The following is a 57,671-nucleotide window of genomic DNA, read 5'->3' as shown; positions in this document are numbered from 1 at the left end:
CAAACGAAGCTATTTGAAAACGATAACGAGCCTCAGGCATTCCCAAACGCTCATAGAGCCGGTGTGCCAATAATCCCATAGTGGAGCGCACATTGACCTCGACGGCAGGATGCAACAAGACCTCGCCACGCACCCCTCGATAGGTGAGCATATCCACCCCCACAGCTCCTCGATAATGGGGGGCAACTCTCCTCTGCAAAAAATCTCGATGTATCGCTATTACCTCTTCGAGTAGCCTTTCTCCCACTACAGAAACCAACTTCTGCCAAAGGATCCGAGGATGACACACTTCATTATATAGGTATCGACATTTTTCCGTAACAAAGTGTGACAAGCCAATAAAATCCACTTGCCCCTCTTCGTCTATTTGGTACTCGGCAGCCCAATCTTCCAGTTTATCAAGGAGCGGCTCTAAACTGATTACTCCATTTTTTTGTCTCTGAGCCATGAGGGAACGACGGCTCTCTTGGGACAGGGGCAAGACGTAAGGTAGCACCCCTCGCCCCGAAGAAGAAAAAGGGAGCTTTGCCAAAATAGCCCCAGGAGCCAATGCAAGACAAGCCTCTTCCAGCTCCTCGTCGGTATAACAAAATCGGGGTATAATTTTAGGGGGGACAGGCAACTCTTGTAATAGCTCCACTGACAAACTCCGATCGTATAGCTCAGAAGGGTAAGGACGAGAGTACGAGTCGGGGATATCCAACAGAGGAAAACCCGAGCGAAAATGCGAAAAGAGAGGACGAAGGGTAGGCTCCGGGCCCCAAAGGGAGAGGTGCAAAGGGTGATGAATCGTTCTCCCCAACTCCACCTCTTCTGCCCCAAAAACGTGAGCAAGGGGGAAGGGCATTTCTTTTGAAAATCGAGGGGCATTACAAGGCAACCAAACCCAATCCTGCTCGGGTTTAGGAGCAATCCATGCAGGCAGATAGGCAAGGTCGCGCCTCATCTGCCGAACGATGCGAGGGGGCGTATAGCTCACACTCCTCTGATGCGCTAGGGCAACTTCATTACCGTAATTAAAGTAAAAAAGTTGTCCACAGGGGGGATTCTTTCTATCCTCTTTCGGGGGCATTACCTCAGCCATTACCTCTCTAGTAAGATGGAATAAGCCCTCTATTTGCGCCCATAATCTGCCGGGATCTCTCCCCAAACCTCCGTCTTCCACTTGAGCAATGGCACACGTACTTCGGGGGGATTTTGGGCGAGCCAGGCTTCTGCTCGGCGTATCAGATCGAGGGCAAAGGCACTCTTCTCGCTCGGTTTGAGAGTGGTCTTGCATTTCCCAGTCCGCACCCAAGCCATAGCCGTACGGCTATCACTATAAATAGGTGTACGTACGCCTTGCTGGAGGCAAAGTGCCATGGCGTGTACGATAGCCAAAAACTCGGCAATATTATTCGTTCCGAAAAATTGTTGAGAAGCAAAGATTACTTCATGCGAATCCGCATTTACCCCTCTGTACTCACACATTCCCGGATTTCCGGATGAGGCTCCATCCACAGCAATGCTCGGGAATATGGGATAATCAGCCCCTGACCTACCGCCCTTTGCTGCCACACCCAAGGAAGAAGGTAACGGGGAGCCGGAATAGGCGCGCTGAGCCTCCAACTCCGTGGAGAAAGACTTGTACTTTGCTCCGGTGAAGCCCTCAACTTGCTCTTTACACTCTCCCCAAGAGGCGTAAACGCCAGGGATCCTCCCGACCCACACCACGTAAAACTTTTTTGCCATCCCCCCTAAAGGTGCCCAAAAATATCCCCATAGACGCTTGTATCGTGGATGTACTCGAAGTCCGCTTTGCTCTGAGCTTCACTCTCGTCCATCTCCTGCAATTGAGCCTTATAGGGCGTGGTCTCGCCTCCACGGCCGGACTTATTGAGAAGTTGTATCAGATAAGTTAGGATATTCTTTCCCACAATACCATCCTCTACATAGCCTTGTAGCAGTTGGATCGCTTGGGAGAGATTGCCCGACAGCTCCTCAATATGCCCCAGACCGCAACATGCATCTTCATTGAAAGGATCCTTATCAAGAGCTGTACGGTAGGCCGTTTGCGCCGCCGGGTAGTCCCCTTTGGCGAGGGCAATATCAGCTTCATAGAGGTGGAAACGCTCCTCTTCGGGGAAAGCACGGAAGGCTTCACGAAGAAATTCTGTCGCCTCATCCCATTGCTCAAGAGCCACTAAAGCCTTGGTTTTATAGAGCGAAGAGGTGGGTTCTTCGTCGTGTAAATCGATGGCTTTTGTCGCTTCGTCCACCGCATTTTGCCACTCCTTCTGAGCTAGATAATTGGCGGCCAAAAGACGATGCAAGAGGGCAAGGTCTTTCTCCTCCTCAGTGAGAGCAAGAGCCGTTTTGAGGTCTTCTATAGCCTTGTCGTATTGCCCCTCTTCGTACTCGGCTTTCGCTCTATAAATACGAGTCGTAAGGTGGTTGGGCTCCTCTTCTACGAGTAAATCAAGATGCTTCAGAGCCTGCCGTGTAGCCCCTATCCTCATCAAAGTCTCGGCAAGATAGTAGCGAGTTTCGAACTCGGGGCGCAGCTCTAAAGCCTTACCAAATGCCTTAATAGCAAATGGATATTCCCCTATTTTACTGGCACGAAGGGCATCAAATTTGAGTACATCTGCGTCTCGCTCTGCTTGTAGAGAGGTATTCTCTACCGAGGTTGCGGGCGATTCTTCTTTGGGAGTTGCCCCCGAAGAGGGTTTGCCAAAAAGGCTCTTGAATAGTTTCATATACTTGGAGAGATGGTACAAAAAGAGGAGAAATCAAAGCCTCTGCAAAGCTATTGCTCGGGACTTTAATTGCTCCTCTACTCTTATTTATTAGACGGATTATTCAGGCTCACGCATGTTGGTGAAGACATTTTGCACGTCTTCGTCTTCTTCGATCTTCTCGATGAGTTTGTTTACCTTCTCTGCTTCTTCCGCAGTTACATCTCGGTAATCGTTGGGGATACGAACGAAGTCTACAGAAGAGATTTCAAACCCGGCTCCTTCTAGATAACTCTGTAGTGCCGCATTTTGTGCAAACTCACCATAAACAATGAGTTCGCCATCTTCCTCCTCTATTTCGTCCTCTACGCCAAAGTCGATAAGCTCAAGGGCAAGTTCTTCTAGGTCTACACCCTCTTTTGCCACAAGGTGGAAGACGCACTTATGATCGAAGAGAAACTCTAGGCTCCCCGTTGTACCCAAGCTACCACCATGCTTATTGAAGTAGCTACGAATGTTGGCAACCGTACGAGTAGTATTATCTGTAGCCGTCTCTACAAAGATGGCAATACCGCTGGGTCCATAGCCTTCGTAGTTTACTTCTTTATAGTCCGTAAAGTCTTTGTCGGTCGCCTTTTTGATGGCACGTTCGACATTATCTTTGGGCATATTTTCCTTCTTCGCCGTCTGCATCAAAACGCGTAGGCGCGGATTGGTATCAGGGTCGGGACCGCCACTCTTCACAGCCATGGTGATCTCTTTTCCCAACTTGGTAAAAACGCGAGCCATATTGCCCCAACGCTTCATTTTGCGTGCTTTACGATATTCAAACGCTCTTCCCATATAGTATGATTCGTGCTATTATTATTTCTTTCTCTGTCTCTATCCTCTTCGTGCTCAGCGCAGCTCGGCTCCCAACTCTTTCTCAAGAAGGGTGCGGACGCGCTGCATCGTTTTTTCGATTTGCTTATCGGTGAGTGTAGCCGTGGCATCCTGCAAATAAAAACTCACGGCATAGCTTTTCTTTCCTTCGGGGAGATTCTTGCCCGTATACACATCGAAAAGCTCTACCTTCTTCAGTAGCTTCTGCTCTGCCTTACGAGCCACAGCCTCTACCTGTGCAAAGGTAACTTCTTGCCCCAATAGGAGTGCAAAGTCTCTCTTTACAATGGGGTACTTGACAATCTCTTGCGCTAGGAGAGCTTTTTCTCTCCCTGCTTCCATCAAAAACTCTCGGTCGAACTCTGCATAGTAGACCGGCATCGAGATGTCGAAACGGCGGAGTAATTCAGGCTTAATCTCTCCCATCCACACAATCGTATGCTTCTTCTTTCCCGGGATTTGGTATGCCAAGAAATCGGAGAAGATATCGTTGCTTCCCATCTCTAGGTGTAGGGAGGAGAGGGGGATATTAAGGCGACAAAGGATGTTTTCCACATCGGCTTTGAGGCGGTACACATCGATAGGTTGCTCTTTGGGTGCAAGCCAATTGGTACCACCATATGTACCCGATAGCCAAAGGCCAAACATGGCACGCTCGGAATAGTCTCGGAGTACATCACGAGAGGCCTCATCCCCGAGAGACTCTTGCGGCATAGCCTTATGACGATAGCAGTTGCCCCACTCAAAGAAGGCGCAACTCTGCTGCTTATTATTAAAGTTGCGAGCAATAGCTTCCAAACCGCCAAAGAGGAGTGTCTCACGCAATACGCCTAGTTCTTGACTAAGAGGATTAAGAAGATGCACAAGCTGCTCGGCAGGATAGGTCTCCAACCCTGCGTAATACTTCTCTGCCGTAAGGGAGTTGGAGAGGATCTCTTGGTACCCCACCCCTACAAGCTGCTCACTCAAGAGGAGCTCGGTATGGTAGTCTTTGTCCACCTTGCTTCGGGTGGAGAGATTAGCTCGAATGTAACCTTTCAATGGCACTTCGTTGTAGCCATAGATACGGAGCACCTCCTCTATCACATCCACCTCTCGACGCACATCGATGCGGTAAACCGGCAGATTGAGGAGCCATCCATCGGGCCATACCTCTTGTACCGTTATATCTAGAGATTGCAAGATGCGTAGTACCTCTTCGTCGGGGATCTCGGCTCCGATAGTTTGGGTAAGGCGTGATCTGCGTAGCGTACATACAGGATGCTCTACCGGCATTTGTCGGCAATCGATAACCTCGCCAACCACTTTCCCTCCGGCTAACTCTTGCAGAAGAGCCACAGCTCGGCGCAAAGCATACGAAGTAGCTGCAGGGTCTAACCCACGCTCGAAGCGGAACGAACTATCCGTATTGAGGGCGTGTGCACGTGCCGCCTTACGCACACTGGTACTATTGAAGTTGGCACTCTCTATAAAAACGCGCGTGGTAGTATCAGATACACCGCTCTCGGCACCGCCAAAAATCCCTGCCATGCAGAGGGGGTTGTGCCGGGCATCACAAATCATGATCTCACGGCCATTCAGTTTGCGCTCTATACCATCGAGGGTGGTAAATTGAGTACCCTCGGGGAGTTTTTCTATACGAATCTCCCCTCCTGCAACCTTATCTGCATCAAAGAAATGGAGCGGTTGCCCTACTTCGTGAAGGACAAAATTGGAAATATCCACCAAGAGACTAATCGGGCGAACACCGATAGCAGCAAGACGCTCGCGCAACCACTTAGGACTCTCGCCATTGGTCAAGCCCTCCATCGTTACACCTTGGTAGCGAGGGCACTCCTCGGGAGCTACATCCACAGAAACCATGATGGGCTTACCATCTTTCAGGTCGCTAAGCACGCGTTCTGTCTGAGGGAGTTTGGCTTCTTGGGGGCTACCATGCCGTGTAAGGTAGGCAGCAAGATCTCTCGCCACCCCAAAGTGCGAAGTGGCATCTATCCGGTTGGGCGTAATATCCACCTCAAGGCAATAATCACTCTCTAGGCCAAAATACTTAGCTGCCGGAGTACCGACAACGGCCGTTTCGGGCAATACCATAATACCGCTAGAGTCCACACCAACCCCGATTTCCACTTCGGAACAAATCATCCCAAAGCTCTCTTCGCCGCGCAGTTTCGACTTCTTGATAACGAAACTCTCCTCTCCACTATAGAGAGTGGTACCTATGGTTGCTACGATTACATGCTGCCCCGAAGCTACATTGGGAGCCCCACAGACAATCTTAAGAGGTTCTTCGCCTCCTACATCCACGGTCGTACAATGCAAATGATCGGAGTTGGGATGCATTTCGCAGGTCTCTACACGCCCTACGACAAGCCCCTCTAAGCCACCCTTAATGCTATCTACTTTTTCTACACTCCCAGTCTCTAAGCCAATGGAAGTGAGAGTATCGGCTACTTCCTCGGGCGACATAGTAGCCACCTGAGGGAGGTAATCGCAAAGCCACTTATAGGAGATATTCATATATCTATTACGTATAAATGCCACCACGCTGGATAGGCGGCAAACTATGATTCACACACTAGAGCACCACAAACCTAGAGGGGGAAAACCTACCAAGAAGAGGTGCTTTGCTCTGCAAAAGTACGGCTTTTCGCTGTAATGCTATCGCCTAAGGGCAAATACTTCTCTTGGCAGAGAAAAGAAATGCTTAGAGGGGAGCTTTGATGCCAATTGAGTACCTTTGAAAGCGATATGGCAGCAACACATTCAAACAACTCCATACTACGCGAGAGCATCCGCTTGGTAGGCTCGGGGGCCGCAGGTCAGGTGGTTGCCCTCTTGTTGCTCGCCGTAATTGGTCGCCAGTACGATCAAGAGACAATGGGCGTTTTGGGGAGTTTCCTATCTTGGGGAGGCCTTCTCGCCATTGCATCCGGAGCCCGCTACGAACAGGGCATCGTAGTAGCCAGTGCCGAAGACGAGGCTCACACGCTCTACCACCTTGCCCTGCGCATTTCTCTTATTTTCACCCTAATACTCCTCCCCATAGCCCTTGTAATTGGCTATACCAACCCCTCTCTTACTCCTCTCGGGAGCAGTATCTACGCCCTTCCTTTCTTCGTATTACTCTCCACTTGGTACAACGCATCTGCTCTGTGGGAGCTACGGCACAAGAGGTACAAGATACTCGCCAAAATGCAGTTCATTAAGGGTGTGGGGAACAATCTCCTAAAGGCAGTATTCGGATTCGTAGCAGCCACGATTGGCTCTCTTATCACGGCTCAAATGCTCTCCCTCGTCGCCACCTTCCCTCTTTTCTTCAAGTCGCTAAAAAAAGGATCTAAAGCTCCTAAAACCACCTCCCTCGGGTCGGTTGCCAAGAAATATAGAGGATTCCCACGCTATGGTATTGTGCAAGCACTCATCGATAATCTACTCGGGAGCCTCCTCGTACTGATGCTCCCTCTCCGCTACGGATTGGCAGAAGTGGGGTATCTTACTATGGCCATCATGCTGGCAAGACGCCCCCTACAACTCGTGGCAGAGAACCTATCGAATGTCTACTTCCAACGCCTTAGCGAATGCGTATCCCAACGCCTACCCATCAGGCAGCTAGCATATAAGCTGCTACGCAATACCCTAATCATAAGCATCCCTACAGTGCTACTCCTAGCCCAAGTGGCACCCTACCTGGTCAGCCTGGTTGTAGGAGACAAGTGGCTCCCCTCAGCCCATATTGTAGTATGGATGCTCCCCATGTGCATCCCCAACTTCCTCAACTCAATACTCAACACACTACCCGATATTTTTACACACCAACGGCAGAATATGTGGGCGCAAGTGATTATGCTCATACTCGACGTAGCAGTAATTGCTCTCGGATTTACGCTCTTCGACTTCGATCGCTTTGTCCCCTTCTTCTACCTCTTTATAGCTCTAGAGCAAGTGGGCTATCTGCTTTTCTTACTCCGATTTGTTTGGCATTATGAACAAACCCTTGGCAACACCACAGCAGGCAACTAGCGTAGCTCGGGGGGAGGCTTTCCGCACGACGGACAGCGCATTCCTCTCCTCCGACGGCATCCTACAGCACTTCTCTACGGCACGGAGTGAACAAGACTACCTCCAAAGAGCCGCTGAGCTCAACGGCTCGTGGTACTATATATCCAATAGCCAACCCACCCCGTCGCACGATATTTTTGCTTTTGTAGATCACCGCTCTACCCTCTCCCTTTACTATCGGATTGAGGGCTCCGCAATTCGCTTTAGCAATAATGGGTTCGACCTAATCCACGCCAACGAGACCCGAATAGAGACGCCGCCCACTACCCTTCTCTTCTTCTCGCAATGGGGGTTCACGCCCGAAGACAGCACACTGCACCCCGATATTAAAAGAATCCCCGTGGGATGCGGCATACACTTCTCCCCCTCGACCCGAGAGGTGACAACCCTACGCTACGACACTTCGCTCTACGAAGGTCCCCGACTTGAGGGAATTGGGTACGAAGAAGCCAAGCAACTCTTCCGTGAGCGACTCTCGTGTGCAATGGATCGCATGGCTCAGCGGCTAGAGAGTCATCCCGTAGTGCTCCCCTTAACGGCCGGTCGCGACTCACGGCTCATTGCCCTTGCCCTCAAAGAACGGGACATTACCTCCGTATCCACTTGCACCTATGGAGCTAGCGAAGGGATACACGAAGTACAGCGAGCCCGCACGATTGCTCAAAAACTGGGCTTTCCACACCATTTCATTTCTACCCTACCCACAGGCTACGACAAGCGAGGCTATACCCAAGATGCCGAGGCCATCAAGTATCTAAAACAGATCAGCGGACTTGGCTCGGGCTACTTCTTTGCAGAGTACACAACAGCGCAACAAATGGCGCAACGCTACCCGGGAGCCGTAGTTCTACCCGGGCATAATGGAGATATTATAGGAGGGGATAATCTGCATTTACGGTTCGTAGAAGGAGCTACACGCCTAGAGACTAATGCCTATCTAATGTGCTTTCACGAGAATGGGAATCGCCGACTTGAGCGCAACGAAGTCGCCCAATTAGCCAACCTACATCAAACGCTCCTCGCAAGTTACCCCCAAGACAAAACCGCGATCGAACTCTTTGAGACCTTCCGCAACCGAGAGCTGATGCCCAAGTACTATATCAATTCATCTCGCAGCTGGCGTTACTTTGGGCTATCTGTTTGGATGCCCTTCCTCGACAAAGATCTGTGCCAATTCATGCACAGTCTACCCGCACCCTACCGCATCGGCAAACGACTCTACGAAGAGGTATCTACGGAGCTATTCCGCGAGGCAGGCATCTCGTTTGCCAATGATTTCTCGGCATACCAACAATGGCAAAAACCGGCATTCAGAGTAAAACAACTGCTCCGTCCCTTCTTCGTTTATCAACACTCTCGTAGGCGCCGCCCCCTCTTCCCCAAGGGAGACCTCATGGGATTCCGACAGCTGATGGCGGGGGATCTTCTCAAAGAGGTGCAGCACAAAGTACCATGGCACCCCACTACCATCAATGGACTCTCCTTTGCTTGGTGGTTGCAGTACAATAATTGCCTCCCCAAAGACTGATCGCTAATTTCCCTTCCGACACAGGCTGAAAAAAGAAAATTTCTAGGGCAAAAGTGTACCCCATTTTTGCCTGAAATTCTTTTTGTTTTAGGGTAGAAAGGGAGTTGCTTTTTGGCTGCATTTCTTGAGAGGAGACACTCCGCCACTCATCCGAGTACGGCAAACTCCCCTCGCATGAAGCATCTATCACGGGGACTGTTCTCCCAGGAGATCGGAAACACCCATCAGCGAAAGAGGGCTCTCTCGCCTCAGCCAAACCCTAAAAACCAGAGAGAAGAAGAAGAATATCCCCCTATAAAATCAATCGAACCATTCTGAGCATCCCATTTTCTACGAGGAAGGAATAGGCAAAAAGCATTGTGTATACAACATTTTATTGTACCTTTGCAGGGCTCAAGGTGCAAGGGGCACCCACATCCGTCTTAGGATATTTGGCAAATGGTCCTATAGCTCAGTTGGTTAGAGCACCTGACTCATAATCAGGGAGTCCTTGGTTCAAGCCCAAGTGGGACCACAAGAGAGGAGGATAAAATCTTCCCTTTACGAGCAAGATCTCTTGCTCGTTCTCTTTTAGAGGCAGCGGCTTCTTAGAGAGAAGATACTTTACCATAAGTCTCAGGGCATTAGGGCTCCATAGCTCTACTCTAGAAACAAGACGCACGGGGCTGACTGGCTTTGACAGCGTGACGAAGGGGTAAGTAAGCATGTAGTGAGTTGTTGTTCCCTCACTTTAATATCAGACTTCAAAATTTTTAGTTGGCGAAAATAATTACGCTCTCGCTGCCTAACCGAAGAATAGTAAGTTAGCTTCATCCTTGAGCCGATAGGCTCGGACGAGACGTCACCCGAAACTCTTGCTCCGAAGTTACTCGAGTTAGGTGATGCACAAATATCGGAGCTTGGGGCTGCTAGGTCTATGGGGTAGCATTCCAATATTTCATAGGCTAAGGGATGGTTGTTGGTTGCTCTGTCCGTGCAACGATCCCCGACAATTCCAATCAGAGATAAACATGTAGAAAGCGTATTCATTCCACGTTTGGACGAGGGTTCAATCCCCTCCAGCTCCACTTTAAACACTGATTCCTTAGGGAATCCTAGGGAAAAGACATTGGTTTGTAAATTGAAAACTCCTTTATATCGTGAAGGGGTTTTTCGTATATATAGCCCCCCTCCGGTGGCATTGCTCCAAGGTCAAAGGGCTACACCAGGGAACAGAATCCATAATCTAATTATAAAAAGAAAACAATGTTAGGTGCGATCATCGGTGATATTGTTGGTTCTCGCTTCGAATTCGACAATATCTATAAGACAGACTTCGAGTTGTTTACTCCGGAATGTGCGTTCACAGACGACTCCATTTGCACGATTGCCGTTGCGGATGCTATTATCAGGGATGAGGAAATAGGGAAGGTTTTACACGAATGGTGCAGGCGTTACCCATATCCAAAGGGTGGTTACGGAGGCTCCTTTGCCCGTTGGGTATATTCAAACGGCCCCCAACCCTATGGTAGCTTTGGTAATGGTTCTGCCATGCGTGTATCACCTTGCGGATGGCTCCCAGCTAGAGAAGATGCCCTGACAAAGGCAAAAATATCTGCTGAGTGCACACACAATCACCCCGAGGGTATCAAGGGGGCTCAATGTGTGGCGGACTGCATCTACCTTGCGCGAAACCAAAAAGACAAAGCACAACTCAGAGAGATGGTGCAAGAGCAGTACCACTACGACCTCAACCTAACATGCGATGAAATCAGACAAACCAGTACATTCGACGAGACGTGCCAAGTAACGGTGCCTCAAGCCATCGTTTGCTTTCTCGAAAGCATGGACTTTGAAAGCGCTATCCGACTCGCCGTCTCAATCGGAGGAGATAGCGACACAATTGCCGCCATTACAGGGAGCATTGCAGAAGCCTATTACGGCATTCCTCAGCCCATAAAAGAGAAGGCCTGGAGCTATCTTGATGATGAGATGAAGAGGGTTATCACACAATTCCAAGAGAAGTACAAGTAAGGGGAAGAGGCTCCACAGGAAAAGAGATGCAAATCCTATGTTGTCAGCATACCAAAGTTTGTAACCCTCCACGTGACACACAAAAGGAGTTTTCGGATTCCACACAAGCAACACTTTAAGAAAGGAGGAGGAGTGATGGCATTGGATACATTCTCTCTTTTACATTCTAGTTCAGGACTTTAGTTGAAGCTAATACCCTACTCACCCCTATATTCCTAGCAATTCGAGAGTCTGAAGGTGTATTTTCCTGGCAGAAAGCATTGCCATTTTACAAGAATGTATTACCTTTGCAGACGATTCGAGGATAAGGGATTTCCTTTACTTGAATGGAGAGATGGCAGAGTGGTCGATTGCGGCGGTCTTGAAAACCGTTGAGCTGAGAGGCTCCGGGGGTTCGAATCCCTCTCTCTCCGCTTGAAGTACTCTGTAAAATGAGTAGACAAAAACTTCAAAAATCTGTAAGTGTCGTAATTTCAAGGAGTTACGACACTTTTATTTTATGCCCATTCAAGCTTTCAGAGTACGTAAAAAGGTCGTATGAACGCCCAAAATACTCTTCTGTGGCTACAATCTGGCTACATTTTTTTGAGCCTCCCAAAAATTGTAGCCAAGAGTTCGTAGAGAGTTCGTTTAGAGTACTTGTATTTTGCTGTTATTCAAACAATTATGTAGAACTTTGTGGCCGGTCTACAGAGATTGAAACAATGGACTTTTGGCTACAATCAGCCATCTGTCCGGCTACAATTTCTCTGTTATTGGCTACAATTAAAAACAAGCAAAGTATGAAGTCAATTTTCAGAACAGTCTTCTATCTTAGAAGCAACTATGTAAACAAGGAGGGAAAGACACCGGTGATGTTGAGAATCTATCTCAACAACGAACGTCTTTCACTTGGTTCCACGGGAATTGCCGTAGTGCAATCCCTCTGGGACAAAGAGAATGAGAAACTCAAAGGTCGTACAACCGACGTTCTGAGTACCAATCTCGAGTTGGACAACATTCGTAATGGCTTGCAAAACATCTATCGTAAGTTGGAAGATAGCTCCGATTTGTGCTTGGAACGCATCAAGGCAGAGTTCTTAGGTAAAAAAGAGGATATAGACACCCTGTCGCAACTTTTCGATAAGCACAATGCGGATATTGCCCAACAAGTCGGCATTTCTGTAAGTGCTGCCACACTGCAAAAATACAATGTTTGCAGGCGGCACTTCTTGGAGTTCCTGCAAAACGACTACAGAAGAGCAGACATCAAGCTGTCAGAGCTGACTTATACGGTTATCCGAGAATTTGATATTTATCTTCGCACAGCTGTTGGACAGAATGCCAATACGGCAACTAAAACGATGAAGACTTTTAAGACCATTGTCATCTTAGGGCAGAAAATGGGTGTCTTGCATCACGATCCCTTCCTTAATCACCGCTTCCACTTGGAGCCGGTAAACCGTGGTTTCCTCACGGACGAGGAAATCATGAAGATAGCCAACAAAGATTTCGGCATCCAGCGTTTGGAACTGGTAAGGGATGTTTTCATCTTCTCCTGCTTCACAGGGTTGGCATATATCGACGTATCCAATCTCACACCGGACAACATCGTTACACTTGATGACAAGCAGTGGATTATGACCAAAAGGCAGAAAACAAGCGTGGAAGCAAATGTCCTACTTCTCGATATTCCGAAGCGCATCATTGCAAAGTATAGTGGAAAGACCTATCGGGACGGCAAATTATTCCCCATACTGACCAATCAGAAAACCAACGCATATTTGAAAGAAATAGCCGACCTTTGCGGTGTCAAGAAGAACCTGACCTTCCACCTTGCCCGGCATACATTTGCCACCATGTCTTTGAGTAAGGGCGTTCCGATGGAAAGTGTATCGAAGATGTTGGGGCATACTAACATCAAGACCACACAAATATATGCCCGCATAACCAACAAGAAGATAGAGCATGATATGGAGCAACTCGCCGATAAGCTCGGCAAGTTCAATAAGGCGATGGGCATCCGATAATATAATAATGTATAACCCTAAACCAAGAAGATTATGACAACTAAGAAAGAACTATCCTACTTCCGTCTGAAGTTAGAGAACTACCTCAGTGAGCATTTCCCCGAAATGCTGAGTGACAAACCATTCATAACGGCAAGAACCGACGAAGCTCTTACCACCTACTGCGATGCAGTGGCACAAGGCTTCTCGCATCCCGAAGCTGAGAGTATGGCAAGCGAAGTGTTGTATAGAGGACTGCATTTCTCAAAGTACGATACGCTTGTGTCTGTCTTGGAGAATGAGTTTGAGAAAGAACTGCCCTCTCCACTCCCCGAAAAGCTCTCCCCGATACTTCTGAAGAACAAGTCTGTGCAAAGCGTTTTCGACAAGTATGAGCTGACGGACGACTTCGGCGCAAGTCCGGAATATGAGAAACTCTACACCGAACTGACAGGAACAATCGTTCTGCTCATTGAGGTCAATGGTCTGCCAACGATAGGCGGTGAGAACATGACTTGATGCAGCACCATCGGGAGCTTTTGTAGTGTCAAGAGCCAAGATAAACGCTCCACTCCACACGACAAGAGTTTTGCAAACACTTGTCTTTGTGTAGTCTGCGCATCTTGTTATTGCTCTTGAACTATTAAAAGCTCCGATTATGAATACAATCATCATGAATCAAGACATTCACACACCTGCCTTCATCAAGGCAGACGTATCGAACAAAACCGATAAAATCAAGCAGCAGTCGATTTCTCCCAAGCAAGTCCGCCGCTTCTCTTGGACACGCTTCATCGAACTCGCTATCCTGCTTTCCATCGTTATCGGTGTCGTTTGGCTTATCTCGAAGATAGTAACGCCACAGGTCGTTACCGCCTTGTCAGTCATTGCAGGTTTTCTGATACTACGCTTTATTGTCAGAGTCATTCTCCAAATTACCTTTACGCTGCTGAGCATTCTCTTCTGGCTGGCGATACTCTGTGCCATCCTGCTTTGCGTGCTTTGAGAAGCACGGCTTTGTAATACCTTTCATTTATCGTTCATCAGGTGGTTATCTCACATTTCGAGATAGCCACCTTTTCTATTTCCCACTATGGGCGTTGCACTTTCGCTTCCTTTCCAATGCTCCACAATATGCGAAATGAAGAAGACGGATGCTGTTCCCTTTTTATCCGCAAAGGTAGTACGGGGCTTGTGGCTTTCAAAAGGTCTGTGCCGCTTGGTTTGTCTGGAAAATCTCCACACCTACGGGTTGTATTTTCCGCCAAAACCTTGTGCAAGCCCACCCCGCTACCTCTATTTTGCTACAAAAAGGAATCAGCATACTCCGATCTTTGGACGCATAAAAAAAATGTCGCTATGGATAAGCAAAAAGTAAATACAACATCTTCGATGAACAGCAAAGGATATAGCTCCTCCTCTCATTACCGCATTAACCCTACGGCTGAAAAGAGTGAGCAAGTGTTGGCAATTAAGTTTGTACAATGGGATGTTCCCCCTTTGGAGAGCCTTTGTAATAGCAAGGTTTATCTTCTTCGTCTGAAACTCAATTGTGGCGAACAGATGAGTCGTGAAGAGAAAAATTGGCTATGTGAAGCCGTAAACTCAAACACCTACTTCCGCACAGCCGTGCCCCTGCAAGGCTGGAGGTTTGACTTCTTCGATGTACTGAAGAAATACCTTGTCAATCAGTACGGACAATGGACAGAGTATTACGCACCCGACAGAACAAGCCTAAGAGCCTACCTGTATGGACGCATCAATCAAATAGTAGAAATTCCCAAGTATTAACAACATCAAAACATATACGACAATGAAAGGAACAGAACATTTCACACGGACAATAGCCGAGTATCTCAATCAGCGTGCTATGACAGACCCTTTGTTTGCCCCTAACTTGATGAAACCGAACAAGAATATCGAGGAGTGCATCACCTACATTCTTAATGAAGTGCAGAAAAGCGGTTGCAACGGCTTTGATGATGATGAAATCTTCTCTATGGCTGTTCACTACTATGATGAAGACGATATAGAGGTGGGTAAGGCTGTTTCCTGCCAAGTAGCCGTTAATCACGTTGTGGAACTAACGGAAGAAGAAAAAGCCGAAGCAAGGCAGGAAGCCATTAAGCAATATCAGCGTGAGGAACTTGCCAAAATACAGAGTCGTAACACACGAGTGAAAAAGACCGAGAACATAGCAACCCAAGTACAACCATCACTATTCGATTTTTAAGCTTATGAAACCAAGAAACAAATTTGAAGAGGCAGTTTTGGAACAAAGCAAGCATCTTCGCCCGATAACCACAACACAAAGCAAATGGGCATTCCGTGAGTGCATAGACCACTTCGCCTACCGCTTGCCCAAGGGTCGCACCACTTGTATGGATTGCGGGCATAGTTGGATAATGGAAAAGCCTGCCGATACTTGCACTTGCCCTCACTGCAGGGCAAAGTTGCAGGTCAAGGAGACATTCCAAAGGAAATTGCAACAAAAGCGGTATTTCACCACACTTACCGCTTGTGGAGAATACCAAGTGTTGCGTATGTTCCTCCTCGTAGCTGAAATGGAGAAAGGCTGCAAGGCAGAGCACTATGCGCTTGAAATCGGTCAGTATTGGTGGAACGCACAAGGACGAAAGACAATTGTTGCCGTTCAGAGAGTATTGGGGAGATACGTTGATACATTCTCCTATTGCGCACCTATGGCAATCCGCAACGACAACGAAGCCTACCGATATGCAGCCTATTCGCAGATATATCCCAAGTTCAAGGTTACGGACACACTCCGCAGGAATGGTTTTAAGGATGATTTTCACGACATTGCTCCGACAACACTCATTCCTGCATTGCTTTCCGACAGCCGTGCCGAAACATTGATGAAGTCGGGACGTACAGACCACCTGCGCTATTTTCTTGGCAAAAGAAGAGCGTTTGACGATTATTGGCAATCCTATAAGATTGCAGTCCGCAACGGCTACGATATAACGGATATTTCCCTTTGGTGCGACTATGTGGATATGCTCCGCAGACTGGGAAAGGACATACACAGCCCGAAACATCTTTGTCCTGCCGACCTCCATGCCGAACACGACCGCAGACATAGAGAACTGCTCACGCAAAGAGAAAAGGAGGAACTTGCCAAGAAACAGCAAAAGGCAATGGAAAATGAAAAGCGTTTCAAGGAACTTAAATCCAAGTTCTTCGGCATCCGTTTCACAGACGGAACAATCCAAGTCCATGTATTGGAAAGTGTGCAGGAGCATTTGAAAGAAGCCGTATCAATGCACCATTGTCTATTTTCCAACGAATATTATCTTAAAGAGGACTCACTAATCCTATCGGCTACGATTGAGGGTAGACGGATAGAGACGATTGAAGTCTCACTGAAAACATTGGAAGTGGTGCAAAGTCGTGGCGTGTGCAACAAGAATACGGAGTATCACGAGCAGATAGTGAACCTTGTCAATGCCAACCGAAGACTCATCAGTCAGCGAATGAAGGCAACGGCATAGTATGAACCGTTAAATAATTAGAAATATGAAAACAGAGATTGAAAACATTATCTATAACTGTGCAGACGAGATACCGCACATACTCATCAGGGTTATCAACGCAATAACCCTATCCGACAACGAGGAAGAGTTAAGGACGGCAATCAGCAAAATAGCTGAAGAAACGGAACTTGACAAATTCTTTGCATACGGCTATGGCGCACATCACTTTTGGCTCACACACCGCAAATTATCCAATGGAGAGCCAAAGCAGTACAGATTATTAAAGGTCGAATTTTAAGATTGGAAATTATGAAGAAGAAACAAAGATTTTTGGTATATACGCAATATGTTTTTGACGGCGTATTCGATGTGGTTGCTGAGAGCAATGAGGAAGCACGGCAGAAAGTCCTGCAAAATTGTGGGTTGGTAATGGGTGGAAGCATTCACAGTACCTTACCCGATGATGAGATAAACTGGGCTTTCGATATACACCCCAACAAACGAATAGACAGAATAACGAAAGTGTAGAAATAGCATCTTTAATAAAATCAAGAGCCACGCAAACCGAAAATTTGCGTGGCTTCTTTTTTTCGCTTTGCTCAACAACTCGTCTTTGTCTTTGAACAAGCAGGCGACCAAAGCAAAGAAGCAAAAGAAAGTCGCAAAGAAATTACATTTCATATTTGCTAAGGAAGAAAGAACAAGGCATACTCCACATGTCTCCGTTTGACTAATCCTCTCAAGACCTTGCCCTTGTGCCGGCAGAACGAGACATACTCCCGATAGATGTTTCTGTCCCCTGCCTCTATCTTTTGCAGCAGTCGGCTTTTGGGGTGCTTGCCATAACCGAGTAATCGCCCAACGCCCACGTTGTAGGCAAGCAAGGTCAGCAGCAGGGCATCCTTGCCATAACCTTTGAAGTATTCAAAGCATTTCCAAAGGTCGGCTCGGAGCAGCGAGTCCGCCTGCCGTTCCGTCATATTGGAAGAGAAATGCTCGCCCGGCTGCAACTGATGCCCATATCCGACGTACGGATAACAGCCCTTTCCGTGCAGTCCCTCAAAATATTTTACGACAACCACCGCACGCTCAAAAGGCGGCAAGTCTGTCAACCGCACCCTGCGCCGGGCAAGGGTCGGCTGACAGAACAGGCAGAATACACAAAGTAAAATGAAAGAATTTATCGTTCGCATCAGTTATGTTCTTAGTGGCGAGAAAATGCATGCTTGTCCTTGCCTTCTTCCCGCCCGTTGTTGAAACTAAAGGTCAGCTGCTGGACCTTACCAAAACTATCCTCCACATATACGTCAATCGTCTGGTGGTCGGATGATAACGAAGTATAGTACAAGCGGAACACGTCCTTGGTGAGCGGATAGCGGTCGTTGGGCTTGAACACCGTGCCATCGTCCATCTTCAGTGTTCCTTTGCCGTCGGGCTGAAAATATCGGATGGTGTAGTGCGTGTCGGCAAAATCTCCCCCACGTTTGAGCGTGCAACGTATCTCTGCCGTCTGTCCTTTGACAATGTCCTTCTGCACGGGCATCACTTCGAGCGTGAACGGATAGGACTGCTGAACATCCAGCTCCCGAGTACAAGCAGATAGACAAAACACAGCAAGGGCAAGCACGCCCATTACCCATATTGAACTTAAAATCTTCTTTTTCATTTTTCTTCTTGCTTAAAGATTAAACCTAAGTCCTGCCGATAGTACAGGACGGAAACGATGTACGTCTGAGCCGAAGAGCAACCGCCCCTGTGCCTTGACAAGAAACAGAAGTCTGTCCGTGAGGAACACCTCCACCGAGCCATGCACGGCACCGCCATAGACGAAGCGTGAACGGTCGAGCAGCGTTGCCCTATCGGGCAGCAGCTTCTTGTCCTCGTTGATTTCTTCGTAGCCACCCAAAGCAGATATGCCGCCATAGAGAAACACGTTCTTTCCATTGTCGGAGAGAATCGGGTGCATATAGCCCAAGTGCAGGAGCGCATCTTTGAGTTTCACGCCATAATCCCTATAAGGCATATTCTGCTGTTCATACTCTGCCAAGACAAAGACATACTTCTCACGCTTCAAATAACGGATGAGCGATACGCCCACACCGAAGTTATCCTTGGCAAAGAGTTTTTCGCCTTTGATAAGGGGAACGCTGCCCACGACTTCCATTCCCCTCTGTTTGGGTATCAGACGCTGTGCGTGCGACGGCAAACTAAAAGCCATAGCCACCACAACGCAAGTCGATAAAATGAGTTTGTTCTTCATAAAGTCTACCATTTGAGTTTGAGGTTATCTATCTTCTTGGCGAGCAACAGGTCTTCCTGCCCGACATAAAAAGTCAGCGTTCTACCTCCGTTACGCTCGTAAAGCGTTACCTCCAGTTGCTTATCTTCTGAAAGCGCAAACTGCTCCAATACAAACACAGAATGTTCGCTATCCTTACCCTTTACCTGCATCACCTGATGCCAGGCACGCAAGGGCTGAAGCACCTGCTCCTGAATGGCGGTGCGCTTTGCCATCTTCTTATCCACCACCTTGAAAGTGATAAAATCCACCGAATACGGCATATTCGTGCCGTTTTCCATACGGGTGTGGAAATACAGCAAGCCGTTATGGGCATACAAGCCACGAAGGAGGAACTTCATGCCGAACTGCTGCGCCCCGATATGCTTGACGGTGCGCCTGTTGTTCTGATAGATGGTCTGCATCATCAGCTTGACCAATACGGGCGACTCGTTGCCGAGTTCCTTGAAATAGATGTCGGCACGGTTGCTCGGCAATCGTCCGTCCACAGGAGAAAGGAAGTCCTTCATCTCCACGCTGAGTTTCTCCGGCTCATCGGCATATTTTACATTAAAAGCGTAAAACGAGCCGTCCTCGCAAATAACGCTCATATTGGTTTCCGTCTCAAAGTCCTTGACGGCAGCCTTCACACGCAGCACGTTCTCCGCATCCTCCGCTTTCCCGGCAATGATGTTCTGTGAACCCAAGTCCACATAGCGAATGGGAGCAGGGAAGATGAGATGCACGGTTTTGTCGAAGGTAACGTCCAAGCCGTATGGCAGGACAACATGCCCGTTAGGGATTGCACGGCTCATCCCTTGAAAGAGTTCGCCCGAAGTAAGCGGACTATAGGGATTGAGTGCTACATTGCTGTCTGTTTCCTGAGCAAAGGCTGTCCCCATTGCTGATGCAAGGAGCATCACTGATAAAATAAGTTTCTTCATTGTTGCTATTGTTTTGATGTTATTGTTTTACCTGTCATTTTTGATTGTTTTATTTTGTCTGCACCAAGAAAAGGCGATAACCACCTTTGAGCGTTACCTTGACGGTACGCAGTTTCTTTTGGAGAAGCTGACTTGCCCCCTGCATCACCCCACGGGCAGCCTCGGAGATAATCTGGTCCTTGGCGGAGGAAGCAAAGGTGAACGATGTCCCCATCGAGCCACCGATGTTGGCACCAACCTCCTTGAGAGCATTGATGTCCTCCGAACCTGGGATATACACGCCCTCCTGCCCGTCCGTGTCGTATGCCGAGAGCTTGACGGCTATGATATGGGCGTCCACCTCAATGCTTTTGATAAGCAGATGCATACGGTTGCCTTCAATCTTGGCGACAGCTATGAGTCGGCTCTGCCGTGGAATACGCAAGCCCTGCACCTTGGCGGTTTCCAGCAGACGGAGTACCACGTTGTCACCCTCCTTGAGTGTCGTTGTCCTGTCCACCACCACTTTGAGCGTGTTGCGCATCGTGGGTGCAGCCAGACTTGTAAGTGAATGGAAACCCATGTTGCGTGCTTTCGTGCCATACTCCCTGATGAAATCCGCATCGCTCATCGGCTGACCGAGTGAAGACACCACCTGTCTGCGTTCTGCCAAGACTTCCATAACAGGTGTGTTGGTTTGTGCAACCTGCCCCTTTGTAAGTTCCGTATCTGTGCTTGAAGTAGCGTTACCCGTACTTCCCACAAAGGAACCACCCAGGGACGGCGGTGTCGATGAAGCCTTTGGCAGGTACTTCGCCGCCATCTGATAGCTCTTTTCCATCAGTGCGAGCTGCCGTTTCTCTTCATCGTCCTCCCTGCTGCTCTTGGAGGATAGTTCCTTTTTGAGATTGTCAATCTCCGAGCGTAATGCCTCACGTTCCTCTTCGTGTGGATCGGGAGCGTAAAAAGAGTTAAGCAAGCGGGTATTCTCCTCATAGCGGCGCATGGAGCTTTCTATCTTTGCTGTGGAAACGGCTGCTTCGGCACGTTTCGTTTCCGTTGGAGCCGTATTTTCAGCGAAGTAATCCGAGAGCCTGCCCATCTCCTCGCGGGTCTGCTCCTCCTCGTGCGCCTTGTCACCCAGCTCATAGGCTTTGAGCTTGTTCTCGGTGAGCTTTTCTGTCGTTGCCTGTGGGATGCTGTCGTTCAAGCCCTGCTCTGCAGCAGTCTTGTCCTTGCCTGAAGGGGCGAAGATAAACCACATCGAGAGGGCAAAGAGCAGTCCCAGCCCTCCGAAGACCAAGCCTTTCTTCATTTGTTCTTTCTGTTTATTTTCCATTGTTTTTACATACTAATTGGTGAATGTTTTCTGTGATACGATGAAGGCTGTCCGTTCGTATGGGGCTGTCCACCACCTCGCTCGTGGGGAAGAGCAGCGCTTCCTCCCTTTGGGGTAGAAAAAACTGCGCAATCATCCAAAGAGAGCAGATGAGATAGACAAGGCTCAGCCCATAGACGATAGCCTTGCGCTGCCTTACCGTGAGCCTGTCGCACCGATGGCGAAGCCACAGGTGCAGCCTTAGATAGTAGCGAGCGAGCAAATAGTTTCTTTTCCTTGCCATAGTCTTATCGTTTATAGGTCTGTATGTCCCTGTTTTCCCTGACCATGAACTGCTCCATCAGGAAGCCCTGCGGATTGTTGTCCGAGCGGACGGAGTTCTGCAGCGTGCAGGTCGTGATGAGACTGCGCTCCGTGACATTGCTCTGTCTGACGATGAACAGCCGTGAATAGGTCGTTACCCCGTAAGGGTAAGCACCAAAGTTGCAGCGTATGGAGTCCACCTCTATGCGTTGATTGACATTGCCCGATATGGCACGGTTGTAGTAGCCTTTCTCCGCCAAGTCCTTGTAATAGTTGAAAGCCGACTTGTCGCACAGGAGGAAGGCACGCTCCATGTTCTTCTCGATGGCGTCCTTGTCGGGCGCGATGGTGAAGAACAGCTCGTGAAAACGGCGCACATGCTCCCTTGCCTCCACGGGACGGTTTCGGCTTGCATCCTGACTGAGTGCAAGCATGAGCGACTTACCTTGATCCAGCACATAGATTTTCTCTCGCTGCTCCTTGGCGAAGCCGTACGAGGCATAGACGGCATAACCGCCTACCGCCACACAGACGATGGCAAAGACAAAGGCATAGAGCCGTATCTGCCTGAATGAGGTCTCGATATTTCTAAGTGATTTGAATTCCATTTCTTTTTATCATTTAAGTTATTGTTCTATCTCTAAATTCTCACGTTCTAACCTCTACTTGCCTTTAAGCAAAGCTCCCTTGATACGTCCGATGGCATTGCCCGCAACGGCACCCGCTCCGCCTGCCAAATATTTGCCGCCCGTGTATGCACCCTGTGCGCCACGTTGTGCGGTCTGATTGACGTTTCGCCCGTAAGAACCGATACCGCCTCCTGCCTCGATAATCCAGCCGGCAACCGTAGGTACGCAGAAGTAGCCCACGATGCCGATGAGGAAGAAGACGATGTAATACCAAGTTCCCGAATCGGGCAGATAGTTCGGGTCGCTGAGTGCCTCGATGTCCTTCTGTACCATCAACACCTGTATCTTGGTGAGCAGAGCGGTCAGGATACTGCTCACGGGAAGCCACAGATAGACCGAGATGTATCGGGAGAACCAAGCCGTAAGAGAACCCGAAAGTCCATCCCACACGGCAATGCCGAAGACTACCGGGCCGAGGATGGAAAGGACGATAAGAATAAAGGTACGGAGTGTGTCGATGATAAGCCCTGCAGCATGGAACAAAAGTTCCATCAGATCATGAACGAGTTTCATCACCCACTGCTTGGTTTGGTAGGCGGCACGTTCGGCATACATTCCGGCGATGGTAAGGGCGTCTTCGGGACCGATGAAGCCCATTTCCTCTATCTTCTGGTCGAACTTCTCGTTGGAGACAAGATAGGCGGTTTCGGGATTGCGCAAATAGGCTTCTTCCTGCAGTTTGTTTCTCTTGGCGGTAAGCTCCGCCAAGTTCCCCTCCTGCCTATGTACCATCATTTCCGTACCCTGCACCACAGGCGAGAGTACGGCGTTCATCGTTCCGAGCACTACCGAAGGAAAGAACATGATGCAGAAGCCCAAGATAAAGGGGCGGAGCAGAGGAAACACGTCGATTGCCTCGGCACGGGCAATGGAAGCCCATACCCGAAGGGCAATGTAGAAGAGTGCGCCCAATCCCGCTATCCCCTTGGCGATGCCCGTCATCTGCGCGCAGAGGGGCATCATCTCATCGTAGGTGGAGCGTAAGAGCTCGTGTAAACTGGCAAAATCCATAACTATTCGTGTTTAGTATTCTGTAATGAATGAAAAATGTAGGATTGCCGACCTACCAATATCTGCTTGCCGTGTTGCCGTAGAGTGCCTTGACGGAGGCAAGGTCGTTCTTTTCCCTTGCACGGACGTAGCTCACAGAGATGTTCTTCCTTGTGTAGTACGACACGAGCGAGCGGTATTCGCGCAATGTGGTGTAGATACGGTCGATGGTCTGCATGCGCTCGTGGTCATTCATCGAAAGCACGCCCGACTTGGCCACGGACTTGAGTTCCTTGAGACTCTCCCCGCTTTGTTCCAATAGTTTGGCGTAGCCCGAAGCCATCGCAGCGAGTTCGGAAGGACGGAAGTTCCTGTCCGAGAGCATCTTCTTGTAGGAGGTAACGTAAATCTCCGAGATGTCGCCCACCATGAGGATACACTCCTTGACCTTGTAGGCATCACCGATGAGGTTGTTCACTTTCTTCAGGGCATCATAATACTTCTTGGTGTCGTTGTAGAGCTTCTCCACCTCCTTGAATCCGTCCAAGGTGTTCTTTACCGTCTTCGAGGCGGTGGCAATCTCCTTGACCGTATTGGCAATGTTGCCGGCGAAGTTGGTCGGGTCGCTCACTACCCACTGTGCGTGGGCTTTGCCATTCATAAAGAGAATGGCACTCATCATCAGCATTAAAACTTTCTTTTTCATTTTACAAATTGATTTTTGCGTGGATACAATAGCATTTGACTTGCTCGGAAAATCAGTCGACTGTTTTCTTGAAATATGACGTCATATTTTTGAGAATATGATGTCATATTCTCAAGCTTATTGTATTACGCGGTTAAACTTTTATTGATTTCTTTTCTCATTGGCCAGTTGCCGGATAGCCGTCTCGATGTCGCCACCGAGCTGTGCAGCACGCTGCATAACCTCAACCTTTTCTGTTTCCTCCGTGGTGTAGGTGAGGTATTCTTCCATACTCACTTCCGTAGCATAGACGGCACTCTGCATACCGCCCAAGCCTATCCACACTTCCTTGTAGAGTCGGTTCGGGTCATTGTTCTGATTGATGGAGAGGATTTGACTCTTTTCTTTTTCGGACAAGCCGAGCATCGCCTGTATGCCGTCGAATTTGGTCATATACTTGCGTTGGTCGAGTAGTATCTTACAGTCCGAGTTGTTGATGATACTCTCCTTTACTACTGGCGAGGAGATGATGTCGTCCACCTCCTGCGTTACGACAATGGCTTCCCCGAAATACTTTCTCACGGTCTTGTACAAATATTTTATATAGTCCGCCATGTTTGCCGAAGCAATGGCTTTCCACGCTTCCTCAATGAGAATCATCTTGCGGATACCCTTTAACCGTCGCATCTTATTGATGAAGGCTTCCATGATGATAATCGTTACCACAGGGAATAGGTCTTTGTTATCCTTCACCTGGTCAATCTCGAAGACGATGAAGCGTTTGGAGAGCAGGTCGATATTCTTATCCGAGTTCAAAAGGAAGTCGTAGCGACCGCCCTTGTAATACTGCTTCAATGTCGTTAAGAGGTTGTTGATGTTGAAGTCCGAGAGCGTTACCTCGATGTCCCGCTTTCTCATATCCTCCCGATAGACATCACGCAGATACTCATAGAAGGTGTTAAAGCAAGGCGTAATACTTCTATCAGAGCGTATCAACTCTATGTAGGAATTGACGGCAGAACCGAGTTCGCCCGCTTCAGTCTTGGTGATATGCTCATCGGCACTCTTCCAAAGGGTCAGCAAGAGCGTGCAGATACTCTCCCTTTTCTCCACGTCGAAGAAGTAATCATCGGTATAAAATGGATTGAAGGAAATGGGGCTTTCATTGGTATAGGTGAAATAAACCCCGTCTTCGCCTTTGGTCTTGCGGTGAATAAGTTCGCACAACCCTTGGTACGAGTTACCCGTATCAACCAAGAGGACGTGCGCCCCTTGTTCGTAATACTGGCGTACCATGTGGTTGGTAAAGAAACTCTTGCCGCTGCCAGAAGGACCCAAGATGAATTTGTTTCTATTCGTGATAACACCCTTTTTCATCGGCAGGTCGGAGATGTCCAAGTGGATGGGTTTGCCTGAAAGACGGTCTGCCATTTTGATGCCGAAGGGAGAGAGTGAGTCCTTGTAGTTGGTCTCTGCCGTAAAGAAGCAGAGGGCAGGCTCTATGAAGGTATAGAAACTCTCCTCGGCAGGAAAATCGGCAGCATTGCCGGGAATACCCGCCCAGTAGAGCGTTGCAGCATCAATGGTGTTGTGGCGTGGTCGGCACTCCATCAAGGCAAGTGCAGAGCCGACGTCGTTCTTGACTTGCCGCAGTTCCTCCTTATCGCTGCTCCATGCCAGCACGTTGAAGTGCGCGCGGATGGAGGTCAAGCCCTGCGAGTGGGCGATGTTGAGATACTCTTGTATCCACTCCTCGTTGATTTGATTGGAGCGAGAATAACGTGCCAGCGATTGCATGTTCCGTGCTTGCTTCTCGAAGCGTTCAAGATTGGCGTCGCTGTCCTCGATGAAAATGTACTGGTTGTAGATGTGGTTGCAGGGCAGCATCAAGCCCACGGGAGCGGCAAAGGAAAGGCGGCAGTCGCTTCTGTCGGTCGATAACCGCTCATATCGGCTGTCGGTACTTACACTCGTGGGTAAGTCATCGGTGTCGCTAAGTGTATGCAGACAAAGCATATTGTCGCCTACACGCACGAGGTCGGCACCCAAGCGAATGTCCTCCAAAGAGGCGTATCCTTCTTCCGAGAGGGAGAAATAACGGTCCAAGAGACCACCTTTTTCCTTTGTACCGACCAATTCCTCTTCTGTCATGCGGATAATCCTTATCTGTTCGGTATCGTTGATGATACGCTCGAACTGGTCCACGGCTTCCATGAACTTCATCACCTCGTCCTTGTTGGTGATTCCCTTGGGCAGCAGGTGTCCACGGCAGAGCGAGGAAAATTTGCTCTGCTGTGCCATACGCTGCTTGTTGGTCTTGGTCAGGAACAGATAGACCGAATGATGCAGGTAGGGACGCTCGTTGAAATGCCGTTCCGATGCACGGGCAAGGAAACTCAATCCACTCTCGGAGAGCTTGCCTTGATAGTCTTCCTTGATGAACCAATCCTGCTTATGCACGATGCTGTAATTGGGCAATACCTTAACCGCTTTGTGCCAAGCCGAGTGCATTGCCTCATATTCGGCAGAGGTGACGGTAAAGAGTTCGGGCAGTTCCACACGGAAAGCCACCGTGATGTCGGCATCCTTGCTCACCATACACCCCTGCTCGATGGAGAGCAGCGGGAACTTCGACTCCAAAGTTGTTATCTTGCTTTTGTTTCTCATTGTTTCTTTCTTTTGGGTTGAAGGTTACGGATAAGGTGAAAGACGGTACGGCGGTTTACAAGGTAGCGTGGGTGCATATGCACCGCCCCCTGCTTCATCAGCCCATACTGTCCGTACTTACGGTTCATGGCAAACGTTTGCCACACCACGAGGGTGGCACCCACTATGCCTATGATGAGACAGGCTATTTGACTGACTCCGCAGAGGTAGAGCACGACAACGAGAATGAAAACAGCCAGTAATCCTCCTGCAAAGAGGAAGAGATACTGCGCCTTCAAGCCCTTGAACTCCACCGTCCGACCTACACCTTTATTGATTTCCCAATTAGCCATCTTTTACAGGAAGAAGGAACGCAAGATAGTGGCAGCCACGATGAGGAAGATGCACGCACCGAACCAGCTCGCTGCGGTCTTGCTCGTATCGGGGTCGCCTGAACTGAACTTGTTGTACACTTTTATGCCACCAATCAAGCCCACTACGGCACCGATGGCATAGATAAGTTTCGTGCCGGGATCGAAGTAAGATGTTACCATCTTGGTGGCTTCGTTGATGCCCGCCATACCGTTGCCCTGTGCGTATGCTCCTACGGTGGCGGCAGCCATCAGGAGCAGCATCAGTGTAATTTTTTTGTTCATTGTTCTTTTTATTTTAAGTTGTTAATGAATATTCTTTGATGGGAGGAGACGGTGTAGGCGGCCTCATTTTATCGTATGGGATTGTTTTACATGTGAGCCACTCCGGCCGTTACTCCTTCCCAGTTTGCAATATGGATTGTTTTACAGATAGTAGGACAGCGGCTTTTCTTCCGCCGTTCCCTCGTTATCGTTTTCATCGTCTGTCTCAGGTGTCGCCGTATCATCCTCCTGCAACTCCGCTTCTTCAACTTTGCGGATGGCAGCGAGCAGCTTTTGATGGTCTTTCTCCTGCTTGAGCGTTGCCTCCTTGATGTAGTCCATGAGCTGTGTGCCCCGTATGCTTTGCAGCGTGTCCTGCACCTCGGCTTCATTTTCCTCGTCAAGCGTATTGTCATTCTTATGCCAGCCGGTAACACGGACAACTTCCCGCGCAAGAATAGCGGACGGTGAGACTTCGGGCAAGGCAGCGTCGGCGATTTGCAGTTCCTCACGGGCGATGATGTCCTCATCCGGTTCATCCATCGTATAGTCAATCTGCATCTCGTTGTCCTCTTCCGTGCCTTCCGTATCTTCTGTTTCTTCGGGCACCGGTGAGTTTTCCGCTGCAAAGGTATTGGGATTATCGGCTGGATTTTCAGTTGGGGAAACAGCGGGAACATCGGGGACAGACGGGGAAATGAAAGGTTTGCTCCTGCCCACCAAGATATGGCGGGCATTGTCTATCTGCTCTTGGGAAACAGAAGGCTTGGAACGCTCGATTTGTCTGTTTTCTTTTCGGCTCGGGTTGTTTTTCTCCGATTGGGTTGCTGAATCTTGGAACAGCCTCCAGAGATATGCGATGGCGAGGGTTATCCATGCAATGCCCAGCAGAAGCAATATTCCTAATAATAAATTGATAATCATAAGTCTATGGTTTTATCGCGCCTGCGCTGTGAGGCGGTATGATTCAACAAATCCTGATACGTTTTCAAATGGTCGAGAAGGATATTCTCTATATACCCCGTGATGGAAGCCTCCGACCTGATGTCGTTCAGCACATCACGCAGTATCTGGAGTATCTCGGTATGGATGCTGAAGCCCGACTTGTTGCGCCCGTTGCGGACACCCGTCAGAAATCGCTGTTCGTATTCAGGAAAGTCCATTGCTGGGGAAGAATCCTTCGTTCTGGCATTTCTCTTTCTTTTCGAGGGCTGCGCTGTTTTGGCATTGTTGCCATTAAACGAAGTTTCTTCCGGTATTTCCTCCTGTTCGTCAATTTTAGAAAGAGAGGCACTTGCATCTTCTTCCACAGAGTCTGAATCATCATCCAAATCAATGGGGTCGTCAAAGTCTGGTGTGTTCTCCTCTGTGCGCTTCTTGACACCAATGTCTGCCATCTCCTCCAATTTCGCTTGAAGCAGCTTTTCACGTTGCTCTTTCAGTGATTTCATACGCCGTTCTCAGTTTTCAGGTTGAGTTTCTCCATGACCTCCTTTACCCACTCATCCACCCCAGTCTGAGGGCGGAGAGCCGGTGCAGGGGGCAGGTAGGAGCAGCGGAATACACCTTTGACACCCCCTTGTGCCAATTCCCTGCTGAAGCGGACGGAGTTGTAGATACGGGTATCGAAAATCGGCAGTCCCTGTTCCTCAGCATTCTGACTGAACAGGTCGATGACCGTGGTACCGGCACTGCGGTTGATTTTGTTCCAGAGCAAGAAGAAATCTTGAATGCGTGAGCCCTCAAAGCCGATTCCCAAGTCCCTGATTATCTTGGCGTATGCAAAACTCGATGCCAGCGACTGTGGATCGGATTCTATCGGGGAAATGATATAATCCATCGTAATGGACAGGTCCATCATGGCACTGGTAAGGGCATGACCGGGAAAGTCGAAGATGAATAGTTGCGGTGCCGTCTTCATTTTATGCAGGTATTTCATGACATCGGAAACGGCTCTTTCCGGCTTGCTTCTGATGATATGGTATGATTTCTTGCCGTAGCGGGACAGCCGCTCATGGAGTTCTTTGCCCAGTTCGGGTGAGGACTCGATGAGGTCTCTGTCGCGTTCGCGGAGTTTGTAGAAGGATTCCTGCGTACCATCACAGTCCACGACGGCAAGAGAGATGTTCTTTTCGTAGTACAGAATGGATGCCAGCACTTCGGCAAGGCTGCTTTTACCCACTCCACCTTTCTGTGAGGCGAAGCCCAGATAAATGGGATTGTCTGTTTTCTTTTCCATATTCATAGTCGGTTGTTACTTATGCTATAAGTTGATGTATATCTTGACTGATAAGCCATGTCATATTTGTTGTTGAAACCATATTTTTGACCCGACCTAAAAGTTTAGTTTTAACTCAGCTCAATTTTGAGTCTGCTCAAAGGCATAAAATCATCAACTATTCAAACCATTCTTGATTGAGATTTTTTGAAGTTGAAATTATCATTTTGGGATCTTAATCCATACGGGTTTCAAGCTGCCTTTCAACTGAATCCGTTTGCAAAATAACAAGGTTTTATCTTAAGTTTCAACCATCTGTGAAGTACAGGGAAATGAAAGGAAAAAGAGTGAATATCGTTGATAATGAGATATTTGAAAACTCGCCGTAACTTTGCAGGCGAGAATAATACATGGAGGTTATATCCCGAAGCAGACACCCCAAAAGGGTGGATACTTCAATCGTATCATTTGGCTTCGCCGACCTTCGGTTCTTGATATTGGCAAGGTGTGTCTTTGTAACACAAACCGCCGTTTGTACCACAAAGCCCCTTGCCTCGGTGCGAGGGAATAATCACTCCAAAGTCGTAATTAGAAACTAAATGGATATGGATAAAGAAAGAGAACGTCGTTCAGAACGAAAACGGGCAGAAAAGCCCCGTTGGGACAACTGGCATGTGCGGTTGCCCAATCCGAAAGACCAGCAAAGGGCGATTGATTTGTTCCATAAATCGGGAGCGGAAACCAAGTCGGATTTCGTGCGTGGTCGTATTCTTGGGGAGAGTTTTAAGGTCATCACGGTGGATAAATCCGCCGTGGAATACTACCGAAAACTCTCAGAACTCATGGCACAAATCCACAAGATTGGCGTACTGTATAACCAAACCGTGCGTGCCATCAACAGTTATCACAGTGTGAAGACCGCACAACTATTGCTCGAAAAGTTAGAGAATTTGTCTCTTCAAATCATCACGTTACAGCAGAAAACGATACAACTAACCGAGCAATTTGACAGGCGATAAAGATCATGATAGCGAAGATTTCAGCAACGGAGAATCTCGGAGGGGCATTGGGCTACAACTTCAAAAAGGTGCAGCACAACGAGGCATCCGTCTTATGCGTGAATGAACTTCGAGAGGGCTTTGACGGCACTTATCGAATAGATAAGGTGCTTCGCGATATGCAGGCTCTTATCCCTGAGAAATGCCGTACCAAGAAAACAGTGTTCCACTGTTCGCTCAATCCGCACCCGGGCGAGAAACTATCCGATGAGCAACTCACACAGATAGTCAAGGAGTATATGGAGGCTCTCGGCTACGGAAAACAACCCTACATCGTGTTCAAGCACAACGACATCGCCCGTGAGCATATCCACATTGTGTCGCTTCGGATAGACGGTGAGGGAAAGAAAATCAACGACAAGTTTGAAAAGCGAAGGAGCAAGAAGATTACCGATGCCTTGGAAAGAAAATACGAACTCATTCCAAGTTCAAAGATCGCTGACAAGGCGATGAATGAAACACCCAAGATTGATACCACCAGAGGAAATACCAAGGAACAGGTGGCAAGCACCCTCCGCATGGTGCTGAAGCATTATCGCTTCTGTTCCTTGGGTGAACTGAATGCTATTCTTTCAGCATACAATCTTGCCGTGGAAGAAGTGAAGACGGAGTTTCGGGGAAAGAAATACGACGGGCTTGTCTATGTTCCGACTGGTGATAAGGCCAACAAATTAAGTACGCCCATCCATGCCTCGGACATCGGTCGTGGTGTGGGCTATACTGCCGTACAGAACAGGATGCAGAAATCCAAACAAGCCATCAAGCCGCTGATACCCGCCGTAAGAGAGAAAGTCCTGCAAGTAATGCGTACTTCTCCTCAAACAGAGAAAGCACTGCGACAGCGATTAGAAGAACAAGGTTTGCGGACGGTTGTCCGAAAGAATGAGGGCGGGCGCATCTATGGCATTACATTCATTGATGATGAAGAGGGTATCGCTCTCAATGGTTCACGATTGGGTAAGGGATATTCCGCCAATGTATTCAATGCGTATTTCTCTAATCCTGCCCATAATCCATTTTTGGACGAAACGCTGTATGGCAATCCAACCCTACGTTCCGAACAAACCAACGTTACCTTGCCGATGCAACCGAGCACAGAGGAAAGCGACAATATCGTCGATGACCTCATAGAGGAGTTAGTTGGCGAACCTTTTGCTCCAATGGGTAATGATGATTGGAAGGAGGCAGCTTGGCAGCGTAAACTCCGCAGACAAAGTAAGGTTAATCTCAGACGAAGAAAACGATAAATGATTCAAATAGCATTCAAATGCTATTCAAGCAATGATAAAAAACAAAATGTAAAAGCATACAACTATGGCACAGGAAGATGATTTAAGGGCATTGGGTAAGGTCATGGACTTTATGCGGGGTATCTCTGTGATATTCCTACTTACCAACTGCTATTGGTTCTGCTACGAAGCATTTCAAGAGTGGCATTTTACACTCGGTATCGTCAACAAGATACTGATGAATTTCCAACACACGGCGGGCTTGTTTTCGTCCATCCTTTGGACGAAACTCTTTTGTGTAGTGTTTCTTGCCTTGTCCTGTCTTGGAACAAAGGGCGTAAAGGAAGAGAAAATCACGTGGCCAAAGATTTGGACGGTGCTTTTCTCCGGCTTCGTCTTTTTCTTCTTCAACTGGTGGCTGCTTGCACTGCCCATCGGTAAAGTCGGTGCAGCTACGCTCTATATCTTCACACTGTCCGTTGGCTATATCTGCCTGCTGATGGGTGGTGTATGGATGAGTCGATTGCTCAAAAATAACCTGATGGATGATGTATTCAATACTGAGAATGAGAGCTTCATGCAGGAAACGAGGTTAATGGAAAACGAATACTCGGTAAACCTCCCTACACGCTTCTACTATAAGAAGAAGTGGAACAAGGGCTGGATCAATGTGGTCAATCCTTTCCGTGCCTCAATGGTGCTTGGCACACCGGGTTCGGGTAAATCTTACGCCATCGTAAACAACTACATCAAGCAGCAGATTGAAAAGGGCTTTGCCATGTATATCTATGATTATAAGTTTCCCGATTTGTCGGAGATAGCCTACAATCACCTGCTCCATCATTTGGACGCCTACAAGGTAACCCCACAGTTCTTCGTGATAAACTTCGATGATCCGAGAAAGTCGCATCGCTGCAATCCCATCAATCCTGCCTTTATGACGGATATATCCGATGCTTATGAGAGTGCCTACACCATCATGCTCAACCTTAACCGCTCGTGGATTCAGAAGCAGGGAGATTTCTTTGTAGAATCGCCAATTATCTTGCTTGCCGCTATCATCTGGTTCCTGAAAATCTATGAGAATGGGAAGTATTGCACCTTTCCGCATGCCATTGAATTTCTGAATCGCCCTTACGCACAGATTTTCCCTATACTCACCTCCTACGATGAGCTTGCTAACTACCTTTCGCCCTTTATGGATGCTTGGGAGGGTGGTGCGCAAGACCAGTTGCAGGGACAGATAGCTTCAGCGAAGATACCGCTCTCAAGGATGATTTCACCGGCATTGTACTGGGTGATGACAGGTGATGATTTCTCGCTCGACATCAACAATCCCAATGAGCCGAAAGTTCTTGTAGTAGGTAACAACCCCGACCGTCAGAATATATATTCGGCAGCATTAGGACTATATAACAGCCGTATTGTGAAACTCATCAACAAAAAGAAACAGCTCAAATCTTCGGTAATCATCGACGAGTTGCCAACCATCTATTTCCGTGGATTGGATAACTTGATTGCCACAGCCCGAAGCAACAAGGTCGCTGTATGTCTGGGTTTTCAGGATTTCTCACAGCTCACTCGTGATTATGGCGACAAAGAGAGTAAGGTGATACAGAACACTGTGGGCAATGTCTTTTCCGGGCAAGTCGTTGGCGAAACGGCCAAGACGCTCTCTGAGCGGTTCGGCAAGGTCTTGCAGCAACGACAATCGATGACCATCAATCGAAACGACAAGTCCACCTCTATCTCCACCCAGATGGACAGTCTTATCCCGGCAAGCAAAATTTCCAACCTCACGCAGGGTATGTTCGTGGGAGCTATGTCCGACAACTTTGACGAGCGCATTGACCAGAAGATTTTCCACGCGGAGATTGTTGTGGACTCTGTAAAAGTCTCTGCCGAGATGAAAGCCTACCAATCCATCCCTGTAATCGCAGACTTTACAAATGAAGATGGATTCGACAATCTCAAAGAGACCATCGAAGCCAACTACAAACGTATCAGACAAGAAATACTTTCACTTGTGGATGCAGAGACGAAACGCATTAAGGAACTTCCTTCACCGGCACATCTTGCAAAGTAGTTTTATAGCCTCCTATTTATTGGGCTTTGCAAAGGTCTCTCTGTCTATGACGGAGACAGCAAAATGGTATATCCATTCTCTGAACCGACAGTCGAAATTCTTTGAAAATTCACCATAAAGAGAATTTCTCCCCAAAAAAAGCAAGGAAAATTTGCAAGAGTAAAATTATTTATGTATATTTGCGACGAGGAGTTTTGAATTGACAGACGACAGACACTATAGTAAAGCATATAGATCTATGAATGTTTCATCTCAAAGCCATAGTTATAGAAAGGAGGACATGTTGATTATGGATTCTATTTTTTCACTCTTAAAAACACAATGGTTATGAAAAAGAATTACATTTTTTTGACTTTCGTCTTTGTCTTTGCCTGTATTTTGAATATGCAGGCACAGAATTTTGAAACGGATATTGCGAAGGTTTTGTCGCAGGACGAAACACTCTTATCATTCAACAAAAATGAGGCAGGGAACATTTCCGGCATCCTCACAAGTGGAAGCATAAAGTTTACTTCTCCCAATGGACATGTTAGGATATTGGTGGCAGACGAATATGGGTATGAGAAACTTATTTATGAATCGTTTCCCCTCCTTGCTTTCAAAGAAGGTAAGGACAATTTTGAACTTATGGGGTTTGAGACTGGGAAAATAAAGGATTTTGTGCCCGAAAAAGTCCATATCCTCATTTCCGATGCTATGGTGGAGCATCTTAAAATCACCGTTTCGGGATTATCGGCTCCTCAACAGGCACCTTCTGCATCCCTTCAGGCTCGTACAAAGACAGTCACCTTACCACCTACTTTCATTGACGAAGATACCCGAATTAAATATTTAATATATCGGCTCAATTTGGAATTGAAGGCTTCCGGTGCACTATGGAGAGCAGGTGACACACCGTTCGGACGGCTTTCATACGAAGAGAAGAAAGAGATGTATGGAGGAACGGTTCCCAACTTCAAGGGAGCGGAATACTATATCGGCGGTATCATTGATGTTGATGTTCCGAGTGTCAGATATCAAAAATCCTCTTATGTTCCTGATTTCGACTGGAGGACGCGCCACAGTGCTACTGTCAAGGGATCTCCCTATTTCCAGAATGAGATTACAGGGTGGATTACTCCGGTAAAAGATCAAAAGAACTGTGGTTCATGCTGGGCTTTCTCTGCCGTAGGAGCTATGGAAGCCGTTGCAAAACTCCACAAGAATACGGCCTGCAATTTTGACCTCTCCGAACAAGAATTGGTGTCTTGTTCCAACGCGGGAAGTTGCAACGGAGGATGGACTCCTTTCGCATTAGACTACATCAGTCGCAAATGGATTCAGGATGAGATGTCGTTCCCATACAAAGCGCAGGATCGTCCCTGTTCCGAAAAAGGTAAACCTCTGTATACGATAAAAAATGCGGGAAAAGAATTGTTCAACCCTATCAAAGGCAATGAATTCGCCTCAATTGAAAAATTGAAATCCATGCTGATTAAGAGCCCACTTGCCGGACGCATCAGTTCTTGGTCTCATGCCATGACTCTGGTAGGTTACAAGACGATAAAAGCGGGAGATGTCGTTTATGAGCACTATACCACACGGATTGTGGTTAAACCCGGCGACCCTCACATAGGTCAGACTGTTTGGATTTTCAAAAACAGTTGGGGAGAGAACTGGGGAGACCATGGGTTCTTGTATGCGTTTGTGAATATCAACAATATGGTTTCTTCTGCGGCTCCCACACTTCCCTTTGAGTACAAGTACAATTACAATTACGATTGGTCCAGCAAGTATCCTCCTATCTATAGTCAGTTGATTTCGGCAATTTCCAAACCGGCACCGGCCTATGATAAGGATAACGACGGATACTATTGGTGGGGAATCGGACCGCGTCCTCAAAACCTCCCCGCAAATGCCAAGTTGGAGGAGGATAGTGACGACAGTGATCCTTCCATTGGACCGATGAACCAGTATGGCTTCCCTACGCTCTTGAAGGACTATGACCTGTATATCAAAGATAATGCCGAGGATAAAGGATTTGAACCAAATACGACTATTACGAATGATAACTATTGGAGTGCTCCCGAAATTTGGGTCAGACATCAAAAAGATGGTATAGAAGAACATCAGAATCCTTTGCCTGCTCAAGAAAATTACATTTATGTAAGAGTTTGGAACAGGGGACAGAAGAAGTCTCCCGAATCGAAAGTTATAGGCTTTTGGGCTAAGGCGGGGACGAACCTACAATGGCCTGAAGCGTGGACAGGAGGCATTTCTATGGTAGGTCTTCCTCTCGGAGGATTTATTCCATATATCGCTTCAATACCAGAAATAGAACCGGGCAAATCTGCAATTGCTAGAATAGATTGGACACCAATTAACCCTAAAGGATATGAAAGTATAGCAAATGCAGCTATTAGTGGGGAGAACCTTTGGCATTTCTGCCTATTATTGAAGATTGCAGACAAGAATGACCCTTATGTCGATGTGTCTGATATTCGTAAAATGATAGCACGCAACAATAATATTGCACAGAAAAACCTAACAATAACAAATGTTGGCTCCGGTTCCTCTTATGAAGGAGCGGTTTCTCTTGTAAATCATCTTAAGACCAAGGAGTCTTACAGTCTTGATGTGATAGAGTTACCGAATGCAACTAATGGAAGCTCAAACACCCTCTTTGACAATGCAAGAGTGCTGCTTCGTATGGCTCCCAAAGTCCTCTCTGCTTGGAACGAAGGAGGCAATAAGGGCGTAAAAATAAAATCCACAGGCAATCCTTACATACAGGAGCTTATCTCATCGGACGGCTCCCTGGACAATATTAAGCTTGCCCCCAAGGACGTCGGTCTCGTTAAACTGAGTGTGAACTTCAAGACCGTTCTTCCTTTCGGAAGCAATCCGGAAAAGCATACCATACTCCTACGCCAGAAGGACAAAAATGGAGAAGTTATCGGAGGAGAGACCTTCGAGATCATCCGCGAGCCGCGACCGGTAATACATCCGCAAATAATCAAGAATGAGAATGAAGGAAAGGTAACACTTTCTGTAACGGGAGTGGACGAAGATGCCATCTACCAATGGTTTGATTCCAATGGGAAAATGATTGCCGAAGGGGCGGAAATGACCTGCACTCCCACTCGAGATGAAACCTATAGGGTTGAAGTGACGGCAAAGAAAGATGGCTATCTCACTTCCGATGAACTTCTCGTGAAAGCAGGGAAAGGAAAAATGAAGGTTTCTCCTATTCCCGTCAAATCGGAATTGACAGTTTCGTATGACCTTCCGAATGGACAATACGAACTGTGCATTACCGGAGTCCAAAATTGGTTAAATTACGGGAAGTACAGCATTGACAGTACGAAGAAAGAAATGCGAATCAATGTTTCCCACCTGCCACAGGGTATCTATGTTGCCACAATTACCGAACGAAATGGCCAGATCAAAGAATCTGTAAAGTTTGTAAAGGAATAAATTCTACTGGAGGAGAGAGGTGCTTTATGGCACTTCTTCTCCTCTTTTTACATTAATCATAAATTCAATAAATCATGACATCAAGACTTTACTCAATACTATTGTTGCTGATATGCACAATAACAGCCCAAGCGCAGGAATATCACGTGGAAACTCCGGGGACGTTGCAGGAAGTTGTTGGACCGGGAGCCGAAGAACTAACTCGTATTCGGGTGACGGGAACACTTAACGACAAAGACATCGCCTTCCTTCACTACCTGTGTTGGCCTGGTGTTCCAAAGCCTACAGGAATGAAAGTTGAGAAGTTTTTGAAAATAATGCAGGAAAAAGAAGATGACTTCAAAACGAACCTACGTCATTTAGATTTGGAAGATGCTCGTATGGTGAATGATGCTCTGCCCGATAAGGCTTTTTATTTCAGTTACATCAAAGACTATAAACTACCCAAAACGCTCAAGAAGATAGGCAACGAGGCCTTTAGTTTCAATGTGCTTCTCAAAGAGTTGATTATTCCCGAAAGTGTGGAAGAGATAGGTAAGAATCTGCTTTTTTATAGCGTAGAAATAAGAAAGGTTAAACTCCCCGAAAAGCTTAAGGTCCTTAATGAATTATTGTTTGGAAATTGCATAAAGTTGGAAGAGGTTAATATTCCATCGGAAGTTAGAGAGATATACAGTGGTGTTTTTTATGGCTGCCTCAAAGCCCCTGCCTCTATTGCCATTTTACCTGAAACAGTTGAAATCTTGGATGGCGCGGCATATTATGGGATTAGAACGATTGAAGAAGTGGTAGTACCCAAGAATGTGAGAGTGTTAAGGGGTGCTTTCGACGGTATGGGAGGATTGCGCAAGGCAACAATTCTTACCGATAAATTAACCGAGATAGGAGATGATACTTTTTATTGGTGTGAAAATTTGGAAGAAGTGAATATTCCGGACGAAATCACACGAATTGGCAAAAGAGCTTTTTTTTGGAACCTTAAACTTCATAAGATAGAAATTCCCTCCTCTGTCACACGCATCGAAGAAAATGCCTTTGACAGTGCACCTTTGGATTCCATTGACATTCCGGCAGGTGTGACCTTTATTGGCAGGAATGCGTTTTGGAACAATCGCAATCTGAAAAAAGTTTATTCCCGTCCGATTACTCCTCCTAAAACAAATGAACCTACTGCTATTTCTCCATATTTACCATTCGAAGATTGTAATGAAGAGTTGGTAACTCTCTATGTTCCGAAAGGCTCAGCCGATGCCTACCGTGCCTCTGAGGTGTTTTCGGAGTTCAAGAATATTGTAGAGTTGGAGGCTTGGCAATGGCCGACTTCCATCAGTACGCCAACCATGCCGACCGATGCATACAAAGTGTACGGAAAGGCTGGCACGCTGCATATCGAGACAACAGGTGGTGCCCAAGGACCTGTATTCGTCAATGTATATGGCATCAATGGACAGGTTGTTTGGAAAGGTCAGGTGACTAATCGCATGGAAGTTCCCTTGCCCCAAGGGTTCTACGTTGTGCGAATAGGAAAAAGAAGCTACAAGGTTTCATTATAACGTTTAATGCAAACAACCATGACATCAAGACTTTACTCAATACTATTGTTGCTGATATTCACACTAACCGCCCAAGCGCAGGAATATCATGTGGAAACTCCGGGGACGTTACAGGATGTGATAGGACCGGGAGCCGAAGAACTCACCCACATTCGGGTGACAGGAACACTTAATGACAGAGACATCGCCTTCCTTCACTACCTGTGTTGGCCTGGTGTTCCAAAGCCTACAGGAATGAAAGTTGAGAAGTTTTTGAAAATAATGCAGGAAAAAGAAGATGACTTCAAAACGAACCTACGTCATCTGGATTTGGAGGAGGCACACATGGTAAACGATGCTCTGCCTGACTATGCTTTTTCAGGAAGTTACATAAAAGACTATAAGTTGCCCAAAACGCTCAAGAAAATAGGCAAGAATGCCTTTGACTATAATGTACTTCTTAAAGAATTGATTATTCCCGAAAGCGTGGAAGAAATAGGTAGAGATTTACTTACTTATAGCACAGAAATAGAAAAAGTGAGACTTCCGGACAATCTTAAAATTCTCAATAAAGACTTATTTGCGGAATGTTGTAACCTTAGAGAAGTGAATATCCCTTCCCAACTTCGAGAAATGTATGGTGGCGTTTTTCATAACTGTCGTGAAATATCTCCTTCTGTCGCCATCTTGCCTGAAACTGTTGAAATCTTGGATGGTGCAGCGTATTACGGGATACGTGCGATTGAGAAAGTGGTAATACCCAAGAACGTGAGAGTATTAAGAGGTGCTTTCAACGGTATGGCAGGATTGCGCAAGGCAACGATACTTACCGACAAATTGACGGAGATAGGAGATGATGCTTTTTATTGGTGCAGTGCTTTGGAAGAGGTGAATATTCCGGGCAAAATTACACGAATTGGCGTAGGAGCTTTCTTTTGGAACCTCAGGCTCCGTAAAATAAACATTCCTTCCACGGTTACGCGTATTGAGAAACACGCTTTCGATAGTGCCCCCTTGGATTCCATCGACATTCCGGCAGGTGTGACATTTATAGGCAGAAATGCATTTTGGAATAATAGTAAATTGCAAAAGGTTTACGCACGGCCTATAATTCCACCAGTGACTACAGAATGGACAAATGGCGATGGCCCATATCTGCCATTCCACTCTTGTCCGATGGAAACTGCTATTCTTTATGTTCCAAAGGGTTCTGCCGATGCCTACCGCACATCCATGGTGTTTTCGGAGTTCAAGAATATTGTAGAGTTGGAGGCTTGGCAATGGCCGACTTCCATCAGCACGCCAACCATGCCGACCGATGCATACAAAGTGTACGGAAAGGCTGGCACGCTGCATATCGAGACAACAGGTGGTGCCCAAGGACCTGTATTCGTCAATGTATATAGCATCAATGGACAGGTTGTTTGGAAAGGCCAGGTGACTAATCGCATGGAAGTTCCCTTGCCCCAAGGGTTCTACGTTGTGCGAATAGGAAAAAGAAACTACAAGGTATCATTAAATTGAGGGGAAATCCGCGACAGATAATGTGGATAGCCCTGTCTTACATAGTTAGTTCATAGACTATTTCCTATACCAGTGTGGTATGAATTTGTCCTGCTCTGTAATGACAAGGTTGTACTCTTTGACTTTTTCCTGCAATGAAGGGCAATCCAAGTCTTTCTTCAATTCCACATCTAGAGATAATTGGTCAAAACCAATTTGTCTCCATCCTCATGCATATGGCATGGAAGAATCATGATATTGAGACCTCTGCAAAAGTCCACAAAAAGAAGAAAGCAGTGAATATAACTTGCTGATAATCAAGTGTGGTATTCTCCCCTAAAAGGAGTTTTGCAGAGGTCTTGATATTGCTAAAAACGATCTTTTCTTTTATGGCTTTCATAAAGAGATGATGAACTTTCATTTCCCCTGCCGACTTCATATATGGTTATGTCATCTTTGATGATTTGTGAGAGCTTAAACCTGAAAGTTCTTTTCCTGAGTTAAGATTTGCTTTCGTTTTTGTTCCTATCTTTTACGACACAAACTTTCTTGCATCCCCCGTAATAAGGGTTTTCACCATGTTTTCCCTTTTTCTCGATTATTCCATCATCTTTGTGTCTTCAAAAGCCTGCCGACATTCATCGGGTGCCTGTGGTGTTCGCAGGCATCAAACACATTGTTGAACTTAATATTTGGCAATAGTCTGCTTCTATCAGCACGTCTATACTGCAGGAATGTAGTTTAATATAAACCAAATGGACAGTTTGCCTTGCGTATCCCCCTTGTTTTCCCTCCTTTTCCCGTGATTCCCCTATGTCTTTAAAGGCAGGATTATAGCTTATATATTTGCCGTTCGATAGCGATTTATTCATCTTAAAAACAAAGAATTATGGGATCGAACAACAGTGACAACTACGTATTGGTCTTGGAAGACCGCACGGAAGTGAAGAATGAACAGGAAGCAGGAAAACTCTCCGTAGTTTCAGGTATCGACGACAAAGGCAACCTTAAAACCACTGAAGCCATCGCAGCCAATCAAGCTGCATTCTTGAAGTTCAATAGCAAGGATGGACTTCTGAAGAACTTCATGACCAACTTCTTAAAGCAGTTCAACGAGCCGTCCCGTTTCGGACTGTACAAGGTCGTGGCAAGCAACGTGGAGCAAGGCGTGGACAATCTTCGCACTCTGCTCCAAAGCCGTGAGAAGGACGAAAGCAAACAGCAACTGACAGAGATGGGCGTACCCTTTGAGGACTATTTTCCGCAGAAGAAGAACGCCACCGCCATTGACGAGTCGAAGATTGATTGGAAGCAGCTCGAACATCTTGGGCTTTCCCGTGAGCGACTCGAGCAGAGTGGAGAGTTGGAAAAGATGCTCTCTTGGCAGAAGAGTAATCTCGTGACTATTGCCATCCCGATAGGTGATACCACTATCTATACCGACGCACGCTTGGCATTCCGCACGAACGAGCAGGGAGATATTGGTTTGGCTATCCATCCTTTGAGGAAGGAACCGCAACTCGATTTTCCCTATATGGGTTATAAGTTCTCTCCCGAAGAGAAGGAACAGCTACTCACTACGGGCAATCTCGGCAAGACCATCGAAGTAACACCCAAGAACGGAGAGCCTTTCTCTGCCTACGTCTCCATCGACCCGCAGACCAATGAGATTATCGCCCTGCGCGCCGACCGTGTGAACATTCCCAAGGAAATCAAGGGTGTTACCCTTTCCGATGCACAATACAAAAACCTCGTGGAGGGCAAAGCCGTGAAAGTGGAGGGCATGACCGCCAAGAGTGGCAAGTCCTTCAATGCCACCCTGCAGGTCAATGCCGAACGAAAGGGTATTGAGTTTATCTTTGGAGACAACAAAAGTTTAAGAGAGCGACAGGAACACAAACAAACACAACAGCAAGGAGTGCCTCACAAACTCTGTGGGTTGGAGCTTTCTGACAAGCAACGTGAAGCCTTGGACAGTGGTCGAACACTTTATCTTAAAAACATGGTGGATAAGGAGGGAAACTCTTTCAACGCCTATGTCCGTATGGACAAAGAGCAGAACCGCCCTCGCTTCTATAAGTGGAATCCCGACAAGAGTCATAAGAATGGCAAGGTGGAAGCCGTGGCAGAGGAACACAAGACACAGGTAGCTGTGAACAACCACGGCAAGACCAACGAAGCCACCAAGAGCGTGAAAGAACCCCTGAAGACCGGGCAGACACAGCCTACTGCCGCCCAAAAACAGAAGCAGGACGAGAACAAGCATAAGAAGTCCCGTGGACGCAAGATGTAACCCTTAATTTCTTTTACCAACTATGACAACTTGTATTATCGCCGAGAAACCCTCGGTAGCCAGAGACATTGCCCGTATCGTAGGGGCAAACAGCAGACAGGACGGATATTTAGAGGGTAATGGATATTTTGTTACTTGGGCAATGGGACATCTCATTGCCCTTGCCATGCCCGAAGCCTACGGTTTTACAGCCTATAAAGCGGAAGACCTGCCCATCCGTCCCAATCCTTTCCAATTGATCGTCCGCCAAGTGCGCAAGGACAAGGAGTATATATCCGACCCAGCGGCATTAAAGCGGCTCAAAATCATCCGAAGTTGCTTCGACAGAGCTGACCGTATCATCGTAGCCACCGATGCAGGCAGGGAGGGTGAACTGATATTCAGATGGATTTATGCACATCTGGGTTGCCGAAAGCCTTTCTACCGCCTTTGGATTTCCTCGCTCACGGACAAAGCTATCCGTGAGGGCATGGCAAATCTCAAGTCAGGCAACAACTACGAGAACTTGTATCACTCTGCTCAAGCGAGAGCAGAAGCCGACTGGCTCGTGGGCATCAATGCCAGCCGTGCCCTGTCCATTGCCCGCAGGGGCGGTTATTCCTTGGGACGGGTGCAGACCCCGACACTGGCTATGGTCTGCCGTCGGTACATAGAGAACCGTGATTTTTCTTCCGCACCCTATTGGAAACTTTCTGCTTTCACAGAGAAAGATGGCATGTCGCTGAAAGCCATTGGTGTTATCGACTACGAGAGTGAAGCATCGGCACAGACTGCTCTCGCTGCACTCCGCAGTCAGAGCCGGCTTACGATAGAATCGGTCACAAGAAAGGTGGGACATACGTCGCCACCCCTCTTGTACGACCTTACTGCCTTGCAGAAAGAAGCCAACAGATGCCACGGCTTTTCAGCGGACAAGACCCTCTCGATAGCTCAAAGCCTCTATGAGAAGAAAATCACGACCTATCCCCGTACAGGCAGCCGATACATCAGTGAGGATGTCTTTGAGGAAGTACCCGTCCTGCTCCGCAAGATAGGCAAGACGCTATCCAATCCACTTAACCGCCATTCGGTGGACAATGACAAAGTAACCGACCACCACGCCATCATCCCGACGGGCGAAACACCGCAGGGCTTATCGGCAGACGAGGTGACTGTCTATCAGATGGTAGTAACCCGCTTTGTCGAAGCCTTTTCTCCCGATTCCGAGGAAGAGCGTGTGCAGGTGCAGTTCACGGACGACACCAACATCTTTACTTGGAAAGCCTGCCGACAAATCTCCTTGGGCTGGAAAGCGGTGCAGAAAAACAAGGCAACCGAGACAGAGGAGAAAGAAGACGGCGATGAACAGGTTTTGTCTTCATTGCCCAACTTGCCAGAAGGAGAAGTCCTGCCACTTGTTGATGCAGAAATCACCGAACATAAGACCAAGCCAAAGCCTCTCTATACAGAGGCAACGCTCCTCTCTGCAATGGAGAATGCAGGAAGAGAGGTTGAGGATGCAGAGAGCAAGAAGGCAATGGCGGAGTGCGGTATCGGCACACCTGCCACAAGAGCCAACATCATCGAGACGCTTATCCTCCGTGATTACATCCGCAGAGAGAAGAAAGCCATTGTCCCAACAGAAAAAGGCTTGGCAGTCTATGAGATTGTCAAGGACAAGAAGATTGCCAATGCGGAGATGACAGGCAGTTGGGAACTGGCTCTTGCCGCTATCGAGGCAGGTCAGATGCCGCCCGAAAGGTTTGCACAAGGTATCAACTCCTATATTAGTACCATCTGCGAGGAACTGCTCTCGCTTGCTTCCGAACAGAAGTCTTACCCAACCTACCGCTGTCCCGAGTGCGGCAGTGAGAGCGTGGGCATCTACGCCAAGGTAGCCAAGTGCAGAAACAAGGACTGCAACTTCCATGTTTTCCGCGAAGTCTGCGGCACGCTGCTCTCCGAGGACAATATCCGGGACTTGCTGACCACAGGTCGGACACCCATTCTCAATGGCTTGACCAGCAAGGCAGGCAAGAAGTTCAACGCCCGTCTGGTACTGAATGAAGACTATACCACATCCTTTGAATTTGAAAATAAGAAAGGAAAACAACGAGGGAGATAATCCCGACAGACACGGAGAGTAACAGATAAGGTCGGGAGGTAATATATTTTTTATCTCCCGACTTTTTTCCTCCTCCTTAATTTAAAAGAAAACACTATGGCATACAATAAGAAAGCAGTCTTGGCGGCCAACACGGAAGCCATCCGTGTCGTGCTGCGCTTGGAGAAAGAACGCCGTGAAGCCACCGAAGCAGAGAAAGGCATATTGCGCGGCTATCAGGGCTTCGGTGGCTTGAAATGCGTGCTTAACCGCACGGACATCCCCGACGACATCCGCTATTGGAGCAAGTCAGAGCAACACCTCTTTGAACCGACCCAAAGGCTCAAACAGATGATTTACCGTGATGCCGTCGATGCCAATACCGCCAAGCGTTATTGGGAGAGCATCAAGGCAAGTGTATTGACTTCCTTTTATACCGATACCCGAATCGTTGCCGCCATTTCCGATGCGCTTACCGCTACCAATGTGCAGATAAGACGATGCTTGGACCCTTCGGCAGGCATGGGAGCCTTTACTGAGACTTTCTCTAAAAAGGCCGGTACGGTCGATGCAATGGAAAAAGACCTGCTCACTGCCCGTATCTCACAAGCCATTCATCCTTATGGGCAGGACAACATCATAGTCCGCCAAGCCCCTTTTGAAGCCATCGGGGAGTTGGAGGACAAGGACAAGTACGACCTTGTAACAAGCAATATTCCCTTTGGCGATTTCATGGTCTATGACCGGGAGTACAGCAAGGGAAAAGACATTCTCAAGCGTGAATCCACACGAGCCATCCACAATTACTTTTTTGTGAAGGGACTGGACTGCATCAAGGAGGGCGGACTGTTGGCATTCATCACCTCGCAGGGCGTATTGGACAGTCCCAAGAACGAAGCCATACGCCGTTACCTGATGCAGAACAGTCGGCTTATCTCCGCTCTCCGCCTGCCGTCGGGCATGTTCTCAGAGAATGCAGGAACGGAAGTGGGCAGCGACCTCATCGTCCTGCAAAAGCAGTCGGGCAAGACTATCAGCGAGGGCATGGAACAGCAATTTGTTGCGTCCGTATCGGCTCCCATAGCCGAAGGCTCTTCTGTCGTATTCAAGCACAATTCACTCTTTGACGGTGAATGGAAGGACATAACCCACCGAACCATTGCCACCGAACGCACGATGGGCAGGGACCCATACGGCAAGCCTGCATGGGAGTATCACTTCGATGGTGGCATTGACGATATGGCGGAGAATATAAGGACACAACTCTCCTTGGAATTTGAGCAACGCCTTGACCGAAAACTCTATGAGACAGGCATACCTATGACAGAAGAAGAGCGGCAGGCAGAAGCGGAGAAACAACTGCAAAAGTTGGGTATCACTACAAAGCTGAAAACAAAAACAGACAGGCAGGAAACTGAAGACAAGGATATAGACAATGCCTACAACCTGATGCCCGACAGTATCAGGAAGCAACTGCCCAAGTTGTACAGTACGGAAAAAGAACTTATTGGCGATAAAGTTGCCTACGCCCGTTACTTCTTCCCAATGGGAGCTTACACGGCTTACCTCTTGGAGTATGACCCAAAGACCCGTATCGGCTTCGGTGCGGTTACGATGGGCTACGGTTGGGAACTGGGCAATATGTCGCTTGACGAAATGGAGGAAGTCAAGATACATGGGTTAGGTATTGAACGAGACTTATATTTTAGCCCCCAGAAACTGCACGAGATAGCCGAACTCGAAGAACTCGTACAAGGACGATACACCAAAGAAGAAAAGACCGTAGAAGAAGCGGTTGCAGAGGAAGTCATAGCAGAAGAGGTCAAGGAGGAGACAACGAAAGAAGAACAAGAAGTTTTTCTCGACACTTCCCTCACAACAGAACAGCACATCCCTGAAGAAGCGACCATAATAGCACCATCCATAAGTGGTGCGGAGATAGCCCCGGAGGGGACTCCTGCCTTGACGCTTCATTTTCAGTATGAGATGGAGGAGCCGGAAATTCGCACGGACGTGGAAAGCCCACGAGAGATGGATGGGAAAACGGTCTATTTCGATGATGACCATCACCCCATCTACCTGCACGAGAAAAGCGATGAGCCTACGCTCTTTGCTCCCGAAGAATACAACCTTTGGACACAAGAGGTAACCCGAGTAAACAAAGAGATCAAAGAGGTCTCTACAGCGCAGCCAAAGCCAAGCCGGCAGCCCTCTCCCAACAAACAGCAGAAAAGGGTAGGAACAGCACAGAATAGTCCTCGCAGAAGCAAGAAATCAACACCTTCGCCCGTAAGGCAACTTTCGCTCTTCGACTTTATGGACGAATCCGGGCAGCGTACCCCACAACCCATAGCGGAGGTGAAGAAGGAGTTTGACGCCGCGCCGCGTCCCTTTCTCTCATCGCCCGATTCGCATTTGAGGGACGGTTCCATTGTCGTGCAGAAGGGGCAGGTCGGTTTTCTTTCTGATTTGAAGCGGCATCCCACTTTCAATCCGATGGACTTGCCCTATGCGCAAATCTCACGGCTGAAAGCCTATATAGAAATAAGGGAGAGCTACCACCGCCTTTATGACTATGAAGCAAACAACCGGACCGAGGACAAGGAAGAACGCGAGAAACTCAACCGACTTTATGACGGCTATGTCCTACGCTGGGGCTACTTCAACCAGAAGACGAACACCGATGTGATAAAAATGGATGCCACGGGCATGGAGATGCTTTTCTTGGAACGCTCCGAGAACGGTAAATATATCAAGGCGGACATCTTTGACCATCCCACGGCATTCGCCACCACCGAACTGACCGTTGCAGCTGATCCGATGGAAGCACTGGGTGCATCGCTCAACAAGTATGGCTCGGTGGAACTCGACTATATGAGTTCGCTTTTACCTGATATGGAGGAAAGCGACATCATTTCAGCTTTGGAGGGACGCATCTTCTACAATCCCGAAGAGGACGGCTATGAGGTAGCGGACAAGTTCATTTCGGGTAATGTGATTGAAAAGGCGGAGCGCATCGAGTCGTGGCTTTTGGACCATCCCGACCACGAGGAAGCCAAACTAAGCCTTGCCGCCTTACGTACAGCCACGCCTACGCCCATTCCCTTTGCCGAGCTTGACTTCAACCTCGGTGAACGTTGGATACCCTCAAAGGTCTATGGCAGGTTCGCCTCGGAGTTCTTTGAGACCGAGATAGGAGTGTCCTACCACTCCAACATGGATGAGTATTCCATTTCATGCGACCAAAAGAACGCCAATATTTGGCACAAGTACTCCGTACAGGGCGAGTTCCGCCGTTATGATGGCATCAACCTTTTGAAGCACGCCCTGCACAATACCATTCCCGACATCAACAAGAGCAAGGAGGTGCGGGATGCCATAACAGGCGAGACCAAGACCGTCAAAGTGCGGGATGGACACGCCATACAGATGGCGAACGCCAAGATTGAGGAGATACGGCAGGGCTTTGTCGATTGGCTCGGACGAACACCTGACACCTTCAAGCAGCAGCTTGCAGACAGGTATAACCGCCTTTTCAACTGTTTTGTGCGCCCCAACTTCGACGGTGCACATCAGACTTTTCCCGACCTTGACCTAAAAAGATTGGGCATTGCCGACTTATACAAGAGTCAGAAGGATGCCGTATGGATGCTGAAAACCAACGGCGGCGGTATATGTGACCACGAGGTGGGGGCGGGTAAGACCTTGATTATGTGTACGGCAGCCTACGAGATGAAACGGCTGGGACTGTCAAACAAGCCGATGATTATCGGTCTGAAGGCAAACGTATTTGATATTGCCGACACGTTCCGCAAGGCTTATCCCAATGCAAGGATTCTCTATCCGGGCAAGAACGATTTCAATAAGCAGAACCGACAGCGTATTTTTAACGACATCAAGAACAACGATTGGGACTGTATTATTTTGACGCATGAGCAGTTCGGTATGATACCGCAAGCCTTGGAGATACAGGAGGCTATCCTTCAGAAGGAGATGGACTCCGTGGAGGAGAACCTTGAAGTATTGCGCCAGCAAGGGCATGATATATCAAGAGCCATGCTCAAAGGACTGGAGAAGCGCAAGCAGACACTGGAAGCGAAGTTACAGGGGATTCAGGACAGCATAGCCGAAAGAAAAGACGATGCCGTAGATTTCAAGATGATGGGCATTGACCACCTATTCGTAGATGAATCGCACCAGTTCAAGAACCTGATGTTCAATACCCGCCACGACCGGGTGTCGGGTTTGGGCAATCCCGACGGCTCACAGCGAGCCTTGAACATGCTCTTTGCCATCCGCACCATACAGGAGAGGTCGGGCAAGGATTTAGGAGCTACTTTCCTTTCAGGAACGACTATCAGCAACTCACTTACAGAGCTGTATCTGCTTTTCAAATACCTGCGCCCGCAGGCTTTGGAGAAGCAGGGTATCAACAGCTTTGACGCATGGGCGGCGGTCTTTGCCAAGAAATCGACCGACTACGAGTTCTCCATCACCAATGAGATTATCCAGAAGGAACGTTACCGCACCTTCATCAAGGTGCCGGAACTTGCCTCGTTCTATGCGGAGATCTGCGACTTCCGCACAGCAAAGGACATCGGTATCGACCGACCCGAGAAGAACGAGATACTGCACAACATACCGCCCACGCCCGAACAGGAAGAGTTCATCGGTAAGCTGATGGAGTTTGCCAAGAAAGGGGATGCCACGATCTTAGGACGAGCGCCACTGAGTGAGAGCGAGGAAAGAGCAAAGATGCTGATTGCAACAGACTACGCCCGCAAGATGAGCTTGGATTTACGCATGATTGATGAAAATGGATACTCAGACCATATCGACAACAAGGCGAGCCATTGCGCGAAGTTGCTCAATGACTACTATCAGAAGTATAATGCACAGAAAGGGACGCAGTTCGTTTTCTCTGATTTAGGGACTTACAAGCCCGGTGGAGAGTTCAACATCTATTCGGAAATCAAGCGTAAGCTGGTAGAAGACTATCATATCCCGTCCTACGAGATACGCTTCATTCAGGAATGCAAGAACGAGAAGGCCAAGAAAGCGATGGTGGATGCGATGAACCGTGGCGACATCCGCATCGTCTTCGGTTCTACCTCCATGTTGGGAACAGGTGTAAACGCCCAGCAACGTGCCGTAGCGGTCCATCAACTTGACACGCCTTGGCGACCGTCAGACCTTGAGCAACGGAACGGGCGTGCCATCCGAAAGGGAAATCTTGTTGCCAAGGAGTTTGCGGACAACAAGGTCGATGTCATCATCTATGCCGTAGAGCGTTCCTTGGATAGCTATAAGTTCAATCTGTTGCACAACAAACAGCTCTTTATCAACCAGCTAAAAACAAACACTTTGGGTAGCCGTACCATTGATGAGGGAAGTATGGACGAGGACAGCGGAATGAACTTTTCCGAGTATGTAGCCGTACTTTCAGGCAACACCGACCTTTTGGAAAAAGCAAGGCTGGATAAGAAAATTACCACCTTAGAATCAGAACGTAAGAACTTCCTCCGGGAACGTGATGCAGCAACAGGGAAGTTGGCAGAGATTGAGAGCTCCGTGTCCTTCCATTCGGACAAGATTAAGGAAGCTAAAGCTGACTTGGCTCTCTTTGAGCAGCGTGTGGAGCGTGATAAGGAGGGACAGCCTGTCAATAAACTGACAGTCAAAGGTGTGGAGGACAGTACCGACATCAAGATCATTGCCGCACGTCTGCAGGAGATAGACGAGAAGGCACGCACCAAGGGAGAGTACAATAAAATCGGTGAGATTTATGGCTTTTCCATCATGGTCAAGACGGAGAGTACTTCCAAAGACCTATTTGATTGCTCTGTAAATCGCTTTTTTGTGAAAGGGCAGGAGAGTATCTACTATACCTATAATAACGGCAAATTGGCTTCGGACCCTAAACTTGCCTGTCAGAATTTTATCAATGCCTTGGAGCGTATCCCCAAGGTGATAGAGTCACACGAAAAGGAGATGGCAAAGGTCGCAGCCAATAAAGATGTTTACACCGTCATTGCCAACAGTTCTTGGAAGAAAGAAGAAGAGCTTCGTGCACTCAAAGGTGAGGCGGCTGAATTGGACAGACGGATAGCCCTTACCCTTGCTCCGCCGGAGGAGGAACGAGAGGAAACGGAAAGTGAACAAAACGGTTTATCACAGGATATTAAACAAGAACCTATAGGAAAGTCTCCCCCACACAACGAAATACCTCAATCTCCCACACATGCTCCAAAGAAAAGGCCGGAAAGCCATGATGTGATGAGTCGGGTGATTATCTCTAAACCAAAATGGCGATAAAAAAGCGTCGAGCAAGAAAACCTGCTCGACGCTTCTGCCAACTGCCAATCATTATACATACGCAGTTTAGCCGTTTATAAGGCTACGTTCTAATGTCTTATTCTGAACTTTTCCTGAAGTTCGGACATGGCTTCCAGCAATTCTTCAAACGAGGGCTTTGAACCATAGATCATAGCCTCTTTCATAGCTTCATAATCATCCTTCCACGCATCAAGGATGTCTTTTCGGGGAACAAGTTGCAGACGTTTGCGGACATCAGGTGTATAATCCACATCCCTCACGGAAGTGTAAATTTCCCGATGATGGCGAATAGATTCCCACAAAACATCATCCACTATTGCTTCCTTTGCAAAATCCCTATTCATCATGACGTATAGGTCATAAAGGTGCCGGCTTTTGCGATCTGCTGTCATTCCACGTCCGGGAACAGAGAATAACTCGTGAAGCAAGAATGCCTTTTCAAGGAATGTCTTTGCCGGAATAGCGGTATGAATGGCACTGTTTACCAATGGAGTAAAGGGAAGATGCTCTCCAAGAATACTCGTAATCTGTATAGATTCTGTCGGTTCCAACAAAGAACGCGCACTAACCTCCAATACAACGTCTGCACGAAGGTATGTAAGTTCCTTGTCAAAGAGAGATTTATAATGAAGATAAATCTGACGCGGTTCAGGATAGGTGTTGTCTCCATCTCCCTTGGGTTGGGCATCGACCGTAACATACGGATGCAAGCCTTGTCTCCGCAGTTCTTCGGAAATCATCGGTGTCAGTTCTTCCAAAACGAAAAGCGAAGATGCTTTTCGCAATTTCTTGATTTGCTTTTTCGTGAGTTCTCCTTCTGACGCACCGATAAATACGGGATTAACAGCAAGATCTATATCCTCTGAGAACCGCTCGATGAGTTTCCACCCCTTGCTCAGGCTGGTACCGCCCTTGAAAACAAAATGTCTGGAAATAGGCAGTGCAAAAACAGTCTGCAAGATAACAGTTACCCAAAAGTCTTTCTCGATCACTTGGGCAGGCAACCCGACCTTGTATGCAATTGATTCATAAACGTTTTTCCTTTGTGAATCTGATAGTTCTAAAAACTTATTCATACAGACCAACTATAAACTCCCTTACCTTCGAGGTCATTAGTTTGAGGTCGGCAACCTGAAGGTGAGGATTTTCATTTAACTTTGTCTTGATGACAGCAATCTGTTCTTCTGACAGATTTTCTGTTTCCCGGTCTTTAAGAGCCATTGTCAGTAGAAGTGCCAATTGACTGCGAATTGCGAAATATCTGGGAGAGGCATGCTTGAACTTGATATTTTTTCCCTCACCAAGATTTATGGTACGTGAGGCTCCATCGGTTAAGAAAACAACGTTCATCGGCACTTGTTGCGTCAGTCCCAATTGATATTGGGCGTAAAGTCCTGTCGGGACTATTCTTGCGCCATCTCTTTTTGCCATTGCTTTGGCAATGTCCTCAAGCGATGGAGGGACTGCACCAAGTCCGTAAACTTTCTCTATTTTGGGATAGCAGTAAATGCCACGTGCAACCCTAAGCATCTGTCCTTTTTCCGTGAGACGTTCCAAAGCCTTATTGACAGCATTTCGATTGCCATACGAAACGAAGTCGCCCACGAAGAAAACAGATCCACGTCCGCACTTCTTTGATTTATCAAGTATTTTATTCTCAATGCTTTCACTCATACTTATACTTATTTCTTGTCGCGAAACAATATGTAATTCGCGACAGCAAAGGTAACACCTTTTCTGCGTAAACCCAAAAATATGAGAAGGAAAATCCATACTTAATCTTTTGGTTGATGGGAACATACTACCATTCTTCACGCTTTTGTACCATTTCATCGATCTCTTCCCGAAGGAAAAGCAATCGACCATTGGCCTTGAGATAGGGAATTTTCCCAGCCCAGACCCAATTGTAAATTGTCTTCTGTTCCACTCTCAGAATCTTGGATACATCAATAATATCCAAATATTCCGGCTTCAAAGGTGGACGAACAGTCGTGTCAATAGACTTATCTTGCAGGACAAGCAATTGGTCAAGTTTGTCCTCAACACTCATCAGTTTATCGAAAAGGCGTTTTTGCCAACTATCTTCGGTATGATGTTCTAGGTACGGCATAGTTCTCCCTTTTGATAGTTTCCATTGGTGTCTTGTGCCAAGATGCGTTGTTCTTTCATATAGGCGATGTACTTCTTTGCCGTTCGGTCTTTGATTTCCATTTCCCGCATCAATGCTTCACAAAGATCTTGGTATGAGAGCTTGAACGTGTTCCGGAATGCCTCTCTGACCACGGCAATCAGTTCTCCCGTTTTACGTTTCTCCTTATCTTCTTTCGACTTCTCGCCACGGTAAACGTGCATATCGACAGACTTATCCCATCCAAAAAGCATCATAGGTACATCCAACGGACTGCCATCACGAACTTTCAGAGTCTTTACCACGGAGTATTCGGGATTGTCGTCTTTCTCTATGGAGAGAATACCCGCAGCCTTGCGCTGTAGTTCGGAGCCGATATGCCCGCGGAGTTTGATACCGTTCGGTACAAAATGCAGCACGCAGATGATGCAGGTATTGTAGATGCCTGCCAAGCGGTAAAGTTCGTCCACGATGGCAATGCTTTCCGTTTCATCATTGGCAGAGCGTATCAAGTCTGCTATGCCATCGATTACCATAAGATGAATCCCTCCATGTCTGTGATGAAATAAGTCCATACTCTCACGGATAAGTTTCAATCGGTCCTTTCGGGAAAGTGAGGCAAGGTACAGAGAATGATAAAACTCCGGAACAGCTGTCATAGATGCCCTGCGCAATGTCTTGCCTAAGTTTTTGTGCAACTGTGCTTCAGACTGCTCCGTGTCATAATGTAACACCGCCCAAGCTTTGGAATTAGGAGCAATCTCCAGACCCAAAGTCTTCTCCGACTGCATTCGTTCCTTCACCAATGCTCCGGAAAGAATAGCTCCGACATAGTTGCTCTTTCCTGTTCCTTCGCCACCGGTGATACAAAACAAATTGTCCTGCGTGCCAATCGGCACTCCATTGACCGCAATAATCGCTCTGGAAGCATCAGGAGGGTTGTCGTAATTGATCTCACAAGAACGCAGCATCATAATCGTTTGTGTGTACATTCCCGAAAGTTTGTCTGTGAGTAAGTCTCGCAACTCGTTTTCCGTATGTCCCAAGGCGAAGAAGTCTGAAATGTCTTTTTCATTCTTTGTTCCTTCAAGAGGCAAAGCCAAATGCAACACGTTATACTTCGCCAGCAACTCCGCTTGTCGTTGAGCCTCTCGCAATCCCGTTTCATCCATGTCATAGAGCAGGATGATATGCCTGAAGCGCAGTTGCAGGCTTTCAATGACATTTTCCGGTATTGAGGCAGTTTCACTGTTAAAGCAGATGGCATTGAAATGGTGAGCGGAGAGCGACAATACGTCTTTCTCTCCTCCCGTGATGAAAAGAATGTCTCCTTTGTTGGGAAGTTGCTCGAAGCCGAAAACGTAATCTTCCTGTTTCTCTCCTCCGTAGAGAAAACGTAGTTTGCTGTTAGGACGATATATTTTTACGAAATCTCCCATCACGTAGCAGAACATCGGTTCTTCTTTCGTGGAAGTCAGCGTATAAGGCTTCCCTTGGCTGGAAACGGCTTCATAGCGAAACAACGACTTCACATGGTATCGCATCAGGATTCTGTCCGTTATTCCATACCGTAACCAAAAGTCCTTTTCTTCTGCACTGAAAGGTTGTTCATGAATATGAAACCATCTTCTGCTTTCTGACGATTTGGAGTCGGCAGACTTGTGCTTGACGAGGGACGCTGTAGATGTTCTTGTAAAACATCTTCTTTGTTCTGAAGTTTTCCTTTCTTTGATGGGAATGTTTAGCCCCAAGTCGTGTATGATAGATGTCAGCACCTTTATGAATTCCGTTCGCACATCAAAGCCCAGAATCGCGGCAGTGAACCAAAAACAATCTCCGGAATATGCCTCGTTCCCAAAATCTTTCATGCGATAGCACTGTGATTGGGTGTCAAAGTAGATATTGCAAGATGCACGCTTGTCATCGTACAAGGGGTTGCGGAAATTACGTTTCGGCACGAACTCAATCGGCATGTAGAAATAAAATACCTCCAATCCACGGTTGGTCTTCTGCAAGATTTCTTCTTTCAAATTCATAGTTCTTCAAATAAAGTTTGGGAGTCATCGCCCATATATCCTTTCAAGACTCCGTCCTTGTAGGCATTAAGGCGTTGCAAGGCTTCCAAACGACGAAAGCCCTTGAAGGAAGCACGTCCGGTCTTGATGGCTATATACAACCCTTTGAAAGGATAGACCACATGGTTGCAGGAGACATACCTGTAAGGGACGGAGTTGGCCTCCCTCCATCTTGCAAGCGAAGCCTTTGATATTCCAAGCAATCGCAGGACATCTGATGTACTCAGTTCTATATTTTCTTCCAAAACTGCATAGTCATGTTTCAGTTCAAGAATGAAGCTTGTAATCCGATCCATACTTTCTTTCAAGGAACGTATTTCCTCCATGAGTGAGGCGGGAACCATGTTATTCTCTGTCATCACGCATCAATTTTTTGATAAGTTCCTCAATTGCTTTCACCAAATCATGAAGTTCAGACAGGTTGTCTTGCTTCTCTATCAGATGGATAAGGTGTATAATGTGCTGAAACATTCTTTTGTGGTCCACCTGACAAAGTTCATTCAGCAAAAAGATGAGATCTTCTCTCTCAATGGTGAAAAAGCGATGACTCTTATCAGAAGAGGAGTGCACTAAAGAATCGATCATTCCTTTGGGAAGATGTAAAAGCAGTACATCCATATCGAATGCGGCGGCACACTTGGTATAGGTTTCAATCCTCAAGTTCGCCTGCATCTTGCAATGTTTCAGGAAATTGGAATATTCCATACCTGCAATTTGGGCTTTCATCTTGCTGTTGTCGCAAGAAGACAGCATAATTTCAAGAGTGGGAAGCACGATAAACAAGCGTCCCTTTTCTCTTTGGGGTCTCATTTTCGTATGCATATATTTATTACTTTGATTTTCAATTGCAAAGTTCCATAGAAATGGACCTTTTTCAAGAATATTATATTGCCAATGTTGGCAATATAACACCATTTGCCCGTTTTGTCGGTTTCTCAAAAACATACAAAGCAACTACATAATGAATATTCGTCAGTGCACGGTGCAAGTCCCTTCATATATAAGGGCTTGCACCGTGCACTGAAAATTGTAGCCAAGAAGTTTATAACAACTTTTCTATCAAAAAGTTTGGAGACGGTTCATTTTTTATGTACCTTTGAACCCACGAATTGCAAGAGTGCAATTCTAACAGCGGTATCTATGAGTACGCTCTAAATACTCTCTTGTGGCTACAATATGGCTACACAAAAAAGTTTGAAACGTATAAAATGTTACGATACAAGGAGTTGCAGAGTTTAGTTCACTAACCTCTCTCTCCGCAAAATGGCTTTAAGATTCCTTCAGAATGGGCATCAGAAAAGTCTTCAAAAGCAGACAATCGTTGTAAGACCTTAGTTTTACAACGATTTTTCTTTGTATATAGCCCATCGTCTCGTGCCCCAGATCTACCTTTGATAACTACCCTCCAGTCATATTCTGCTCGACATAGTGCTATAAAAAACACACCCCATCTGAGCCGAAGGAAAGAAACACAATTAATCGGTTTCTCTGAAGCAAGGCAAGTCTTATTCATTGCATAAGCTATTAGAGTAGCGACTAGTACAAGTCTCTGGAGAGATTTGAAGAAATGTATTATACAGACAACTTGATTTGCTTTCAAAATCATACCTACAAACAACTCCGAACAAGACAATCCTGGTCAATCTAGAATAACACCTATCGTTTCTTTATAGAAATAAACCAAGTATAAAAAAATCTAATTCATGGGACAAGTCTTAGCAATAAGTATTCTATTGCATATCTTTGTCATAAGAAAGTAAGTTAGTTATATATGAAGAGATTATTTTTAATAGCTATAATGCTCCTGTCTGCAGTTGCAGGCTTTGCACAGAATAATACTAAAATAGACAAGCTAAAGGAACAGCAAAAGCTTCTCAAGCTTACAACAGAACTGAATAAGCTACAATTGGAGTACGAAAAGGAGAAAAGCACCAATATTGAACTTAAAAAGAAAGTAGCTGATATCAACTCAGAAGCTGATGTTGCCACCGCTGAATTCAATACAGCAAACGCGTCAAACACAGTAAAGGATGCGGATAGTACGATCAAAAAATTGAAGAAGGTCAAGTCCATCAATAAGAAGTTAAAGAGGAGCCAAAAGACTTTAGCTAAGATGGAAAAGAAAATTGCCAAGCTACAAAAAAAGATCGACGAATCGAACAAAAAAATTGAATTCGTGGATAACCAATAGACTCCGTAATATAGCAAGGTGAGAGTATGTATTGATACATGTTCTCACCTGTGTATTCGCGCTCAAAATTAAACTGGACTTCAGCCAAGATGGCGAGTAGTAGGCAAAGAGAATCTCATCACGTTTGCTACATCAGGACCATTCTATGAAATTGAAAAGAGGGAACTGCAGATTCCAGTATCAAGTGCAACGGTATGACAAAAGTAGTGCTAAGACTTCATTCGGTGATTTAAAGTCCAACTTTTTCCTAGGTCTGTTGTTTAGCAGCATCCTGATATTTCGTATTTGTTTCTCATCGATGTCTTTGAAGG

The 57,671-nt window shown here is 47.2% G+C and carries 47 protein-coding genes, 2 tRNA genes, 1 other RNA gene and 1 pseudogene (1 of these 51 running past the window's edge); 24 read left to right on the top strand and 27 right to left on the bottom strand.

Going from position 1 to position 57,671, the window contains the following annotated elements:
- The 5 genes from POREN0001_RS08185 to pheT form a co-directional block, all read right to left on the bottom strand.
- Positions 1–1,084, bottom strand: the 5' portion of a protein-coding gene (locus POREN0001_RS08185; RefSeq protein WP_004335149.1) for a hypothetical protein. 158 nt of this gene lie to the left of the window's left edge; 1,084 of the gene's 1,242 nt are visible here — the first part of the coding sequence; its start codon is at positions 1,082–1,084; its stop codon lies beyond the left edge, outside the window.
- Positions 1,085–1,113: 29 nt separating this feature from the next.
- Positions 1,114–1,731, bottom strand: a complete 618-nt coding sequence (locus POREN0001_RS08180; protein WP_004335139.1) for a ribonuclease H1 domain-containing protein — start codon at positions 1,729–1,731, stop codon at positions 1,114–1,116.
- A 5-nt stretch (positions 1,732–1,736) separates the two neighbouring features.
- Entirely contained in the window at positions 1,737–2,738 is a 1,002-nt protein-coding gene (locus POREN0001_RS09155) for a tetratricopeptide repeat protein (RefSeq protein WP_004335067.1), read from the bottom strand.
- Between the two features lie 99 nt (positions 2,739–2,837).
- A complete protein-coding gene (locus POREN0001_RS08170) occupies positions 2,838–3,560 on the bottom strand; it encodes a YebC/PmpR family DNA-binding transcriptional regulator (RefSeq protein WP_004335147.1) in 723 nt (240 codons plus the stop codon).
- A gap of 54 nt (positions 3,561–3,614) precedes the next feature.
- Positions 3,615–6,119, bottom strand: a complete 2,505-nt coding sequence (gene pheT, locus POREN0001_RS08165; RefSeq protein ID WP_004335074.1) for a phenylalanine--tRNA ligase subunit beta — start codon at positions 6,117–6,119, stop codon at positions 3,615–3,617.
- Between the two features lie 231 nt (positions 6,120–6,350).
- Between pheT and POREN0001_RS08160 the strand changes: the two genes are divergently transcribed.
- The 14 genes from POREN0001_RS08160 (at position 6,351) to POREN0001_RS08100 (ending at position 17,212) form a co-directional block, all read left to right on the top strand.
- Positions 6,351–7,622, top strand: a complete 1,272-nt coding sequence (locus POREN0001_RS08160) for a lipopolysaccharide biosynthesis protein (protein WP_147286683.1) — start codon at positions 6,351–6,353, stop codon at positions 7,620–7,622.
- Positions 7,585–9,189 carry an asparagine synthase-related protein gene (locus POREN0001_RS08155; RefSeq protein WP_115321399.1) on the top strand — a complete coding sequence of 535 codons (1,605 nt, stop codon included), beginning with the start codon at positions 7,585–7,587 and terminating at the stop codon, positions 9,187–9,189. The genes POREN0001_RS08160 and POREN0001_RS08155 overlap by 38 nt, the downstream gene beginning before the upstream one ends.
- A 440-nt stretch (positions 9,190–9,629) precedes the next feature.
- A tRNA-Ile gene (locus POREN0001_RS08150) sits at positions 9,630–9,703 on the top strand.
- 147 nt (positions 9,704–9,850) lie between these two features.
- Positions 9,851–10,259: a transfer-messenger RNA gene (gene ssrA / locus POREN0001_RS09305) on the top strand.
- A 175-nt stretch (positions 10,260–10,434) separates the two neighbouring features.
- On the top strand, positions 10,435–11,202 hold the full coding sequence (locus POREN0001_RS08145; protein ID WP_004335163.1) for an ADP-ribosylglycohydrolase family protein: 768 nt from the start codon (positions 10,435–10,437) through the stop codon (positions 11,200–11,202).
- Between the two features lie 328 nt (positions 11,203–11,530).
- Positions 11,531–11,615, top strand: a tRNA-Ser gene (locus POREN0001_RS08140).
- A 369-nt stretch (positions 11,616–11,984) separates the two neighbouring features.
- Positions 11,985–13,211 (top strand): site-specific integrase, encoded by a 1,227-nt coding sequence (locus tag POREN0001_RS08135; protein ID WP_040581549.1) that lies wholly within the window; start codon positions 11,985–11,987, stop codon positions 13,209–13,211.
- 33 nt (positions 13,212–13,244) lie between these two features.
- A complete protein-coding gene (locus tag POREN0001_RS08130) occupies positions 13,245–13,709 on the top strand; it encodes a DUF1896 domain-containing protein (RefSeq protein WP_004335091.1) in 465 nt (154 codons plus the stop codon).
- A gap of 139 nt (positions 13,710–13,848) precedes the next feature.
- Positions 13,849–14,196 carry a hypothetical protein gene (locus tag POREN0001_RS08125; RefSeq protein ID WP_040581546.1) on the top strand — a complete coding sequence of 116 codons (348 nt, stop codon included), beginning with the start codon at positions 13,849–13,851 and terminating at the stop codon, positions 14,194–14,196.
- 353 nt (positions 14,197–14,549) lie between these two features.
- Positions 14,550–14,981 (top strand): hypothetical protein, encoded by a 432-nt coding sequence (locus POREN0001_RS08120; protein ID WP_040581586.1) that lies wholly within the window; start codon positions 14,550–14,552, stop codon positions 14,979–14,981.
- A 22-nt stretch (positions 14,982–15,003) separates the two neighbouring features.
- Positions 15,004–15,423, top strand: coding sequence for a PcfK-like family protein (locus POREN0001_RS08115; RefSeq protein ID WP_040581543.1), 420 nt, complete (start codon positions 15,004–15,006; stop codon positions 15,421–15,423).
- A 4-nt stretch (positions 15,424–15,427) separates the two neighbouring features.
- A complete protein-coding gene (locus POREN0001_RS08110) occupies positions 15,428–16,702 on the top strand; it encodes a PcfJ domain-containing protein (RefSeq protein WP_040581539.1) in 1,275 nt (424 codons plus the stop codon).
- Positions 16,703–16,727: 25 nt separating this feature from the next.
- Positions 16,728–16,982 (top strand): hypothetical protein, encoded by a 255-nt coding sequence (locus POREN0001_RS08105; protein WP_004335200.1) that lies wholly within the window; start codon positions 16,728–16,730, stop codon positions 16,980–16,982.
- Between the two features lie 11 nt (positions 16,983–16,993).
- Positions 16,994–17,212, top strand: coding sequence for a hypothetical protein (locus POREN0001_RS08100; RefSeq protein ID WP_004335169.1), 219 nt, complete (start codon positions 16,994–16,996; stop codon positions 17,210–17,212).
- Between the two features lie 158 nt (positions 17,213–17,370).
- Here the strand turns inward: POREN0001_RS08100 and POREN0001_RS08095 are convergent, their stop codons facing one another.
- The 15 genes from POREN0001_RS08095 to POREN0001_RS08025 all read right to left on the bottom strand — a co-directional run bounded on the left by POREN0001_RS08095 (position 17,371) and on the right by POREN0001_RS08025 (position 29,417).
- Positions 17,371–17,877: a glycoside hydrolase family protein gene (locus POREN0001_RS08095; RefSeq protein ID WP_040581536.1), complete on the bottom strand. Its 507-nt coding sequence runs from the start codon at positions 17,875–17,877 to the stop codon at positions 17,371–17,373.
- A gap of 11 nt (positions 17,878–17,888) precedes the next feature.
- Positions 17,889–18,350, bottom strand: a complete 462-nt coding sequence (locus POREN0001_RS08090; RefSeq protein ID WP_040581533.1) for a DUF3872 domain-containing protein — start codon at positions 18,348–18,350, stop codon at positions 17,889–17,891.
- Positions 18,351–18,362: 12 nt separating this feature from the next.
- Complete coding sequence (locus POREN0001_RS08085) at positions 18,363–18,956, bottom strand: conjugal transfer protein TraO (RefSeq protein WP_004335076.1); 594 nt, start codon at positions 18,954–18,956, stop codon at positions 18,363–18,365.
- Positions 18,950–19,906 carry a conjugative transposon protein TraN gene (gene traN, locus POREN0001_RS08080; RefSeq protein ID WP_004335176.1) on the bottom strand — a complete coding sequence of 319 codons (957 nt, stop codon included), beginning with the start codon at positions 19,904–19,906 and terminating at the stop codon, positions 18,950–18,952. The genes POREN0001_RS08085 and traN overlap by 7 nt, the downstream gene beginning before the upstream one ends.
- 49 nt (positions 19,907–19,955) lie before the next feature.
- Complete coding sequence (traM, locus tag POREN0001_RS08075; protein ID WP_420892100.1) at positions 19,956–21,200, bottom strand: conjugative transposon protein TraM; 1,245 nt, start codon at positions 21,198–21,200, stop codon at positions 19,956–19,958.
- 13 nt (positions 21,201–21,213) lie between these two features.
- The gene (locus POREN0001_RS08070) at positions 21,214–21,507 is read right to left on the bottom strand and encodes a hypothetical protein (RefSeq protein ID WP_004335136.1); all 294 of its coding nucleotides are present in this window, start codon (positions 21,505–21,507) and stop codon (positions 21,214–21,216) included.
- A 4-nt stretch (positions 21,508–21,511) separates the two neighbouring features.
- Complete coding sequence (traK, locus tag POREN0001_RS08065) at positions 21,512–22,135, bottom strand: conjugative transposon protein TraK (protein ID WP_004335128.1); 624 nt, start codon at positions 22,133–22,135, stop codon at positions 21,512–21,514.
- A 54-nt stretch (positions 22,136–22,189) separates the two neighbouring features.
- A complete protein-coding gene (traJ, locus tag POREN0001_RS08060; RefSeq protein ID WP_004335132.1) occupies positions 22,190–23,227 on the bottom strand; it encodes a conjugative transposon protein TraJ in 1,038 nt (345 codons plus the stop codon).
- Between the two features lie 52 nt (positions 23,228–23,279).
- Entirely contained in the window at positions 23,280–23,912 is a 633-nt protein-coding gene (locus POREN0001_RS08055) for a DUF4141 domain-containing protein (RefSeq protein WP_040581531.1), read from the bottom strand.
- Positions 23,913–24,053: 141 nt separating this feature from the next.
- A complete protein-coding gene (locus POREN0001_RS08050; protein WP_004334992.1) occupies positions 24,054–26,558 on the bottom strand; it encodes a TraG family conjugative transposon ATPase in 2,505 nt (834 codons plus the stop codon).
- Positions 26,555–26,890, bottom strand: coding sequence for a DUF4133 domain-containing protein (locus POREN0001_RS08045; protein ID WP_004335059.1), 336 nt, complete (start codon positions 26,888–26,890; stop codon positions 26,555–26,557). Before POREN0001_RS08045 ends, POREN0001_RS08050 begins: the two co-directional genes overlap by 4 nt.
- 3 nt (positions 26,891–26,893) lie before the next feature.
- A complete protein-coding gene (locus tag POREN0001_RS08040; RefSeq protein ID WP_004335135.1) occupies positions 26,894–27,193 on the bottom strand; it encodes a DUF4134 domain-containing protein in 300 nt (99 codons plus the stop codon).
- 141 nt (positions 27,194–27,334) lie between these two features.
- On the bottom strand, positions 27,335–28,096 hold the full coding sequence (locus POREN0001_RS08035) for a hypothetical protein (RefSeq protein WP_004335002.1): 762 nt from the start codon (positions 28,094–28,096) through the stop codon (positions 27,335–27,337).
- Entirely contained in the window at positions 28,093–28,623 is a 531-nt protein-coding gene (locus POREN0001_RS08030) for a DUF3408 domain-containing protein (RefSeq protein ID WP_004335121.1), read from the bottom strand. Before POREN0001_RS08030 ends, POREN0001_RS08035 begins: the two co-directional genes overlap by 4 nt.
- Positions 28,620–29,417, bottom strand: a complete 798-nt coding sequence (locus POREN0001_RS08025; protein WP_004335024.1) for a ParA family protein — start codon at positions 29,415–29,417, stop codon at positions 28,620–28,622. The genes POREN0001_RS08030 and POREN0001_RS08025 overlap by 4 nt, the downstream gene beginning before the upstream one ends.
- Positions 29,418–29,995: 578 nt before the next feature.
- Between POREN0001_RS08025 and POREN0001_RS08020 the strand changes: the two genes are divergently transcribed.
- From POREN0001_RS08020 to POREN0001_RS07975, 9 genes are all read left to right on the top strand, one after another.
- Positions 29,996–30,409: a plasmid mobilization protein gene (locus POREN0001_RS08020; RefSeq protein WP_040581583.1), complete on the top strand. Its 414-nt coding sequence runs from the start codon at positions 29,996–29,998 to the stop codon at positions 30,407–30,409.
- A gap of 5 nt (positions 30,410–30,414) precedes the next feature.
- Positions 30,415–31,695, top strand: a complete 1,281-nt coding sequence (mobB, locus tag POREN0001_RS08015) for a conjugal transfer protein MobB (RefSeq protein ID WP_004335178.1) — start codon at positions 30,415–30,417, stop codon at positions 31,693–31,695.
- 67 nt (positions 31,696–31,762) lie between these two features.
- Positions 31,763–33,763, top strand: coding sequence for a conjugal transfer protein MobC (gene mobC, locus POREN0001_RS08010; RefSeq protein WP_004335156.1), 2,001 nt, complete (start codon positions 31,763–31,765; stop codon positions 33,761–33,763).
- A 327-nt stretch (positions 33,764–34,090) separates the two neighbouring features.
- Positions 34,091–37,219: a C1 family peptidase gene (locus tag POREN0001_RS08005; RefSeq protein ID WP_040581526.1), complete on the top strand. Its 3,129-nt coding sequence runs from the start codon at positions 34,091–34,093 to the stop codon at positions 37,217–37,219.
- A gap of 74 nt (positions 37,220–37,293) precedes the next feature.
- Positions 37,294–38,772 carry a leucine-rich repeat domain-containing protein gene (locus POREN0001_RS08000; RefSeq protein ID WP_040581523.1) on the top strand — a complete coding sequence of 493 codons (1,479 nt, stop codon included), beginning with the start codon at positions 37,294–37,296 and terminating at the stop codon, positions 38,770–38,772.
- 18 nt (positions 38,773–38,790) lie between these two features.
- Positions 38,791–40,275 (top strand): leucine-rich repeat domain-containing protein, encoded by a 1,485-nt coding sequence (locus POREN0001_RS07995; protein ID WP_040581580.1) that lies wholly within the window; start codon positions 38,791–38,793, stop codon positions 40,273–40,275.
- Positions 40,276–41,143: 868 nt separating this feature from the next.
- Positions 41,144–42,547 (top strand): DUF3945 domain-containing protein, encoded by a 1,404-nt coding sequence (locus tag POREN0001_RS07985; protein WP_004335150.1) that lies wholly within the window; start codon positions 41,144–41,146, stop codon positions 42,545–42,547.
- Between the two features lie 22 nt (positions 42,548–42,569).
- Positions 42,570–44,651 (top strand): type IA DNA topoisomerase, encoded by a 2,082-nt coding sequence (locus POREN0001_RS07980; protein ID WP_004335184.1) that lies wholly within the window; start codon positions 42,570–42,572, stop codon positions 44,649–44,651.
- 96 nt (positions 44,652–44,747) lie between these two features.
- A complete protein-coding gene (locus POREN0001_RS07975; RefSeq protein WP_004335114.1) occupies positions 44,748–50,945 on the top strand; it encodes a helicase-related protein in 6,198 nt (2,065 codons plus the stop codon).
- Between the two features lie 89 nt (positions 50,946–51,034).
- Here POREN0001_RS07975 and POREN0001_RS07970 read toward each other — a convergent pair whose 3' ends face one another.
- From POREN0001_RS07970 to POREN0001_RS07945, 6 genes are all read right to left on the bottom strand, one after another.
- Complete coding sequence (locus POREN0001_RS07970; RefSeq protein WP_004335122.1) at positions 51,035–52,042, bottom strand: nucleotidyl transferase AbiEii/AbiGii toxin family protein; 1,008 nt, start codon at positions 52,040–52,042, stop codon at positions 51,035–51,037.
- The gene (locus tag POREN0001_RS07965) at positions 52,035–52,640 is read right to left on the bottom strand and encodes a DUF6088 family protein (RefSeq protein ID WP_004335152.1); all 606 of its coding nucleotides are present in this window, start codon (positions 52,638–52,640) and stop codon (positions 52,035–52,037) included. Before POREN0001_RS07965 ends, POREN0001_RS07970 begins: the two co-directional genes overlap by 8 nt.
- Before the next feature lie 127 nt (positions 52,641–52,767).
- Positions 52,768–53,076, bottom strand: coding sequence for a helix-turn-helix domain-containing protein (locus POREN0001_RS07960; RefSeq protein ID WP_004335199.1), 309 nt, complete (start codon positions 53,074–53,076; stop codon positions 52,768–52,770).
- Positions 53,064–55,130 (bottom strand): bifunctional DNA primase/helicase, encoded by a 2,067-nt coding sequence (locus POREN0001_RS07955; protein ID WP_040581515.1) that lies wholly within the window; start codon positions 55,128–55,130, stop codon positions 53,064–53,066. Before POREN0001_RS07955 ends, POREN0001_RS07960 begins: the two co-directional genes overlap by 13 nt.
- Positions 55,127–55,528, bottom strand: coding sequence for a hypothetical protein (locus POREN0001_RS07950; RefSeq protein ID WP_040581512.1), 402 nt, complete (start codon positions 55,526–55,528; stop codon positions 55,127–55,129). Before POREN0001_RS07950 ends, POREN0001_RS07955 begins: the two co-directional genes overlap by 4 nt.
- Positions 55,515–55,991: a hypothetical protein gene (locus tag POREN0001_RS07945; protein ID WP_004335130.1), complete on the bottom strand. Its 477-nt coding sequence runs from the start codon at positions 55,989–55,991 to the stop codon at positions 55,515–55,517. The genes POREN0001_RS07950 and POREN0001_RS07945 overlap by 14 nt, the downstream gene beginning before the upstream one ends.
- A gap of 949 nt (positions 55,992–56,940) precedes the next feature.
- Between POREN0001_RS07945 and POREN0001_RS07935 the strand changes: the two genes are divergently transcribed.
- On the top strand, positions 56,941–57,360 hold the full coding sequence (locus tag POREN0001_RS07935) for a hypothetical protein (RefSeq protein WP_040581506.1): 420 nt from the start codon (positions 56,941–56,943) through the stop codon (positions 57,358–57,360).
- 180 nt (positions 57,361–57,540) lie between these two features.
- Here the strand turns inward: POREN0001_RS07935 and POREN0001_RS09715 are convergent.
- Positions 57,541–57,671, bottom strand: a pseudogene (locus POREN0001_RS09715) (IS30 family transposase); the annotation flags it as partial.

It is taken from the genome of Porphyromonas endodontalis ATCC 35406 (assembly GCF_000174815.1).
Classification (GTDB): Bacteria; Bacteroidota; Bacteroidia; order Bacteroidales; family Porphyromonadaceae; genus Porphyromonas; species Porphyromonas endodontalis.
The sequence above is the reverse complement of the archived record's forward strand: the minus strand, read 5'-3'. Positions and strand labels throughout refer to the sequence as shown.

Bases quoted from the DNA above. Each gene is read 5' to 3' on its own strand.
- POREN0001_RS08050 (WP_004334992.1), bottom strand. From the start codon at position 26,558: ATGAGAAACAAAAGCAAGATAACAACTTTGGAGTCGAAGTTCCCGCTG.
- POREN0001_RS08115 (WP_040581543.1), top strand. From the start codon at position 15,004: ATGAAAGGAACAGAACATTTCACACGGACAATAGCCGAGTATCTCAAT.
- mobC (WP_004335156.1), top strand. From the start codon at position 31,763: ATGGCACAGGAAGATGATTTAAGGGCATTGGGTAAGGTCATGGACTTT.
- POREN0001_RS07970 (WP_004335122.1), bottom strand. From the start codon at position 52,042: ATGAATAAGTTTTTAGAACTATCAGATTCACAAAGGAAAAACGTTTAT.
- POREN0001_RS08035 (WP_004335002.1), bottom strand. From the start codon at position 28,096: ATGATTATCAATTTATTATTAGGAATATTGCTTCTGCTGGGCATTGCA.
- POREN0001_RS08170 (WP_004335147.1), bottom strand. From the start codon at position 3,560: ATGGGAAGAGCGTTTGAATATCGTAAAGCACGCAAAATGAAGCGTTGG.
- traJ (WP_004335132.1), bottom strand. From the start codon at position 23,227: ATGGATTTTGCCAGTTTACACGAGCTCTTACGCTCCACCTACGATGAG.
- POREN0001_RS07950 (WP_040581512.1), bottom strand. From the start codon at position 55,528: ATGACAGAGAATAACATGGTTCCCGCCTCACTCATGGAGGAAATACGT.
- POREN0001_RS07995 (WP_040581580.1), top strand. From the start codon at position 38,791: ATGACATCAAGACTTTACTCAATACTATTGTTGCTGATATTCACACTA.
- POREN0001_RS08100 (WP_004335169.1), top strand. From the start codon at position 16,994: ATGAAGAAGAAACAAAGATTTTTGGTATATACGCAATATGTTTTTGAC.
- POREN0001_RS07965 (WP_004335152.1), bottom strand. From the start codon at position 52,640: ATGAGTGAAAGCATTGAGAATAAAATACTTGATAAATCAAAGAAGTGC.
- POREN0001_RS08130 (WP_004335091.1), top strand. From the start codon at position 13,245: ATGACAACTAAGAAAGAACTATCCTACTTCCGTCTGAAGTTAGAGAAC.
- POREN0001_RS07955 (WP_040581515.1), bottom strand. From the start codon at position 55,130: ATGAATTTGAAAGAAGAAATCTTGCAGAAGACCAACCGTGGATTGGAG.
- traM (WP_420892100.1), bottom strand. From the start codon at position 21,200: ATGAAGAAAGGCTTGGTCTTCGGAGGGCTGGGACTGCTCTTTGCCCTC.
- POREN0001_RS08025 (WP_004335024.1), bottom strand. From the start codon at position 29,417: ATGAATATGGAAAAGAAAACAGACAATCCCATTTATCTGGGCTTCGCC.
- POREN0001_RS08090 (WP_040581533.1), bottom strand. From the start codon at position 18,350: ATGAAAAAGAAGATTTTAAGTTCAATATGGGTAATGGGCGTGCTTGCC.
- POREN0001_RS08125 (WP_040581546.1), top strand. From the start codon at position 13,849: ATGAATACAATCATCATGAATCAAGACATTCACACACCTGCCTTCATC.
- POREN0001_RS07960 (WP_004335199.1), bottom strand. From the start codon at position 53,076: ATGCCGTACCTAGAACATCATACCGAAGATAGTTGGCAAAAACGCCTT.
- POREN0001_RS08085 (WP_004335076.1), bottom strand. From the start codon at position 18,956: ATGGTAGACTTTATGAAGAACAAACTCATTTTATCGACTTGCGTTGTG.
- POREN0001_RS09155 (WP_004335067.1), bottom strand. From the start codon at position 2,738: ATGAAACTATTCAAGAGCCTTTTTGGCAAACCCTCTTCGGGGGCAACT.
- POREN0001_RS08055 (WP_040581531.1), bottom strand. From the start codon at position 23,912: ATGAAAAAGAAAGTTTTAATGCTGATGATGAGTGCCATTCTCTTTATG.
- POREN0001_RS07980 (WP_004335184.1), top strand. From the start codon at position 42,570: ATGACAACTTGTATTATCGCCGAGAAACCCTCGGTAGCCAGAGACATT.
- POREN0001_RS08005 (WP_040581526.1), top strand. From the start codon at position 34,091: ATGAAAAAGAATTACATTTTTTTGACTTTCGTCTTTGTCTTTGCCTGT.
- POREN0001_RS08070 (WP_004335136.1), bottom strand. From the start codon at position 21,507: ATGGCAAGGAAAAGAAACTATTTGCTCGCTCGCTACTATCTAAGGCTG.
- POREN0001_RS08120 (WP_040581586.1), top strand. From the start codon at position 14,550: ATGGATAAGCAAAAAGTAAATACAACATCTTCGATGAACAGCAAAGGA.
- POREN0001_RS08135 (WP_040581549.1), top strand. From the start codon at position 11,985: ATGAAGTCAATTTTCAGAACAGTCTTCTATCTTAGAAGCAACTATGTA.
- traN (WP_004335176.1), bottom strand. From the start codon at position 19,906: ATGAAGAAACTTATTTTATCAGTGATGCTCCTTGCATCAGCAATGGGG.
- POREN0001_RS07985 (WP_004335150.1), top strand. From the start codon at position 41,144: ATGGGATCGAACAACAGTGACAACTACGTATTGGTCTTGGAAGACCGC.
- mobB (WP_004335178.1), top strand. From the start codon at position 30,415: ATGATAGCGAAGATTTCAGCAACGGAGAATCTCGGAGGGGCATTGGGC.
- POREN0001_RS08145 (WP_004335163.1), top strand. From the start codon at position 10,435: ATGTTAGGTGCGATCATCGGTGATATTGTTGGTTCTCGCTTCGAATTC.
- POREN0001_RS08045 (WP_004335059.1), bottom strand. From the start codon at position 26,890: ATGGCTAATTGGGAAATCAATAAAGGTGTAGGTCGGACGGTGGAGTTC.
- POREN0001_RS08000 (WP_040581523.1), top strand. From the start codon at position 37,294: ATGACATCAAGACTTTACTCAATACTATTGTTGCTGATATGCACAATA.
- POREN0001_RS08180 (WP_004335139.1), bottom strand. From the start codon at position 1,731: ATGGCAAAAAAGTTTTACGTGGTGTGGGTCGGGAGGATCCCTGGCGTT.
- POREN0001_RS07935 (WP_040581506.1), top strand. From the start codon at position 56,941: ATGAAGAGATTATTTTTAATAGCTATAATGCTCCTGTCTGCAGTTGCA.
- POREN0001_RS08160 (WP_147286683.1), top strand. From the start codon at position 6,351: ATGGCAGCAACACATTCAAACAACTCCATACTACGCGAGAGCATCCGC.
- POREN0001_RS08030 (WP_004335121.1), bottom strand. From the start codon at position 28,623: ATGAAATCACTGAAAGAGCAACGTGAAAAGCTGCTTCAAGCGAAATTG.
- POREN0001_RS08110 (WP_040581539.1), top strand. From the start codon at position 15,428: ATGAAACCAAGAAACAAATTTGAAGAGGCAGTTTTGGAACAAAGCAAG.
- POREN0001_RS08155 (WP_115321399.1), top strand. From the start codon at position 7,585: ATGAACAAACCCTTGGCAACACCACAGCAGGCAACTAGCGTAGCTCGG.
- POREN0001_RS08105 (WP_004335200.1), top strand. From the start codon at position 16,728: ATGAAAACAGAGATTGAAAACATTATCTATAACTGTGCAGACGAGATA.
- POREN0001_RS08040 (WP_004335135.1), bottom strand. From the start codon at position 27,193: ATGAACAAAAAAATTACACTGATGCTGCTCCTGATGGCTGCCGCCACC.
- POREN0001_RS07945 (WP_004335130.1), bottom strand. From the start codon at position 55,991: ATGCATACGAAAATGAGACCCCAAAGAGAAAAGGGACGCTTGTTTATC.
- POREN0001_RS08095 (WP_040581536.1), bottom strand. From the start codon at position 17,877: ATGCGAACGATAAATTCTTTCATTTTACTTTGTGTATTCTGCCTGTTC.
- POREN0001_RS08020 (WP_040581583.1), top strand. From the start codon at position 29,996: ATGGATAAAGAAAGAGAACGTCGTTCAGAACGAAAACGGGCAGAAAAG.
- POREN0001_RS07975 (WP_004335114.1), top strand. From the start codon at position 44,748: ATGGCATACAATAAGAAAGCAGTCTTGGCGGCCAACACGGAAGCCATC.
- traK (WP_004335128.1), bottom strand. From the start codon at position 22,135: ATGGAATTCAAATCACTTAGAAATATCGAGACCTCATTCAGGCAGATA.
- pheT (WP_004335074.1), bottom strand. From the start codon at position 6,119: ATGAATATCTCCTATAAGTGGCTTTGCGATTACCTCCCTCAGGTGGCT.